At 34.6% G+C, this 57,671-nt stretch carries 55 protein-coding genes and 1 pseudogene (2 of these 56 only partly in view); 14 read left to right on the top strand and 42 right to left on the bottom strand.

From position 1 onward, the window contains the following. From BLR30_RS02710 to BLR30_RS02700, 3 genes are all read left to right on the top strand, one after another. On the top strand, nucleotides 1-273 hold the end of the coding sequence (locus BLR30_RS02710; RefSeq protein ID WP_175443583.1) for a bifunctional helix-turn-helix domain-containing protein/methylated-DNA--[protein]-cysteine S-methyltransferase. Its footprint begins 576 nt before the window's first position; only the last 273 of its 849 coding nucleotides appear in the window; its start codon lies off the left edge, out of view; its stop codon occupies nucleotides 271-273. Between the two features lie 15 nt (nucleotides 274-288). Further along, nucleotides 289-897 (top strand): alpha-ketoglutarate-dependent dioxygenase AlkB family protein, encoded by a 609-nt coding sequence (locus BLR30_RS02705; RefSeq protein ID WP_175443591.1) that lies wholly within the window; start codon nucleotides 289-291, stop codon nucleotides 895-897. Between the two features lie 212 nt (nucleotides 898-1,109). Beyond that, entirely contained in the window at nucleotides 1,110-1,610 is a 501-nt protein-coding gene (locus BLR30_RS02700; protein ID WP_089854294.1) for a DinB family protein, read from the top strand. A gap of 96 nt (nucleotides 1,611-1,706) precedes the next feature. Here BLR30_RS02700 and BLR30_RS02695 read toward each other — a convergent pair whose 3' ends face one another. The 3 genes and pseudogenes from BLR30_RS02695 to lptB form a co-directional block, all read right to left on the bottom strand. Next, nucleotides 1,707-2,660, bottom strand: coding sequence for a helix-turn-helix transcriptional regulator (locus BLR30_RS02695; protein ID WP_089854290.1), 954 nt, complete (start codon nucleotides 2,658-2,660; stop codon nucleotides 1,707-1,709). 94 nt (nucleotides 2,661-2,754) lie between these two features. Then, a complete protein-coding gene (locus tag BLR30_RS02690; protein ID WP_228400686.1) occupies nucleotides 2,755-2,991 on the bottom strand; it encodes a hypothetical protein in 237 nt (78 codons plus the stop codon). Between the two features lie 325 nt (nucleotides 2,992-3,316). Further along, a pseudogene (gene lptB, locus BLR30_RS02685) lies at nucleotides 3,317-4,042 on the bottom strand (LPS export ABC transporter ATP-binding protein); the annotation flags it as partial. Between the two features lie 171 nt (nucleotides 4,043-4,213). On the opposite strand from lptB, the gene BLR30_RS02680 reads away from it, so the two are divergent. Next, entirely contained in the window at nucleotides 4,214-4,396 is a 183-nt protein-coding gene (locus tag BLR30_RS02680; RefSeq protein ID WP_089854281.1) for a hypothetical protein, read from the top strand. A 44-nt stretch (nucleotides 4,397-4,440) separates the two neighbouring features. Here BLR30_RS02680 and hemB read toward each other — a convergent pair whose 3' ends face one another. Then, nucleotides 4,441-5,430, bottom strand: coding sequence for a porphobilinogen synthase (gene hemB / locus BLR30_RS02675; protein ID WP_089854276.1), 990 nt, complete (start codon nucleotides 5,428-5,430; stop codon nucleotides 4,441-4,443). A 121-nt stretch (nucleotides 5,431-5,551) separates the two neighbouring features. On the opposite strand from hemB, the gene BLR30_RS02670 reads away from it, so the two are divergent. The 3 genes from BLR30_RS02670 (at nucleotide 5,552) to BLR30_RS02660 (ending at nucleotide 8,232) form a co-directional block, all read left to right on the top strand. After that, nucleotides 5,552-5,902, top strand: a complete 351-nt coding sequence (locus tag BLR30_RS02670) for a T9SS type A sorting domain-containing protein (protein ID WP_089854271.1) — start codon at nucleotides 5,552-5,554, stop codon at nucleotides 5,900-5,902. A gap of 105 nt (nucleotides 5,903-6,007) precedes the next feature. Next, nucleotides 6,008-6,919 (top strand): ABC transporter ATP-binding protein, encoded by a 912-nt coding sequence (locus BLR30_RS02665; RefSeq protein WP_089854267.1) that lies wholly within the window; start codon nucleotides 6,008-6,010, stop codon nucleotides 6,917-6,919. A gap of 2 nt (nucleotides 6,920-6,921) precedes the next feature. After that, nucleotides 6,922-8,232, top strand: a complete 1,311-nt coding sequence (locus tag BLR30_RS02660; protein ID WP_089854263.1) for an ABC transporter permease — start codon at nucleotides 6,922-6,924, stop codon at nucleotides 8,230-8,232. 369 nt (nucleotides 8,233-8,601) lie between these two features. Here BLR30_RS02660 and BLR30_RS02655 read toward each other — a convergent pair whose 3' ends face one another. The 10 genes from BLR30_RS02655 to BLR30_RS02605 all read right to left on the bottom strand — a co-directional run bounded on the left by BLR30_RS02655 (nucleotide 8,602) and on the right by BLR30_RS02605 (nucleotide 18,127). After that, complete coding sequence (locus tag BLR30_RS02655; RefSeq protein WP_089854260.1) at nucleotides 8,602-9,270, bottom strand: outer membrane beta-barrel protein; 669 nt, start codon at nucleotides 9,268-9,270, stop codon at nucleotides 8,602-8,604. 20 nt (nucleotides 9,271-9,290) lie between these two features. After that, the gene (sucD, locus tag BLR30_RS02650; RefSeq protein ID WP_089854256.1) at nucleotides 9,291-10,163 is read right to left on the bottom strand and encodes a succinate--CoA ligase subunit alpha; all 873 of its coding nucleotides are present in this window, start codon (nucleotides 10,161-10,163) and stop codon (nucleotides 9,291-9,293) included. Nucleotides 10,164-10,584: 421 nt separating this feature from the next. Further along, on the bottom strand, nucleotides 10,585-11,133 hold the full coding sequence (locus tag BLR30_RS02640; RefSeq protein ID WP_089854249.1) for a GLPGLI family protein: 549 nt from the start codon (nucleotides 11,131-11,133) through the stop codon (nucleotides 10,585-10,587). A gap of 486 nt (nucleotides 11,134-11,619) precedes the next feature. Beyond that, nucleotides 11,620-12,522, bottom strand: coding sequence for a UDP-3-O-(3-hydroxymyristoyl)glucosamine N-acyltransferase (locus tag BLR30_RS02635; RefSeq protein ID WP_089854246.1), 903 nt, complete (start codon nucleotides 12,520-12,522; stop codon nucleotides 11,620-11,622). Between the two features lie 156 nt (nucleotides 12,523-12,678). Beyond that, nucleotides 12,679-13,245, bottom strand: a complete 567-nt coding sequence (gene efp / locus BLR30_RS02630; RefSeq protein WP_089854243.1) for an elongation factor P — start codon at nucleotides 13,243-13,245, stop codon at nucleotides 12,679-12,681. A gap of 16 nt (nucleotides 13,246-13,261) precedes the next feature. Continuing rightward, complete coding sequence (locus BLR30_RS02625; RefSeq protein WP_228400685.1) at nucleotides 13,262-13,594, bottom strand: hypothetical protein; 333 nt, start codon at nucleotides 13,592-13,594, stop codon at nucleotides 13,262-13,264. Between the two features lie 16 nt (nucleotides 13,595-13,610). Next, complete coding sequence (gene lpxA, locus BLR30_RS02620; RefSeq protein ID WP_089854240.1) at nucleotides 13,611-14,405, bottom strand: acyl-ACP--UDP-N-acetylglucosamine O-acyltransferase; 795 nt, start codon at nucleotides 14,403-14,405, stop codon at nucleotides 13,611-13,613. Next, on the bottom strand, nucleotides 14,406-15,803 hold the full coding sequence (locus BLR30_RS02615; RefSeq protein ID WP_089854237.1) for a bifunctional UDP-3-O-[3-hydroxymyristoyl] N-acetylglucosamine deacetylase/3-hydroxyacyl-ACP dehydratase: 1,398 nt from the start codon (nucleotides 15,801-15,803) through the stop codon (nucleotides 14,406-14,408). Beyond that, nucleotides 15,796-16,827: a UDP-3-O-(3-hydroxymyristoyl)glucosamine N-acyltransferase gene (gene lpxD, locus BLR30_RS02610; protein WP_089854234.1), complete on the bottom strand. Its 1,032-nt coding sequence runs from the start codon at nucleotides 16,825-16,827 to the stop codon at nucleotides 15,796-15,798. The genes BLR30_RS02615 and lpxD overlap by 8 nt, the downstream gene beginning before the upstream one ends. 85 nt (nucleotides 16,828-16,912) lie before the next feature. Then, complete coding sequence (locus BLR30_RS02605) at nucleotides 16,913-18,127, bottom strand: HD domain-containing protein (protein WP_089854232.1); 1,215 nt, start codon at nucleotides 18,125-18,127, stop codon at nucleotides 16,913-16,915. Between the two features lie 217 nt (nucleotides 18,128-18,344). On the opposite strand from BLR30_RS02605, the gene porX reads away from it, so the two are divergent. After that, complete coding sequence (porX, locus tag BLR30_RS02600) at nucleotides 18,345-19,889, top strand: T9SS response regulator signal transducer PorX (protein WP_089854229.1); 1,545 nt, start codon at nucleotides 18,345-18,347, stop codon at nucleotides 19,887-19,889. Between the two features lie 83 nt (nucleotides 19,890-19,972). Then, on the top strand, nucleotides 19,973-20,737 hold the full coding sequence (locus tag BLR30_RS02595) for an exodeoxyribonuclease III (protein WP_089854226.1): 765 nt from the start codon (nucleotides 19,973-19,975) through the stop codon (nucleotides 20,735-20,737). A gap of 65 nt (nucleotides 20,738-20,802) precedes the next feature. Here the strand turns inward: BLR30_RS02595 and BLR30_RS02590 are convergent, their stop codons facing one another. From BLR30_RS02590 to BLR30_RS02465, 26 genes are all read right to left on the bottom strand, one after another. Further along, the gene (locus BLR30_RS02590; protein WP_089854223.1) at nucleotides 20,803-21,174 is read right to left on the bottom strand and encodes a septal ring lytic transglycosylase RlpA family protein; all 372 of its coding nucleotides are present in this window, start codon (nucleotides 21,172-21,174) and stop codon (nucleotides 20,803-20,805) included. A 325-nt stretch (nucleotides 21,175-21,499) separates the two neighbouring features. Then, nucleotides 21,500-22,168 (bottom strand): hypothetical protein, encoded by a 669-nt coding sequence (locus tag BLR30_RS02585; RefSeq protein WP_089854220.1) that lies wholly within the window; start codon nucleotides 22,166-22,168, stop codon nucleotides 21,500-21,502. 264 nt (nucleotides 22,169-22,432) lie between these two features. After that, complete coding sequence (rimO, locus tag BLR30_RS02580) at nucleotides 22,433-23,734, bottom strand: 30S ribosomal protein S12 methylthiotransferase RimO (RefSeq protein ID WP_089854216.1); 1,302 nt, start codon at nucleotides 23,732-23,734, stop codon at nucleotides 22,433-22,435. Between the two features lie 101 nt (nucleotides 23,735-23,835). Then, on the bottom strand, nucleotides 23,836-24,375 hold the full coding sequence (gene rfbC, locus BLR30_RS02575) for a dTDP-4-dehydrorhamnose 3,5-epimerase (RefSeq protein ID WP_089854213.1): 540 nt from the start codon (nucleotides 24,373-24,375) through the stop codon (nucleotides 23,836-23,838). 3 nt (nucleotides 24,376-24,378) lie between these two features. Continuing rightward, nucleotides 24,379-25,350, bottom strand: a complete 972-nt coding sequence (locus BLR30_RS02570) for an MraY family glycosyltransferase (protein WP_089854210.1) — start codon at nucleotides 25,348-25,350, stop codon at nucleotides 24,379-24,381. Nucleotides 25,351-25,353: 3 nt separating this feature from the next. After that, a complete protein-coding gene (locus tag BLR30_RS02565) occupies nucleotides 25,354-26,247 on the bottom strand; it encodes an NAD-dependent epimerase/dehydratase family protein (RefSeq protein WP_089854207.1) in 894 nt (297 codons plus the stop codon). After that, nucleotides 26,247-27,452 (bottom strand): glycosyltransferase family 4 protein, encoded by a 1,206-nt coding sequence (locus BLR30_RS02560; RefSeq protein ID WP_089854204.1) that lies wholly within the window; start codon nucleotides 27,450-27,452, stop codon nucleotides 26,247-26,249. Before BLR30_RS02560 ends, BLR30_RS02565 begins: the two co-directional genes overlap by 1 nt. Continuing rightward, nucleotides 27,452-28,585, bottom strand: a complete 1,134-nt coding sequence (gene wecB, locus BLR30_RS02555) for a non-hydrolyzing UDP-N-acetylglucosamine 2-epimerase (protein WP_089854201.1) — start codon at nucleotides 28,583-28,585, stop codon at nucleotides 27,452-27,454. The genes BLR30_RS02560 and wecB overlap by 1 nt, the downstream gene beginning before the upstream one ends. Before the next feature lie 229 nt (nucleotides 28,586-28,814). Next, a complete protein-coding gene (locus BLR30_RS02550) occupies nucleotides 28,815-29,933 on the bottom strand; it encodes a polysaccharide biosynthesis C-terminal domain-containing protein (RefSeq protein ID WP_089854198.1) in 1,119 nt (372 codons plus the stop codon). A gap of 49 nt (nucleotides 29,934-29,982) precedes the next feature. Continuing rightward, nucleotides 29,983-31,017: a polysaccharide biosynthesis protein gene (locus BLR30_RS02545; protein ID WP_089854639.1), complete on the bottom strand. Its 1,035-nt coding sequence runs from the start codon at nucleotides 31,015-31,017 to the stop codon at nucleotides 29,983-29,985. Nucleotides 31,018-31,103: 86 nt separating this feature from the next. After that, complete coding sequence (locus BLR30_RS02540) at nucleotides 31,104-32,324, bottom strand: glycosyltransferase (protein WP_089854195.1); 1,221 nt, start codon at nucleotides 32,322-32,324, stop codon at nucleotides 31,104-31,106. After that, on the bottom strand, nucleotides 32,324-33,448 hold the full coding sequence (locus BLR30_RS02535; RefSeq protein WP_089854192.1) for a glycosyltransferase family 4 protein: 1,125 nt from the start codon (nucleotides 33,446-33,448) through the stop codon (nucleotides 32,324-32,326). Before BLR30_RS02535 ends, BLR30_RS02540 begins: the two co-directional genes overlap by 1 nt. Before the next feature lie 104 nt (nucleotides 33,449-33,552). Further along, nucleotides 33,553-34,908 carry an oligosaccharide repeat unit polymerase gene (locus BLR30_RS02530; protein WP_089854189.1) on the bottom strand — a complete coding sequence of 452 codons (1,356 nt, stop codon included), beginning with the start codon at nucleotides 34,906-34,908 and terminating at the stop codon, nucleotides 33,553-33,555. A gap of 159 nt (nucleotides 34,909-35,067) precedes the next feature. Next, a complete protein-coding gene (locus BLR30_RS02525; protein WP_089854186.1) occupies nucleotides 35,068-36,384 on the bottom strand; it encodes an oligosaccharide flippase family protein in 1,317 nt (438 codons plus the stop codon). A gap of 89 nt (nucleotides 36,385-36,473) precedes the next feature. Further along, the gene (locus BLR30_RS02520) at nucleotides 36,474-38,831 is read right to left on the bottom strand and encodes a GumC family protein (protein ID WP_089854183.1); all 2,358 of its coding nucleotides are present in this window, start codon (nucleotides 38,829-38,831) and stop codon (nucleotides 36,474-36,476) included. Between the two features lie 103 nt (nucleotides 38,832-38,934). Further along, nucleotides 38,935-39,756, bottom strand: a complete 822-nt coding sequence (locus tag BLR30_RS02515; RefSeq protein WP_228400684.1) for a polysaccharide biosynthesis/export family protein — start codon at nucleotides 39,754-39,756, stop codon at nucleotides 38,935-38,937. Nucleotides 39,757-39,792: 36 nt separating this feature from the next. Then, nucleotides 39,793-41,721: a polysaccharide biosynthesis protein gene (locus BLR30_RS02510; RefSeq protein WP_089854177.1), complete on the bottom strand. Its 1,929-nt coding sequence runs from the start codon at nucleotides 41,719-41,721 to the stop codon at nucleotides 39,793-39,795. A gap of 378 nt (nucleotides 41,722-42,099) precedes the next feature. Further along, nucleotides 42,100-42,558 carry a regulatory protein RecX gene (locus BLR30_RS02505; protein WP_089854174.1) on the bottom strand — a complete coding sequence of 153 codons (459 nt, stop codon included), beginning with the start codon at nucleotides 42,556-42,558 and terminating at the stop codon, nucleotides 42,100-42,102. 58 nt (nucleotides 42,559-42,616) lie between these two features. Next, nucleotides 42,617-43,882 carry a serine hydroxymethyltransferase gene (gene glyA / locus BLR30_RS02500; protein WP_089854171.1) on the bottom strand — a complete coding sequence of 422 codons (1,266 nt, stop codon included), beginning with the start codon at nucleotides 43,880-43,882 and terminating at the stop codon, nucleotides 42,617-42,619. A gap of 203 nt (nucleotides 43,883-44,085) precedes the next feature. Continuing rightward, complete coding sequence (locus tag BLR30_RS02495; RefSeq protein WP_089854169.1) at nucleotides 44,086-44,985, bottom strand: NAD(P)/FAD-dependent oxidoreductase; 900 nt, start codon at nucleotides 44,983-44,985, stop codon at nucleotides 44,086-44,088. Between the two features lie 118 nt (nucleotides 44,986-45,103). Next, a complete protein-coding gene (locus BLR30_RS02490; RefSeq protein WP_089854165.1) occupies nucleotides 45,104-46,624 on the bottom strand; it encodes a glycosyltransferase family 39 protein in 1,521 nt (506 codons plus the stop codon). Between the two features lie 207 nt (nucleotides 46,625-46,831). Continuing rightward, nucleotides 46,832-48,028: an efflux RND transporter periplasmic adaptor subunit gene (locus BLR30_RS02485; RefSeq protein WP_175443582.1), complete on the bottom strand. Its 1,197-nt coding sequence runs from the start codon at nucleotides 48,026-48,028 to the stop codon at nucleotides 46,832-46,834. A gap of 57 nt (nucleotides 48,029-48,085) precedes the next feature. After that, nucleotides 48,086-49,357, bottom strand: a complete 1,272-nt coding sequence (locus tag BLR30_RS02480) for an ABC transporter permease (RefSeq protein ID WP_089854159.1) — start codon at nucleotides 49,355-49,357, stop codon at nucleotides 48,086-48,088. Nucleotides 49,358-49,468: 111 nt separating this feature from the next. Further along, nucleotides 49,469-50,698 carry an ABC transporter permease gene (locus tag BLR30_RS02475; protein WP_089854156.1) on the bottom strand — a complete coding sequence of 410 codons (1,230 nt, stop codon included), beginning with the start codon at nucleotides 50,696-50,698 and terminating at the stop codon, nucleotides 49,469-49,471. A 124-nt stretch (nucleotides 50,699-50,822) separates the two neighbouring features. Further along, complete coding sequence (locus tag BLR30_RS02470; RefSeq protein WP_089854154.1) at nucleotides 50,823-51,176, bottom strand: four helix bundle protein; 354 nt, start codon at nucleotides 51,174-51,176, stop codon at nucleotides 50,823-50,825. Nucleotides 51,177-51,285: 109 nt separating this feature from the next. Continuing rightward, on the bottom strand, nucleotides 51,286-51,975 hold the full coding sequence (locus BLR30_RS02465; protein ID WP_089854151.1) for an ABC transporter ATP-binding protein: 690 nt from the start codon (nucleotides 51,973-51,975) through the stop codon (nucleotides 51,286-51,288). Between the two features lie 425 nt (nucleotides 51,976-52,400). Here BLR30_RS02465 and BLR30_RS02460 point away from each other — a divergent pair, with 425 nt between their 5' ends. From BLR30_RS02460 to BLR30_RS02440, 5 genes are all read left to right on the top strand, one after another. Then, nucleotides 52,401-53,375 carry a ribonucleotide-diphosphate reductase subunit beta gene (locus BLR30_RS02460; RefSeq protein ID WP_089854149.1) on the top strand — a complete coding sequence of 325 codons (975 nt, stop codon included), beginning with the start codon at nucleotides 52,401-52,403 and terminating at the stop codon, nucleotides 53,373-53,375. Nucleotides 53,376-53,377: 2 nt separating this feature from the next. Beyond that, nucleotides 53,378-53,719, top strand: coding sequence for a hypothetical protein (locus BLR30_RS02455; protein WP_089854147.1), 342 nt, complete (start codon nucleotides 53,378-53,380; stop codon nucleotides 53,717-53,719). 118 nt (nucleotides 53,720-53,837) lie between these two features. Continuing rightward, on the top strand, nucleotides 53,838-55,496 hold the full coding sequence (locus BLR30_RS02450; protein WP_089854143.1) for a ribonucleoside-diphosphate reductase subunit alpha: 1,659 nt from the start codon (nucleotides 53,838-53,840) through the stop codon (nucleotides 55,494-55,496). Between the two features lie 103 nt (nucleotides 55,497-55,599). After that, complete coding sequence (locus BLR30_RS02445) at nucleotides 55,600-56,490, top strand: DUF72 domain-containing protein (protein ID WP_089854139.1); 891 nt, start codon at nucleotides 55,600-55,602, stop codon at nucleotides 56,488-56,490. A 188-nt stretch (nucleotides 56,491-56,678) separates the two neighbouring features. Further along, nucleotides 56,679-56,909: a hypothetical protein gene (locus BLR30_RS02440; RefSeq protein WP_089854136.1), complete on the top strand. Its 231-nt coding sequence runs from the start codon at nucleotides 56,679-56,681 to the stop codon at nucleotides 56,907-56,909. Between the two features lie 60 nt (nucleotides 56,910-56,969). Here the strand turns inward: BLR30_RS02440 and BLR30_RS02435 are convergent, their stop codons facing one another. Continuing rightward, nucleotides 56,970-57,566 carry a hypothetical protein gene (locus BLR30_RS02435; protein WP_228400683.1) on the bottom strand — a complete coding sequence of 199 codons (597 nt, stop codon included), beginning with the start codon at nucleotides 57,564-57,566 and terminating at the stop codon, nucleotides 56,970-56,972. A 41-nt stretch (nucleotides 57,567-57,607) separates the two neighbouring features. After that, nucleotides 57,608-57,671 carry the final stretch of an HD domain-containing protein gene (locus BLR30_RS02430; RefSeq protein ID WP_089854133.1) on the bottom strand. 581 nt of this gene lie beyond the right edge of the window, so only the last 64 of its 645 coding nucleotides appear in the window; its start codon lies beyond the right edge, outside the window; it ends in the stop codon at nucleotides 57,608-57,610.

The raw sequence follows: 57,671 nt of genomic DNA, 5'->3' as shown, positions 1-57,671 counted from the left end.
AAAGGTACCGATTTTCAATTAAAAGTCTGGGAAAGTCTGCTCAGTATTCCGATGGGGAAATTGTCAACGTACGGAAACCTAGCCGAAAAAATTGGTCACTCCAAAGCTTCGAGAGCTGTCGGAACGGCAATTGGAAGTAATCCCGTAGCCTTTTTAATTCCTTGTCACCGTGTGATTCAGTCTTCCGGTAAGATTGGCGGTTATATGTGGGGAAGCGACAGAAAACAGCTGATTATCGGCTGGGAAAGTTCTAAAGTTTATTCTGATTTTTAAATTCAAAACCTTATGCTGAACTTATTCGAAGACGTATCAGATTACCCATTAAATATTCTTCCCAATGACGGAACTGTTCATTACTATGGAAAGGTTTTTTCCCAAGAAAAATCAGATTTTTATTATGATTATTTATTTCATCAGATTCCATGGGAAAATGATGAAGCGATCATCTTTGGAAAACTGATTGTAACAAAAAGAAAAGTAGCCTGGTTTGGTGAAAAACCATTTGAATATACCTATTCAAAGCGAACGAAATATGCCAGGCTCTGGACTCCGGAATTATTGGAATTAAAGCAAAAATGTGAAGAAATTACAGGAGAAACGTATAATTCCTGTCTACTGAATTTATACCACGACGGAAACGAAGGCATGGCCTACCACAGCGATGCTGAAAAAGATCTGAAAAAACACGCAGCGATTGCTTCATTGACTTTTGGAGCAGAACGAAAGTTTTTATTTAAACATAAAACCACCAAAGAAAAAGTAGAAGTATTCTTGGAAAACGGAAGTCTGCTCGTCATGAAAGGAACAACGCAGGATCACTGGCTGCACAGGCTTCCTACAACGACAAGAATAAAAATACCCAGAGTGAATCTTACTTTCAGAACAATCATCGAATAGCTTACTGATAAAAAATGACCGATCCCAAAGGACCGGTCATTCTCAAATTATTTATCTACCTAACATTGCTTAAGTATATCTCATTAACGGAGAATTTCTACAGATTATTTTAAAAACAAAAAATATTTTTTATCACGAAAATACTGCTGACAAACTGTTGTCATAAACACGTTTTACCTTTGTATCAGCAATAACAAACAACATTAAAAATTATGACAACTACAGCAATTAGCACAAAACAATTCATGAGTTCTGAACAGTTACTGGAACATTGGCAAGGACACAGAAATCTGACAAGAAGAGTAATTGAAGCTTTCCCGGAAAAGGAATTATTTGAATTTTCTATCGGCGGAATGAGACCTTTTGTAAAACTGGCATGCGAATTAATCGCAATCGGAGGCCCGGGACTGAAAGGAATTGTCGGCAAAAACATGGAAGCTTACAATGAAGAAGCTTTTAATCCGCAAACGAAAGCCGATCTTCTGAAAAAATGGGATGAAGAAACGGAAACAATCAATCATTATTTTGCTCAGATTTCGGAAGAACGTTTTCAGGAAACTTTCAATTTGTTTGGGCAATACGAATTTCCGGTTTATCAGAATATTCTTTATTTTATTGATAATGAAATTCATCACCGAGGACAGGGATATGTTTACCTGAGAGCTTTAGGAATGGAACCTCCTTTTTTTTGGGAGAGATTTTCAGTTCTTTAATGCCATTATGGAGACTGAAATCTCTAATAAAATATAACACTGAAACGTAAATGTCTTAAACCTTAGCACAATTTTCTGCTAAGGTTTTTAGGTTTTTTATTGATGCTTATCTGAAATATCTTTTAACAAATCCTTCAGCCTGTCTTTAAGGCTTTCCGGCTCCAGAATGGTGGCATAATCCGCAAAAGTAATCAGCCAACGCGGAAAACCGTCCTTAAGCCATTCGGTTTCAAAGGTGAGTTCTACCCCGTTTTCTGTTTCTACTTCTTCAATTAAGCCATAATAAATTTTTGAATTTACGAGATGTCCCATAATTTTTTTATCTACAAGAAGTTTTACGGTAATTTTATTTCCGTTTCCGTTTTTCCTGTAGTCATTGATTTGTCCATATTCCTGAAGGTAAGGATTCTGGGTTTTGAAAATCTTTAAAATCCGGTCTACACGAAACTGTCTGAAATCATTTCGCAATGTACAGAAAGCCATGATGTACCAAAAATTAAATTCAAAGAAAACACCGACCGCCTCGATGGTTCTTGTGGAAATTTTATCATCAACGGTTCTGTATTCTATGGTCAGCTGAAGTTTTTCAGCAATGCTCTCCAAAATAGTCGGGAGAACATCTTTCAGAGTATCTTCAGTTTTGCCCTGATGCTGAAAAATATCAATCTGCTTTTCAATATTCTGAATCAGGTTTTTATCGGAATATTTCAATACCGAACGCACTTTTTCCATAGCCGTCTGATAATGTTTTCCCATACTTTGATGGGAGAATTTCTGCATCAGTTTCTCTGCGGTAATAAAACTCAACACTTCTTCTTTCGTAAACATCACCGGAGGAAGTTTGTAACCGTCCATCAGAGAATACCCGCTTCCTGCTTCTCCTACAATAGGAATTCCGGCATTTTCCAATGTTTTTACATCGCGGTAAATAGTACGTACACTTACTTCAAACTTTTTGGCAAGATCCTGCGCTTTTACAACCGGCTTTGACTGTAATTGAGTAAGAATAGCAGTTACTCTGTCGAGCTTCTTGAGATAATGATCGTTCATTTCCTGATTGGATCTTGATTTTAACTAAAAAACGTACTGTTTTACAGAGAAAAAGTACGTTTTATTTTATTTTTCAGCAAATTTTAAGCTTAAATTATTTTTTCAATGTTCCATTATCATTAATAAAAACAAACTTATAATCTTTATCAATGATTTCCCCTCCCATTTCAATAAAAGTTCCCCAACATGAAAACCAGTCTTCAAAGTCATTTTCTTTTGGAGTGTCCCAGCGTATAATCGTAGACAATCCCTTTATATCCACAATAACTCCACATTCTCCTTCAAGAGAAACTTTTGTCCATTTTTTGAATTGATCGGCATTATCCTTCAAACACATAAGTTGTAAGATAATGGAGTTCCGGCTTTCCTGCCGCTTTAGACTCTATTTCTGCCTGCTCAAGAGAATAATTTGAATTAATTTCTTTTTTCTGGAATACGAAAGAATTATTTGCATTTTTATCCACAACATCACTGAAAATGTGCTGAATTTCTGAATTCCCCAATGAAGCAAAACTGATCTCCTCAAATCCATGCATTAATCTGAGATCATCAAACTGAGCAAAATTTTCATTTACAAAAGTTTGCAACTGAGCTTTGGAATCAAAATTTCCTGCCCAGATATTATAAGCGTAGCTTTTCTTCTTAGGCTTATCAAAAATACTTTGATAAACAAAGTTTTCACCCAGATAAGCTTCCCTTACCTGCGGATCATTGGCCAGTTCCTCAGGAAGACCTTCTTTCAGAATTCTTCCTTCAAACATAATATACGTTTTATTGGTAATCGCCAATGTCTGCTGAACATTGTGATCGGTAATCAGGATTCCGATGTTTTTATCCGTAAGGCTTCTTACAATTTTCTGAATATCTTCTACTGCAATCGGGTCTACACCGGCAAAAGGCTCATCCAAGAGAATAAAATTAGGATCTGTCGCCAAGCATCTTGCAATTTCGGTTCTACGTCTTTCACCTCCGGACAAAAGATCTCCACGGTTTTTGCGGACGTGCTGCAATGAGAATTCTTCAATCAGTTCATCACATTTAATCTGTTGTTCCCGCTTTGAAAGTTTAGTAAGCTGTAAAACCCCCATGATATTTTCTTCAACGGAAAGTTTTCTGAAAACGGAAGCTTCCTGCGCAAGATAGCCAATTCCCTTCTGTGCCCTGCGGTACATAGCATCGGTCGTGATCTCCTGCTTGTCCAGAAAAATTTTACCGGAAGTAGGCTTAACCAATCCTACAATCATATAAAATGAAGTAGTTTTCCCTGCTCCGTTCGGACCAAGCAAACCCACAATTTCTCCTTGCTGAACCTGTACAGAAACACCTTTTACAACCTTTTTAGGACCGTATTCTTTGATTAAGTTTTCTCCGCGTAAAATCATAACGGCAAAGATAAAGTTTTTTTGAATTCAAATTTTAGATTAAAACAGTAAGGCAAAAGTTTTATGATTTTTTAATAACCCTATTTTTTGTAGTCATATGATATAAAATTTAAATTATTTCAATTTAATGTGATATTTTTATTATCTTAGGCTTACTAAATAAATATTAATATGAAAAAATTAACACGAAAAGACTTAATAAAAGTCAGTGGCGGAAACGTACGCCTTCCGGATTCCGAAGGCAACTGCCCGACAGGATGGTATCTATGCCCAAGCAACATCTGTGTAAACGATAACGGCGGAGCCAACCCGATTGTACCTGGAACGCCTTATTACAGCATATGTTTCGGATAAAGAAAAACACCTCATGTCGAGGTGTTTTTTGTGATAATTTCAATTTATCTGTTGAGAATCATAGCAGCCTCTTTTGCAAAATAGGTAAAGATCATATCTGCTCCGGCTCTTTTGATACAGGTCAGACTTTCGATGATTGTTTTATCATTATCCAGCCAGCCATTCTGTGCAGCCGCTTTTACCATGGCATATTCGCCGCTTACATTGTACACTGCAATCGGAAGATCAATGGCCTCACGAACTTTTGAAACAACATCCAGATACGGAAGTCCCGGCTTAATCATAATAATATCCGCCCCTTCTTCAATATCCTTGAATACTTCGTTTATCGCTTCGCGGGAATTATGAAAATCCATCTGATATGTTTTTTTATCTTTAGGAATTTCAATATTATCTTTCGGAGCACTGTCTAAAGCACTTCTGAAAGGTCCGTAAAAAGAACTTGCATATTTTGCTGCATAGCTTAAGATTCCGACATCTGTAAAGCCATTTTCTTCCAATGCTTCACGGATTACCTGAACCCTTCCGTCCATCATATCACTTGGTGCCACGATATCCGCTCCTGCTTCGGCATGTGACAAAGACATTCTCGCTAAAGCATCATTAGTCGCGTCATTTGCAATCTTTCCATTTTCAATAATTCCATCGTGGCCGTAAATAGAATAAGGATCCAGCGCCACATCCGGCATTAACACCATTTCGGGAACCGCATCTTTGATCGCTCTGATCGTATTCTGCATCAGTCCGTTTTTGTTCCATGCTTCTTTTCCAGTGTTATCTTTAAGATCATCAGAAACTTTCATGTAAAGATTAACTGCTTTCACACCTAAAGAAAACAATTCCTTACATTCTTTAACTGTAAGATCGATGCTCCTCCTGAAAATTCCGGGCATTGAAGCTATTGGTTCTTCTTTATTTTCGCCCTCCATAACGAAGATAGGCATAACAAAATCATTGGTTGTAAGAGTGCACTCTCTTACCAGACTTCGGACAGATTCGTTTACTCTTAGCCTTCTATTTCTTGAATGTATCATTTTGGAATACTTTTTGAATAAAATTTAATGCAAATTTACTACAACTTAAACAAAAAAGTATTGCAGGAAATTGCAGAATTGTTTACTTTTGTTTTAATATATTTATAGAAATAGTATTTTGATGAAAAAACTTTTACTTTTATTTATCTTTTTAGGCGCTTTTGTTGGTTTTTCCAACAATATTAAAGCTCAGATAAAAGAGCCGTCAGGTTTTTCTCAAAAATCTGACGATGGCGTTTTGGTTGCCTATCCGAATCCTGCAAAGGACTTTCTGATTATAAAGGCAAAGGATTCCGGTCTTAAAATTAAAAGTGTGACCTTTTATTCTATTTTAGGGACTCAGGTTGCGAATTATTCAGTAAATATGAATTCGGGAGAGATCAATATTGAAAGATTAAAACCCGGAAAATATTTGATCCGCTATATTTTGAGCGACAATACAATGAAGGTTACGCAAATCGTAAAACAATAATTTAATCCTGATTATCATCAGGATTTTTCTTTTAGATTAATTCTGTTTTCAATAATTCCGTAACTTTCGGGACTTTTTCATACTAATCGTAGTAAAAACAATTTAATGCTAAAAGCTGAACATATTAGAAAGACCTATAATGCCGGAAAAAAAGTGGCTCTGGATGATTTCAGCATCCACGTTCCGAAAGGAAGTGTATATGGTCTTTTGGGTCCGAACGGAGCCGGTAAAACTTCATTTATCCGTATCATCAATCAGATTACACAGGCTGATTCGGGAGATATTTCCATTAACGGGCAAAAACTTAATCCTGACCACATCAAAGATATCGGCTATATGCCCGAAGAAAGAGGACTTTATAAAAATATGACCGTCGGAGATCAGCTTCTTTACTTCGGTGAACTTAAAGGCATGACCAAAAATGATGCTTTACAAGAAGCTACGAAATGGTTTGATAAACTGCATATTGACCAGTGGTGGAAAAAGAAACTTTCTGAACTTTCAAAAGGAATGGCTCAGAAGATTCAGTTTGTTGTGACCGTTCTTCATAGACCCAATCTTTTAATCCTTGATGAGCCGTTTTCGGGATTTGACCCCGTAAATGCCAACCTTATTAAAGACCAGATTATTGATCTTAAAAACAATGGCACAACGATCATTCTTTCTACCCACAGAATGGAAAGTGTAGAGGAGATGTGCGATTATGTTGCTCTCATTAACAATTCTAAAAAAATTATCGACGGAAGGGTTTTTGACGTAAGAGAAAAATTCAAGAAAAATATTTTCGGAATTACGCTTTCTGAAGTGAACAATACCCATTTTGAAAATTTCAGAAACAAGTACGAAACATTTAATATTTCAAATGAAAACAATCTGATATCGTTTGATTTAAAGAATGAATCTGACCAAAATCACATTCTCCTTGATCTTATACAGGTAGGAAAAGTAAGATCATTTGAGGAAAAAATTCCGAGTATGAATGAAGTTTTTATTAATGCAGTAAGCAGCAACTTTTAGTTATGAATAATATTTTTTTAATTACCAAAAGAGAATTCCTGACGCAGGTTAAGAAAAAGTCTTTTATTATACTAACTATTCTCGCGCCGGTACTTCTTGTGGCTTTCGGATCGGTAATCGGGCTAATGTTTAAGGCAAACGAATCGCACAATGTCATTGAAGTGGTGGATAAAAGCGGACTGTTTACAAATCAGCTTAAGTCATCCGATCAACTAAAATATATTTTCGTTTCGGCTGCTGATGAAAAATCTAAAATCAATAATCTGAAGGGCAATGAATCATTAGATGGCATTTTAATTTTACCGGAAGTAAAAAGTCAAAATTTTGATGATTTTCAGAAAAATACGAGACTTGTTATTAATAATAAGATAGGATTTGACACGAAGCAGAGAATTGTTTCAGATATAACTGATGTTATCAAGAAAGAAAAGATCAAGCAGTTAGGTATCGCAGAAGCACAACTTAACAATCTTGACAAAAGCTTTAGCTTAAAAACCATTAATGTTTCCGAAAACAACAAGGAAGATTCTGATCTTGCTTTTGGAGTAAAAAGCGGACTGAGTATTCTTTTGATGTATGTCACTTTTATGTTCATCATCATTTATGGGGTAAGGGTAATGCGAAGTGTTTTGGAAGAAAAGAACAATCGCGTAGTGGAAATTATCATTTCTTCTGTAAAACCTTTTGAACTAATGATGGGTAAAATTTTGGGAGTCACTTTGGTAGCTTTAACGCAATTCATTGTCTGGATCACTATGTCTGTAATCGGAGCATTGGTTTTAAATACAGGATTTACTTCTATTCAGAAAAATATCCCGGGAGGAAATGAAGAACTGGCAAGTAAACTGGATGTCGCACAAATTGCTACTCAGGTTTCTCATAGTTTGCTGGAACTTAATTTTCCGTTAATCATCTTTGTATTCATTGTATTTTTCCTGCTAGGTTATATTTTTTATAGCTCGATATACGCAGCTATTGGCTCTGCGGTAGACAATGAGACAGAAACCCAGCAATTTACTTTATTCGCCATCCTTCCGCTAATGTTGGGAATGTACGGAAGCTTCTCTTTAATGAATAATCCCGACGGACCTCTTGGCTTTTGGCTTTCGATTATTCCCTTTACGTCACCGGTAGCAATGATTGCAAGAATACCTTTTGGTGTGCCGGCGTGGCAAATTGCACTATCCATTGCTTTGCTTCTGGGAACTACGATTTTCATGATCTTCATTGCTGGGAAAATTTATAGGGTAGGAATTTTAATGTATGGAAATAAAGCCACTCTCAAAGAGATCTGGAAGTGGATCAGAGGTTAGAACAGATGATTAAGTTCAAAACCTGGGGAGAGATTTCGTTAAATATAAACTTGATTCAATTTTATTATCTTAGGAAACAAAAGTCTTTAACGCTATAGACGCTAAGAATTATTTAATCTGCCGGTCGTATATTTTCCGGTCGCAAAGGCATTTCATTCAGCAAATGACAACTGTGTATATATTAAATAAGCCTCATCTTAATTTATATCTCAAGAAATAATTGAGTAAACGTTTTTTTTCTAAGTAGAAAACTCTTTCCTAGTTCCACAAATTTTGAGACTGATCCAAAATAGAATATAATCAGTTTGTTACAAATAAAATTCCCGAAGCCTTTGGCTTCGGGAATTTTTATGTTTAAGATGTACTATCTTATTGGAAAATATAGTTTACACTTAAACTGATCACCTGTTCAGATTTACTTTTTGTAGATCCATCAGGTTCATGATCAAGCCCGGGATAGGTATTGGAAAGTCCAAAATCATATCTGGCAGTTAATTCCACCTGTCTTTTGTAACTATACCCAAATCCCAAACCAAATCCAAAGTTGAACTTATTTGTTTTTCCGTTGACATTAGGCAACGAAGAAACAACGACATCAGGATCATAATAAGGTCTTGATACAGGAGCATTTTTTACTCTCTGACTTAATAAAAAATTAAATCTTGGCCCAATCAATGCAAAGAATTCCGATTCCGCTTCGGAAAAGTAGCCTTTAAAATTGATCGGTACACTCAGATAGTCATTGGCATAGACAGCATCATATCCGTCTTTACCTTTAGCACCTTTTTCTTTTCCCGTTTCTCCCGCTCCGAAATATTGAATTTCAGGTTGAAGAAAAAACTGATTCTCAGTACCCATAGGGATTAAAGCCAAAGCTCCAAACTGCATGGTAAACCTTTTTCCTGAGGGATTGTGAGCATTTCTTACTGCCGAAAGGTTCGCGCCGGCAGACGCTCCAAATCTTGTACTGCTGAAGTCTATTTGTGCGAAAGACAACGCAGAAAACATTAGGCCAGAGGCCAATAAAAGTTTTTTCATATCATTATGTTTAAAAAAATTTATGCTAAAACCTTAGCCACGGTAACACCAATATCAGCAGGGGAATCTACTACATTGATACCGTTCTCTTTCATGATTTCCATCTTTGCCTGAGCTGTATCTTCGGCACCACCAACGATAGCACCTGCGTGTCCCATAGTTCTTCCTTTAGGAGCAGTTTGCCCCGCAATGAAACCCACTACAGGTTTTGTAGAACCGCTTGCTTTGTACCATCTTGCAGCTTCTGCCTCAAGACCTCCACCGATTTCTCCGATCATTACTACCGCTTCAGTCTCAGGATCGTTAATGAATAATTCCAACGCTTCTCTTGTAGTTGTTCCGATGATAGGGTCACCCCCGATACCGATTGCTGTAGAAATACCGAAACCAGCTCTTACAACCTGGTCTGCAGCTTCATAAGTAAGCGTACCTGATTTGGAAACGATACCTACTTTACCTTTTTTGAAAACGAAACCTGGCATAATACCAATTTTAGCTTCTTCAGAAGTAATGATTCCCGGGCAGTTAGGTCCTATTAATCTGCAGTCTCTGTCGGCGATGTAAGATTTTACTTTTACCATATCCGCTACCGGAATACCTTCAGTAATACATACGATAACTTTGATCCCGGCTTCAGCAGCTTCCATAATGGCGTCAGCAGCAAATGCAGGCGGTACAAAAATGATACTTACATTTGCTCCCGCTTTTGCCACAGCATCAGCTACAGTATTGAATACAGGCTTTCCAAGGTGCTCACTGCCTCCTTTTCCCGGAGTAACGCCACCTACTACATTTGTTCCATATTCGATCATCTGGCTTGCGTGGAAAGTACCTTCATTACCCGTAAATCCTTGTACAATTACTTTAGAATCTTTGTTTACTAAAATTGACATTTTATTATTTATTTAATTTATTTATTAATTTTTAAATGCACACAAATTTACAGTTTTTGTTTGAAAAAAGATGATTTTTAGATTACAAAAAACGATTGCAAATTTGCAATCGCTAAAAAAGCTCTTTAAACTATAAACTTAAGATAACCTCTCATTCTGTACACCATTTTTGCAAAAAGCCACTTAGTGTACCAATTCTATAGGATTATTATATACTTTTTGTTTTTCGATCATTTTTTTGCGCATAGTTTGCATTACACTAGGATCTTGAAATGTAAAATCTCTATATTTATAATCTGCATCAAATTTATTTTTAAAGACTAATTCCCAAAATTTTTCTTTTGTTGTTTTTGTATAATCATTTTGAATGTTAAAATTTATTAATGTGTTCTTTTCCTTTTTAATATAGTACGCCTTAAAATTATAATAGTTTTTTAGAATCATACAATTCAAGAATTAAACCAGGCAACCCATTGAATTTATACGGACCGAAAGGTAATGGATATTCTTCTGCAAACCAAGCAGTCCATTTTCTACCAAACATTTTTGTAGTTGCTTTTCGACATTTTAAATTTAAAATTTCTTTTGTCTTTTGTTCTATCTTCCACTGTATTTTATAGTTGGTAGAGAAATATATATTAGCATCCAAATTTGGCTGAAAGTGACTTAATACCTTGTCTTTTGAATTATAAATTATATAATAGTCATTTTTCGTTCCGTATTTAATAGCGATAGCTGCTTGATCTTGATTTGGCTGTTTTGATAATGAATCTTTAAAATATTTTGCTATAGACTCATATATACTTTTATCTTTATTAGCAAAAAGAATAAAATTTTCCTTATTTACTTTTTCTGATGTTGAATCTATCTTATAAGTTAATTTATAGGAAATTGAAATATCAACTTTTTCTTGAGAAAATGAAAGAATATTAAACAAAACTAAAATAAATGTTATTACTTTGCTTTTCATAAAAATAAAATTTGATTATAAAATAAATTAATTTCTTATTAATTTCTTACTATTTCAAAATCAGTATCACATGTATTACAAAAAGCTTCTTCTAAACCTGCGGCGGCTGTTTGGAGTTGAGCGTCAGTATATTCATTTTCAGTTATGCAAGTCACATTCCTACAAGAAAGTTGAAAAATAATTGTATGACGTTTTAGAATTTGAACGTCACTACTATTATGACAATTCTCACTACTTGATACATAAGTAACATTAGAACTTGTAACATTAGCACTTGCAAACCCTACAGTTATAAAATCATGATGTTAATATTCATTTGTTTAACGTCACAAAACTAAAACTAAAACTAAACAAAAAAATATCAATAAAAATTGATTTATTTTATTATGTTAAATCAATTTTAGACGAAATATAATAATTGTACATAAATTAATATATACTATTATTGTATAATTGATTATGGCTAATAATTTGAGAACAATTTGTTTATTTGAGATTTCTCAGTTTGACTTCTTTTTTCAGGTAAGTTTTAAAATCTTCTGCAAACATACCGATGTAGGTACCTCTTTCAAGATCTCTGTTGACTCCGGTTTTTCCAAGAAGGACAGTTCCGCTTTCGATTTTATTTCCTGAGGCGATACCAACCTGTCCCCACAATGTGACCTCATCACCGATCACGCAACAGCCTGCGATACCCACCTGTGACGCAATAAGACACTTCTTACCAATCACCGTATCATGTCCGATCTGGATCTGATTATCCAACACCGAACCTTCACCAATTATAGTAGAATCTGTTACTCCTCTGTCTATCGTACAGCCGTTTCCGATCTCAACATTGTTTTCAATAACAACATTTCCAACAGAAATTAATCGGTCGAAATTTCCATTTAATTTTCTGTAATAAAAAGCATCTCCTCCCAATACCGTATTTGACTGAATAACAACATTATCGCCAATCACGGTTCTGTCGCCGATTACCACGTTCGGGAAAATAAGGGTATTCTTACCTATCTTAACATTATTTCCGATTACTGCAGAGTGATGAATGTGTGTTCCTTCACCAATTTCGACATCGTGGAGTTCTTCTGTGAAGTTATAAATTCTCGTAAAATGTGTATTGATTTTATTAAAATCCCTGAAAGGATCTTCCGAAACCAAAAGCGCCTTACCTTGCGGACAATCTACTTCTTTATCAATCAGGATAATAGTCGCCGCAGAATTTAATGCTTTATCATAGTATTTAGGATGATTTACAAAAACAATATCGCCTGGTCTTACCATATGGATCTCATTGGTTCCCAGTACTTCAAAATCTTCCGGACCTACCCATTTGGCTCCTATAATTTTGGCAATTGTTTTTAGTTTTTGTGGCTGATGAAACGTCATATTTTTTTATGAGTTTAAATTTATCAAAATATGTCAAATATTATCGGACTCCATCCGATTCTCTTATAATTTTTCCTTTTGGGATTCTGTACTCCTTTTATAAACAAAAATTCGGAGTGCAACTGCAGACCGAATTTTTATATATTGTATTGAAAATTATTCTTTTACTCTTTCTAAGTAAGAACCATCTTCTGTACTTACTTTAATTTTGTCTCCCGGTTCAATGAACAAAGGAACCATTACTCTTGCCCCGGTTTCAACGATTGCATTTTTAAGTGCATTGGTAGCGGTGTTTCCTTTTACACCCGGATCTGCTTCCACAACTTCAAGATAAACAGATTGTGGTAATTCTGCAGAAAGAGGAGTTTCATCAGCTTCTTTCAGAATAATGGTAACTTCTTCTCCTGCTTTCATAAGATTAGAATTTTCAATCATTTCTTTATTGAGATAAAGCTGAGAAAAATCGTCATTATTCATGAAGTGGAATCCGTTCTCATCATCATAAAGATACTGATATTTTCTGGTGATTACTTTTACTTCTTCGATTTTATGACCTGCAGAGAAAGTATTATCAATTACTTTTCCGTTTGTTACAGACTTTAGTTTAGTTCTTACGAAAGCCGGACCTTTACCTGGTTTTACGTGAAGAAACTCGATTACTTTATAAATATCATTACTGTACTCTATGCACAGACCTTTTCTGATATCGTTACTTGTTGCCATTAAATTTTGTATATAATTATTTTCTTTTGTTAAACTGTATTCCCTGTCCCTGAGGCATCATCCTGTTGAATGTGTTATTATTAAATGTATTCACATTATTCTGTAATCTGTTGACATTCATCTGAACTTCAGAATTGTATTGATTCGCTGTGCCAAAAATTGAGTTTGAATTATTCTTTTGTTTCAGAATAGAATTAAAATTACTTCTAGCAAGGCTGTCGGCAGACTTTTCAGGAATTTTTCTTTCCAGAATAGAGGTCTTTGTTGTTTTCTGAGTTTTTAATCCTTCCGTTTGCTGTCCAAACAAAGAAAGCGTTGAAAGCATCATGAATAAGATTAAAATTTTCATAGGTAATTTTTTACAATTAATTACTTTCTTTTCCGGTTCCGTATCCTTTTACGATACCTCTCGGAGAGTTTTGGATAAACTGAAGGATTTCATCTCTTTCCGCTGTAGGAAGCATTTCTTTTTCAATATGTGAAATAGCCTGAGAAACATTCATTTTCATCTGGAAAATTGCTCTGTAGATCTTCTGTATTTCAAATATTTTCTCATTAGTAAACCCTCTTCTTCTTAATCCTACAGAATTAATTCCCGCATAGGACATCGGCTCCCTGGCCACTTTTACGTAAGGCGGAATATCTTTTCTTACCAGAGTTCCTCCGGAAATCATAACGTGCTTTCCGATCTTACCAAACTGGTGTACCGCAGACAAACCACCCATTACTGTATAATCGCCGATTTCTACGTGCCCTGCAATACCACAACCATTTACGATAATCACATGATCTCCGATTACACAGTCGTGTGCGATATGCGTAGTAGCCATAATAAGGCAGTTTTTACCTATTTTAGTAAATCCAAGCGCTTTTGTACCTCTGTTTACCGTTACGCACTCTCTGATGGTCGTGTCGTCACCGATAATAACTTGGGTATCTTCGCCATCGAATTTTAAATCCTGAGGAATGGCCGAAATTACCGTCCCTGGAAAAATTCTACAGTTTTTACCAATTCTTGCACCATCCATGATGGTTACGTTGGGGCCTATCCATGTTCCTTCTCCGATTTCGACATCGCCTGCAATGGTAGTAAAAGGTTCTACGATTACATTTTTGCTGATTTTCGCACGCTTATCTACGGCAGCTAATTGATGAATCATTTAATCAACTTTATTTTTTGCAACTTGGGCCATTAATTCTGCTTCCACAGCAACAGTGTCTCCTACATATCCGTAGCCCTGCATATGGACGATTCCTCTTCTGATCGGCTCGATCAATTCAATCTTGAAAATAATAGTATCTCCCGGTACTACTTTTCTTTTGAATTTTACTTTATCAATTTTAATAAAATAGGTAGAGTAATTTTCAGGATCCGGAACACTTGCCAAAACAAGAATTCCACCTGTCTGTGCTAAAGCTTCCACCTGCAAAACCCCTGGCATTACTGGTTCTTTTGGAAAATGTCCAACGAAGAAAGGTTCATTCATCGTTACATTTTTAAGACCTACCACATGTGAATCTGAAAGCTCAAGAATTTTATCAATTAATAAAAACGGAGGTCTGTGGGGCATCAGCTTCATAATTCCGTTAATATCAAATACAGGTTCTTTCGTCAGATCAAAATCAGGAACGTTTTTCTTTTTCTGCAGCTTCCACTGACGGTTAAGCTTTTTGGCAAACTGTGTATTTACGAAATGTCCCGGTTTGTTGGCAATAACTTTGCCTTTTATTTTAACTCCCGCCAATGCCAGATCACCGATTACATCAAGTAATTTGTGTCTTGCGGCTTCATTAGGATAGTTTAAATTTAAATTATCAAGAATTCCATTCGGTCTTATGGAAACATTGTCTTTACCGAAAGCTTTTTTAAGTTTTTCTGTTGTTTCAGGCGTAAGATCTTTATCTACATATACAATGGCATTTGAAATATCTCCACCTTTGATAAGACCATGATCCAACAGCATTTCAAGCTCATGCAGGAAACTGAATGTTCTTGCTGATGAAATTTCATCTTTAAACTCTGAAATATTCTTAAGGGTGGCATTCTGAGTTCCTAAAACTTTAGTCCCAAAATCAACCATCGTTGTTACTTCGTATGTATCAGATGGGATAATGGTGATTTCAGATCCCGTAGCGGAATCACTGTACGTAAGCACTTCTTTTACAACAAGATATTCTCTCGCAATATTCTGTTCAACTACCCCAACGCTTTCAATAGCTTCAACGAAATATTTTGAAGAGCCATCTAAAATCGGAGGTTCTGAAGCATCCATCTCTAAAATGGCATTATCAATATCGCAGCCTACCAATGCTGCTAAAAGATGCTCGCAAGTTGTAATTTTTACACCTAATTTTTCTAATGTTGTTCCTCTTTCAGTAGCTACTACATAGTTGACATCTGCTTCTACCTGTGGATGACCTTCCAGATCTGTTCTTACAAATACAAAACCTGTGTTTTCCTTTGCCGGTTTCATGGTAAGTTTTACTTCTTTACCAGTATGAAGTCCGATTCCGGAAAGTGTTACTTCTTGCTGAAGCGTTTTTTGCATATCACTCATTAGTTTTATCTTTTGAGTTATTCTCAAGATTGTTTATTCTATTAACGATTTCAGTAAAGTTTCTGAAATGAATATAATTTCTCAGATAGTCGTTATAGCTGATCGCCGGTGAGCCATACAATGTTTCCCGATCGTTCACACTTGAATTCACACCACTCTGAGCCTGAATTTTAACTTGATTTCCTATCTTTATATGACCTACGATACCGACCTGGCCTCCAATCTGGTTCCAGTCACCGATGGTTGTAGATCCTGCAATTCCGGCTTGTGCGGCAATCACGTTGTTTTTACCGATTTTCACATTGTGAGCGATCTGAATCAGATTATCAATCTTGGTTCCTTTTCCGATAACGGTAGAGCCAATAGTAGCACGGTCGATACTACAGTTTGAGCCAATTTCCACATCATCTTCAATGATAACATTACCCAACTGAGGAATTTTTTTGAATCCGTCCGGAGTAGGCTGAAAGCCGAAACCATCGCCTCCTATTACGGTATTAGAATGAATCACACAGTTATCACCAATAATGCAATAATCATAAATTCTGGCTCCGCTATCTATCTTACAGTTTTTGCCGATTTTCACTCCTTTTCCGATATAAACCTGAGGATAAATCTGAGATCCCTCCCCTATTTTTGCCTTCTCCGAAACATAAGTGAATGCTCCTATATAAACATTATCACCAATAGTTGCCGTATCGTGTATTGAAGATCCATTTTCTATTCCCTCCTTTCTTCCCTGCATTTCCTGATAAAGATTCATCAATATCTGAAACGAAAGATACGCATCCTTCACTGATATAAGGGTGGTATTGTAAGAGTCTTTCGTCAGAAGATCTTCTGAAACGATGATAACGGAGCATTTTGAAGTATCTAAATAATGCGTAAATCTATCTTGTGCTATAAAAGAAAGATGTCCAGTTTCCCCGCTTTCAATAGGTGAAACTCCAGTAATAAGTGCATTCGCGTCACCTATTATTTTTCCGTCGATAAAACTTGCAATTTGCGAAGCTGTGAATTCCATATTCTGCAAAGATAAGAAATTCTGTAATTCGCAAACATTTTTTAGTTTTATGATATCAAAATTTTAATATTATTTAAGAATTTAATCAGGAAATATCGCGTGGGAAAGTGAGAATGTAGCGTTTGGTTTTATTCACCATAAGACCAGACAAAAGCTGATTTTCCGATTCCTCCAGTCGGATTTTTTTCCCGTTTTTCGGCAACAGATAGATGGGCTGTTTTTCGGTATCGTAAGGAAGGAGTTTTCTCTTGATTTCGTGTACCAGTTCTTCCCCATTATCAATTCCGAAAAATTCGTTCGTATTTTTTATTTTTTCTTTAATAAATTCTCTGTCAAAAGGATGAGATGAAATAATTGTTTTAGGAAGGCTTCTCTGTATGACACATCTGCACCAATAAGATAATATTTTATCTTCGGCATTTTGCCAGGATTTCATTGCTTGTATTACATCGTTATCATCAAGTTGTGTAAATCTTCTTACGTCTTCATCCGTTGCAGCACTTTTTTCCCTATGTAAGAAATATCTTAGATTCTCTCCGGCCGGCAGCTCAATTCCTTGGGAAACCAGATATTTTGCACGCTCCAGAATTTTCACCAAAATAAATTCTGCCAATGCAGATGTTTTATGATAATATACCTGCCAATACATGAACATTCTGGCAGTAAGAAAATTTTCTATTGAATAAACCCCTTTAGCATCGATTACCAATTCTCCTTCTTCACATACGTTCATCATCGAAATAATACGCTGAGTATTAATACTTCCTTCAGAAACACCCGTAAAAAAGCTATCTCGTTTCAGATAATCGAGCCTATCGACATCAAGCTGGGAAGAAATAAGCTGGTTGAAAAATTTTCGGTGATATTTCCCCTGAAACATTTCAATAGCGCACGAAAGTTCACCATTGAATTCATCATTCAGCCTGTTCATTAATAAAAGTGACAGTGTTTCATGATGCCAGTCGTCCATCAGCATATTTTCCAGGGCGTGGGAAAACGGACCATGACCGATATCGTGCATTAAAATGGCAAGCATTGCACCTTTTTCTTCTTCTTCAGAAATTTTCACTCCTTTCTGTTTCAATGTTTCAAGAGCGGTAAACATGAGATGCATTGCCCCTAAAGCATGATGAAATCTTGTATGGGTGGCTCCCGGAAAGATCAGGTTCAGAAGTCCGGTCTGGCCGATTCTTCTTAATCTCTGAAAATATGGATGCTCAATGATATCAAATAAAATTTCGTGGGGAATTCTGATAAAACCGTGAACAGGATCGTTGATGATTTTGAGTTTATTCTGCATTGAAACGTCTGAAATTAGTAAACAAATTTAGGGATTTTAAAATTTAGCTGTCATTAAATCTCCATTAAAAAAAATTATAAAAAGAGAGGACAATAAATATCCGGAAATATTGTTGTTTTCATTAACTTATATTTAACTTTACAACTGTTCATTTTGGCAGATTTTAATTATAGTTGGTCAGCAATTTGATACAATAACCATGTAAAAAAATAAATTTATGTCGGAAAAGATATTATGGATAGATGATGAAATAGACTTGCTAAAACCTCACATTGTTTTCCTTGAAAAAAAAGGATATCAGGTAACTCCTGTAAATAATGTGAATGAGGCATTGGAACTGATGGATTCTGAAAAATTCGCATTAACACTTATAGATGAAAACATGCCCGGAATATCGGGACTTGAAGCTATTCCTATGATTAAGGATAAGGATAATTCTTTAAAAATAGTGATGGTAACCAAAAGTGAGGAGGAACACATTATGGAGGAAGCGATTGGATCTCAGATCGCCGACTATATTCTGAAACCGGTAAATCCTAACCAGATTTTGCTTTCTTTAAAGAAAAACCTTCAGCAGGATAATCTTGTAGAACAGAAAACGATTCTTCAATATCAGCAGGAGTTCAGAAATCTTTCTATGGAGCTTTCTTACCTGAGAACTTATCAGGATTGGGCAGAATATTACAAGAAAATCCTTAACTGGGAAATTAAATTTGATAAAGTGGCTGATAACGAATTTGCAGATCTGCTGCAGTCACAGAAAGAAGAAGCGAATATTCAGTTTGCGAAATTTATCGAAAATAATTACGAAGACTGGTTGCATGATTCTGAAAAACCTATCATGAGCCATACCCTTTTTAAGGAAAAAATAAAACCGGAAGTAGAAAAAGAAAAAGTTCTTTTGTTGATGGTCGACAATCTTCGATACGATCAGTGGAAGGTAATTGAACCTTTATTTACAAAATACTATAATAAAATTTCTGAGGATTATTACTACAGTATTCTTCCGACGGCAACCCAATATGCAAGAAACTCCTTTTTTGCAGGTCTTATGCCTTCTGAAATTGAAAAACGTTTTCCTGATAAATGGTTTAACGATAATGAAGAAGGAAACAAAAATGAATACGAGCGTGATTTCCTTGAAGATCAGATGAAAAGAATCGGACTTGGCTCAAAATCCATGAAATATCTAAAAGTATTAAATGCAGATTTCGAGCGTAAAATTTACGATGATTTTAATCAGCACAAAAACAATGATCTGTTAGTGATTGTATATAATTTCATTGATATTCTTTCGCACGCAAAAACAGATAATCATATTGTAGATCAGCTGATCCGTGATGACAAGACGTTCAGATCTCTGACTTTAAACTGGTTTGAAAATTCATCATTAATAAAAATTATTAAAGTTGCCGCCGAAAACGGATTTAAACTGGTTATTACCACCGATCACGGAACAGTATATGTAAAAAAACCAAGTAAGGTGGTGGGCGATAGAGAAACCTCTACCAACATCCGTTACAAGACAGGGAAAAGTCTTACTTATGACAACAGCGATGTATGGGCAATTACCAATCCGGAAAAGCTATTTTTACCTAAAGGAAATTTAAGTTCTAAATATATTTTCGCAAAAAACAACACGTTTCTTGCCTATCCAAAGAATTATAATCACTTTGTAAATTATTATAAAGAAACGTATCAGCATGGAGGAATTTCACTGGAAGAATGCATCATTCCGGTAAGTATCCTGGAACCCAAATAATTCTTTATATAGTAAAAACAACATCAGGCAGCGGAAAAAATCTTTGATTTTTTCCGCTGCCTTTTTATTAATATTTTTGAAGCATGAAATTAATCACTTATAATGTAAACGGAATACGAGCTGCTTTTACCAAAGATTTTCTAGGCTGGCTGAAGTCAGCGGATCCTGATATCATCTGTATTCAGGAAAGTAAAGCAGGAAACGACCAGATCGATATCGAAAGTCTTGAAAAACTAGGATATCACAGCTACTGGCATTCAGCAGTAAAGAAAGGCTACAGCGGAGTCGGAATAGCCTCAAAAACACAACCTAACCATATTGAATACGGCTGCGGTATTGAGAGCTATGATAATGAAGGAAGAATCATACGTGCAGATTTTGACGGATTTTCTGCTATTTCAGTTTATGTTCCATCTGCTTCTAATATTGAGCGATTGGAATTTAAGATGCAATTCTGTCACGATTTTTTGGAATACATCAAAAATTTAAGAAAAGAGATCCCTAACCTTATCATCTCAGGTGATTTCAATATTTGTCATGAAGCTATTGATATTCATGATCCGGTTCGTCTAAAGAATGTTTCCGGCTTTTTACCAATGGAAAGAGAATGGATGACCAATTTTATTAACGAATGTGAATTAATCGACAGTTTCAGGTTCTTTAATAACGAGCCAGATAACTATACCTGGTGGAGCTACAGACAAAATTCCAGAGAAAAAAATAAAGGCTGGAGACTCGATTATAATTTTACTTCTTATATTTTAAAAGACAAACTCTCCAGAGCGGTTATTTTAAAAGAAGCGGTACACTCGGATCATTGTCCTGCTCTTGTGGAAATCAATATATAATTTTTCCTTGGCGAAAACAAAAAAGCCAACTTAGTCAGTTGGCTTTTGTAATTTAAATCATAAGATTAATCGACAATTTCATATTCCACCGGAATTGTACCTCTATTGATATCTCCGATTTCATCGAACGCAGCTTTAGACATATCTAAAACTCTTGACGAATGGTAAGGTCCTCTATCATTAATTTTCACAATCACCTCTTTACCATTATTCAGGTTAGTTACCTTAACGTTTGTTCCAAAAGGAAGCGTTCTGTTTGCTGCGGTAAACTTTGCGTTATCAAAAATTTCTCCGCTGGCAGTTTTTCTACCGTTAAATTTATCGTGGTAGTACGATGCATAACTTGTTTTTTTCGCATCTATGGCATTCATTTTGAACGAATAAACACCAAGGGTTGAAATCATCATTATGATTACGAGAATGAATCTTTTCATCATTTTGAACTTTTATTGGTTTTGACTTGGCAAATGTATCAGGAATCTTTTAAAGCACCTATTTTGTATGTTAATAAATGTTAATTAAATCTAAATATTTTGTTAATATTAAATTCAATAGACTGATTATAAGTCATTTAAACTACATTGTTAAAATATGTTAAAAAAACCATCAAAAAGTTAATAAATTTAACTTAATGACTGCTAAAAATCCTATTTCAAAAACAATAAAGCACTACAATCCAATACATTAAGTATTTTTACTTTCAGTAAAATATACATCATTTCATCCATCTAAATATTTATAAATTAAAATTTAATGTATAAATTATTTTAGATATTCCATAACGTAATCGTAATTACCCACAGGATATATCACAGACATACTTGGTGAACCTGTAACAGCGTTATTAGGAGTTGATGTGATATTGTAAGAATATAAGCTTCTGTCATATACAAGTCCTGATCCTGCTTTATAAATGGTAATCGAATACAATGAAGTCATCCCGGAAGGTGAAGGAATGCTAACAGAAGAAGAAGTTCCACTTGCACTGAATGAACCTTTGATGGCATAAACCTGAGAAGTACCCACAAATGTATTGGTTGGTGTTTCGCCGGTTCCTACCGATACTTTCAAATTTGGAGTTACCGCTACCCAAACACTATTGGGCGCATCATAATAATAGAATCCTTTTGCCTGAACATTTACCGTTTTACCTGTTCCTGTTCCGTTTGTAACATCACTAATAAATACTAATGCTCCATTCTGATTGGCAGCACCTGTACCGTTTGTATAGGCTGCGTTTTTGGCTTCCAGCTGAGCTCTTGTCATACGAGGAACCAATACTGCGTCTGGCAAGGAGTTGTTGGATGTGTTAGTCTGCACATCGAATGTTGCAGCGGGAGTAACGGTATTAATCCCAACTCGTCCCTGTTGGGCATAAACTAATGGAAAGAATCCTACTAGCAAAAAAGCTATTAATAATTTTTTTTTCATACGGTTTTAGTATTTAAATAAATTCATTAATTCCGAAACCAACCTGTTCAAGTTTCGAGTAAAAAAAAAGTTTATTTTAGATTTAATCTGATTGTTAGCAGATAAGCATTGGCAAACCCAACAAGCAACAAATTTAATATATTATTATGTAACTATTTAATAAAATAAAAATAATTAACATCCTGAATGATTAAAACTGCATTATTACTGTGTGTATTTACTCAGGATGTTAATTCATATCTTAAGATTACTTAAACTAAATTTCTATATCAGTTCTCCGTAAAGATCAAATTCTTCTGCAGAAGTGATTTTTACCTCAGCAAAATCTCCGATTGAAATATAAGTATTTTCGGCAGGTACCAATACGGTGTTATCTACATCAGGAGAATCATATTCTGTTCTTCCGACAAAATAATTTCCTTCTTTACGGTCAAAAATACATTTGTAGACTTTTCCGATTTTTTCCTGATTTTTTTCCCAGGAAATCTGTGACTGAATCTCCATGATTTCTTCCACTCTTGCTTCTTTTACTTCTTGCGGGATATCGTCCTGTAAAATGTAAGCGCCTGTATTTTCTTCATGAGAATAGGTAAAGCATCCCAATCTGTCAAATTTTTGTGATTTCACCCAATCTTTGAGTTCCTGAAATATCTCTTCCGTTTCTCCAGGATATCCGACAATAAGGGTAGTTCTGATTGCCATATCAGGAACTTTCTCTCTGAACTTTGTCAGTAACGTATTAGTCTTCTCGTGAGTCGTTCCTCTTTTCATTGACTTCAGTAAATCTGAATTGATATGTTGCAGAGGAATATCTATATAATTACATACTTTTGGTTCTTCACGGATGATATCAAGAACATCTTCCGGAAAGCCACTTGGAAAAGCATAATGAAGACGAATCCATTCAATTCCTTCAACTTTTACCAATTCTTTTAATAAATCTCCGAGCGCCCTCTTTTTATAAATATCTAAACCGTAATAGGTAAGATCCTGAGCAATTAAAATCAGTTCTTTTGTCCCTTTTTTAGCAAGCTTTTGTGCTTCGGAAACCAATTTTTCTATGGGTGTGGAAACATGCCCTCCTCGCATCAAAGGAATCGCACAAAAGGAGCAGGGTCTGTCACAGCCTTCTGAAATTTTCAGGTAAGCGTAATGCTTTGGGGTCGTCGTTAGTCTTTCACCCACCAACTCATGCTTATAATCTGCACCAAGATGTTTCAGTAAAATGGGAAGATCTCTTGTTCCGAAATACTGATCGACATCAGGAATTTCTCTTATCAAATCTGGCTTATATCTTTCTGAAAGGCAACCCGTAACAAAAACTTTCTCTACTTCTCCTCTGTTTTTAGCCTCAACATAATCTAGAATTGTATTGATCGATTCTTCTTTTGCATTATCTATAAATCCGCAGGTATTGATTACTACAATATCTCCTCTGTCTTCATGAACAACTTCTTTCCCGTTGGCTTTCAGCTGGCTCATCAAAACTTCGGAATCATAAACGTTTTTGGAACATCCAAGCGTTACCACATTGATTTTCTTCTTTCCTACAGATTTTGTACGCATCTTTTTGATTTTGAGTTTGCAAAGATACGAAATATTGAAGAGTATGGATTAAAAAAATAAAACCACTCTCAATAAGTGGTTTTTAGTATTTGATGTAAAATTTATTTTATAATAAAACTGGAAAGCTTTTTATCTTTTTCGGAAAGCATAGCATCGCTTGGGTCAATCTTCCAGTCAATATTCAAATCCGGATCATTATATAAGATTCCTCTCTCTGATTCTTTATGATAGAAATTATCACATTTATAAGAGAAAATTGCAGTTTCACTCAAAACTGAAAAACCGTGTCCAAAGCCTCTTGGTACATAAAGCTGAACTTTATTTTCTGCTGTAAGTTCAATCCCGAACCACTTGCCAAATGTCGGCGAGTCTTCTCTCATATCAACGGCCACATCCCAAACTTTCCCTTCTAGGCATGAAACCAATTTTGCCTGCGCATGTTCTCCCTGCTGCAAATGTACCCCCCGAATTACTCCATAGGAAGATTTGGAAATATTATCCTGTACAAAATGTCCATTCATTCCGGTAAGCTCCTCGAATTTTCTTTCATTGAATTTCTCAAAAAAGTAGCCTCTTTCATCTTCAATAATCGTAGGTTCAATGATGTAGCAATCTTTTAAAGGAGTTTCTTTTATTTTCATATTTTATTTAATTACAGATTGAAATTTCTTTTTCAGGCTTAGTTTGAAGATTAAATATATACTTCCACTCGGGATAAATATAATTAAAATAATGATACCAAGCGGTAAATTTGAAAAAATCAAAAAAACATTAATCAGTAACTGGGCAATTGCATAGATGCTGCTTATCACAAGATGTGGCACTTTTTTCTCATTGGCAAGCAGCTGGTACAAATGTCTTCTGTGAGCCTCAAAAATATTTTCTCTGAGGTACAATCTTTCAATAATTGTCAGCACGACTTCTATCCCGTAAACTGAAAACAGCAGAATATATTTGTAGTCATGAGTTTTCATAATAAGGAGGGTAATAAGTGCTATTATCCAAAACCCTATTCCCATACTTCCCACGTCTCCTGCAAAGCATTTGGCTTTTTTTCTAAAGTTAAAGAACAGAAAAACCAAAGAAGCCAAAATTGCATAAACGATAAAATCCTCTTGGGTAAAAAGAACAATATCATGATTAATGTAAAGAAGTGTGAGTAGCGTGACTAAAGTATAAGCCGCCGTCATACCGTTAATACCATCCATAAAATTATAGGCATTGAGTGTTCCTATGGTCATTATGAAGAAGACCGGCCATGTCCACAACGGAAACAAGCTAAATGTTTTCGTGAAATAAAGTAAAAGAACAACCGAGATGAAATGAACGGAAATTCTTATTTTGCCTGACAAATTTTTGACATCATCCATAAAGCTTACAAGACATATAGCGACCAGTCCGAGACCGAAGGACCAGTACGTCTCCATGGCTTCTTTAAAATTGAAAAGACAAAAAATAACAAAGGCTATCGGAAAAATAATCCCTCCGCCTCTGAGTGTAATTTGTGAATGTGCACTTCTATGATTGGGTTTATCGATAATATTGTATTTATCAGCAATTTTGAAATAAATTAAAATTGCAGCGAAAAGTAATATGGTAATTAGTATGAACTCCATAAGTTAAATTTGAAATTTTTCCATGACATTTGTGGGTGAGAAATCCATTTCTCTTTTTATTTTTGTGTTTGAAAATGTTAAATCCTTAATTATTTTATTTAATTTATGAGAATTTATGGGTGCTTTATTTCCCAATAAATCTCCTCCTAAGGCCATTAGCTTTGCTATAATGAACGGTATATTCTTTGGAGCTTTCTTTCTTAACAAAGATGAAATTTTTTCTGCAATTTCTTTAAAATTTGGACTAAAGTCATCACATACATTATAAACACCTCCGGAATGCGTTATTGAGCGATAGGTAAGTTCAGCAAAATCTTCTACCCATAATAAGCTTTTCTTAGCTTTTCCTCCTCCGATATTAAAATACGTTCCTTTCTTGATAGCCTTCATCATATCTCCCAGATTTCCCGGCGGATTAGGTCCCACAATTAATGGAGCTCTGAAGATAAAGAGCTTTACATTATAATTCTCACACCATTCTTCGAGAAATTTTTCAGCCATGATCTTACTTTTAGCATAAGGCGTACATCCTTCCAAAGGAAAATCTTCACTGATATCTTCACCGAAATCGTCACCATACACAGCTACGGTACTAACAAATATAAAAATCTGGGGCGTATTATTCTCTAATGATCTGCAGAGATTTTTAGTTCCTTCAAAATTTACATTATAGAATTGTTTTTCTTCATCATTAGTTTTGGGGATACAATGAGCCTTACCTGCGGCATGAAAAATAATATCAAACTTTTCGTTTATCTGCAAAACTTTTTCAGAAATATCGAATACATAATCTGCATCATGGGTACCACAAGTTTTCACTTGAAAAGATTTTTCCTTCAGAATCGGAATTACGTTTCTGCCCAAAAATCCGTTGGCTCCTGTAAATAATATTTTCACTAGATAATATTATAAAATTTATTCAAAATAATTTCCTCAGAATAATGGTTTTCTGCTAATTTTCTTGCATTATTCTTTTTATGCTCCAAATCTGTAATTGCTTTTTCATCAAAATGATTAAAAAAATGGATCATCTCATTAATTTGATCGTTTCTGAAAGAATATCCTACATTTTTTTCTTTTATCAAAAGATCTATCTCACTGTTCTCTTCACCCAAATATAATAAAGGCTTACCTGATGCCAAAATATTATAAGTTTTTGAGGGTACACCTAGTCCGAACATACCTTGCGCAAGGCTTACAAATGCTACATCCGCCCTATTTAGTACAAATAATTGATCTTCCCTGGAATAGGCCTCATCAAAATAAACATTTTTCATCTGATGGAATTTCACATAATCCAGCATCTCTTTTTTTACAGCTCCATCTCCTACAAAGTAGAAAATAAGTTTTTCGTTATCTACACTTTTTATCACTTTTAAAAGCTCAATAAGTCCTTGTACTCTGCCAATGTTGCCCGCATACTGAAATATAATTTTGTCAGTTGGAAGAGATGTGCTATTCAGAGCTTCTTCTTTTGGAATAGGGTAAATACCTCTTACATCTCCCCAGTTTTCAATAATACAGATTTTTGAAGTGTCTGTGTACCTTCTGATTTTCTCTTCCAGTACACTCTGCATATCTCTTCCCAAAACGATAAGTTTATCTGCTTTGGAATACGCTTTAGCGAAAATCTTTTTGATAAATTTATATAAGAGAGAATTTGATTTTAGAATTCCTGCCGGTACTGTATTTTCCGGAAACACGTCGTGTACGAGAATAACAAGTTCAATCTTTTTTAATACTTTAAGTATTGAAATCAGTAAAATAAGAGGTGCAGGATTGGTAACGATAAGAAGCTTCTCTTCCTTTTTCATATTTTTCAGCAAATAAAAAAAAATAGAAAAACTGAGAAAAACTAATCTAAATGACCTAAAAACCAAACTATTTTTATCTCCGGAAAATCCTTTTATTTTATGAACAGATACTTCAGAATTTAATGTAAAAGCCGACATTTTTTCCTCCTTTTTATCATAAACAGGTTGCCCGCAAATAACCTTCACAGAATATTTTTCAGAAAGTCGATTTGCAATCTTAGTAAGAATAAAAGAAGTTGAAGTTTGCTCAGGATAAAATAATTCTGTAGCAATCCAAAGATTATCCATTATTTACTCCAAACTACTCTGTTAATATAATCTGTATAGCTCAGGATGATCCTTACCATTTTTTCAGAAACATTAGGCATGGAATAATCCGAAACCTGTCTGTAATTCCTTTCATTGCCTGTTTTTTGCTGCTGAAGCTGCGTGAGTCCCTGCATTATTCTTTCCGGAGACATTCCTACCATCATGACTGATGCCTCCTCCATAGCTTCCGGTCTTTCGTGGGCATCTCTTATATTTAAAGCCCTGAAATTCAATATTGAAGATTCTTCAGAAATAGTTCCCGAATCTGATAAAACAGCATAGCTCCTCATCTGTAAAGCATTATAATCATGAAAACCTAATGGTTTCAGGAATTGAATTTCAGGCCTTACATTTACTTTCATTTTATCGATCATATTTCTGGTTCTGGGATGAGTAGAAACGATAATCGGAAATCCAAATTTTTCAGCAATGGCATTAAGGCTTTCAATCAATCCGTTAAAATTTTTCTCCGAATTGATGTTTTCTTCTCTGTGGGAAGACACCACAAAATATTTTCCTTCTTCCAGATTCAAACGGTTTAAAACATCAGAATTTTCAATCTGCGGAAGGTAATGATTTAAAACCTCAAACATCGGAGAACCTGTTTTAATGATTCTGTCCGCAGGAAGGCCTTCTCTTAATAAATATTCTCTTGCAATATCAGAGTATGTAAGATTTATATCTGCTGTATGATCTACTATTTTCCTGTTGGTTTCTTCGGGAACTCTTTGATCGAAACATCTGTTTCCTGCTTCCATGTGAAAAATCGGAATTTGTCTTTTTTTAGCAGGAATAGCACAAAGACAAGAGTTTGTATCTCCCAGCACCAAAAATGCATCAGGTTTTAAATCTTCTAACAGCGGATCAATTTTAATTAAAATATTCCCAACGGTTTCAGTCGCTGTTTTTCCGGCAGCTTCCAGAAAGTGATCCGGCTTACGAAGTCCCAGATCTTCAAAGAAAATCTGATTTAGTTCATAATCATAATTTTGCCCTGTATGGACGATAATATGCTCAACAGCTTCAGAAGCATCCAAAGCTGATAGTACTCTTGATAATCTGATGATTTCGGGCCTTGTGCCCACCACGGTCATTATTTTTAATTTCTTCATTTGTAGATTTTCATTTTTTTTGCAGGCCCAAAAATACCAATTTAAATTGATAAATTATATATTTTCCTTATACTGTGATATAATAAACATTACAAAAAAGTGTAAAAGCTCATTTTTTCCAACAAAAAATAAATAATTAATTTTATTTTGTCATAAAATTAACTAATATAATAGAATAATTAGTTAATTTTAAAGATGTTTAACAATAATACATCAATTTTCATCTGTATTAAACTTCCAAGAAGTATGTATCAGCATCTTTCGGATTAAAAGGCTCATTAATCCAGAAAATAGTATATAGTTCTTCTTCTCCTATGTTTTTAATATTATGGGTGTACCAGATTGGCATATCAACGTAAGCAGGTTCGTTTCCATCAAGATAAAAATCTAAGACTTCGTCCGTATCAACTTTCCTTAACTGTATAAGCGCTTTACCTTTTATCACCGCAAATCGTTCTATTTTTCTGGTATGAAAGTGATTTCCTCTGGTAATCCCGGGAACAGTTGTTGAAAATGAACACTGACCTCCAATACCCAGCCTGATTACTTCTACAAAAGCTCCTCTGGGATCTGTATGTTGTGTGAATTTTGCGGGATAATGATTTTTAATATCGAAATAACATCGGAAAGTATTGAAAAGATTTAAATCAAAACCACTTTCCAAAGCAGGAATCTCACCATTATCAAAATACAAATTCTTATATATTTCTAATTTCTGAAGTACTTCTGAAACCTTATTCACTGAAGTATTTGGCACCTCATATAATTTGTTTGATTCTTCACTGTTAATATGATTGATAATTTCCTGAATAAGTTCTCCTACATAAATAAGCTTTACCTCACCGTCGTTATCAATAACAGGTTGCTCTCCATGAGTTAGTTTATGACAAAAAGTAGCAATAAAAGAATTATAATTGGGCTTTCCAAAGGGTCCAAAGACATTCGGAATGATCATTCCGGTGAATTTCCCATCATTTTTTTCTGCCCATTCTGCCAGCAATTCCCTCCCTTCTTTTTTGGATTTTCCGTATAAATTATCTTTTTCTTCCTGCGAAGAAGATGAAAAAAGAACATGAGCCTTGGAATTTACTCTCTCCAGAGAAGCAATGAGTTTTTTAACAAGATCGAGATTATTTTCATAAATAACTTCAGGTTCAGGATGTCTGTTCATTGCAGCGAGATGGACGATCACATCACATTGCCCTACGAATTCATCCAGTTTTTTTTGATCGTCAAAGAAATCCTTTTCAAAATTTATTCTTTCAAATTTCTCAGGATGTAAACCTAAAGTATTATATAAATGCGAACCAACAAAACCATTTTGTCCCGTAATTCCAATTTTTTTCATTTTTTTAAATTTTCAAGATCTTGATTAATAACAAAATTTAAGCAAAAAATTATTCAGGATACTGCATTATATCTTCCCCTAACACTTCTTTTCTAATTAAAGGGAGTTTCAGCAGAAGTTTTTTCATTCCTTCCACATCGTGTTGCTGGGTATTATGAGAATGATAATCTTCAATTTTTGAAATATCTTTTGTGCCTTCAGAAAAATATTGTGCGTAGTTCAGATCTCGGTTATCCGCCGGGATTCTGTAGAAATCACCCATATCTTCCGCTTTAATCATTTCTTCACGGGTACACAACGTTTCGTATAATTTTTCGCCGTGTCTGGTTCCAATAATTTTGACAGGATTATCTGCTTTAAACATTTCTTTCAATGCCTGAGCTAGGTCTGCTATTGTTCCCGCCGGCGCTTTATTAACAAACAAATCTCCTGGATTACCATGTTCAAAGGCAAATAGAACCAAATCTACCGCCTCTTCTAATGACATTAAAAATCTTGTCATATTCGGATCTGTAATAGTGAGAGGCTCTCCATTTTTAATCTGCTTTACAAATAACGGAATCACAGAACCTCTGGAAGCCATTACATTGCCGTATCTCGTAAGACAGACTACAGTATTTTCAAGGTTTCTTGAGGCTGCCACCGCAACTTTTTCCATCATGGCTTTAGAAATTCCCATCGCATTGATAGGATATGCTGCTTTATCTGTGCTTAAACAGATTACTTTTTTCACATCATTTGAAGCTGCTGCATCAATAACATTTTGGGTTCCTTCAACATTGGTTTTAACGGCCTGCATAGGAAAAAATTCACAGGATGGAACCTGTTTCAGAGCTGCAGCATGAAAAACATAGTCAACACCTCTCATCGCAGATTCAACACTTCTGTAGTCTCTCACATCACCGATATAGAATTTCAGCTTATCATTTTTAAACTGATTTCTCATATCATCCTGCTTCTTTTCATCACGCGAAAAGATTCTTATTTCTTTGAAATGGTCTGTATGGATAAACTTCCTTAAAACAGCCGTTCCGAATGAACCTGTTCCGCCAGTAATAAGGAGGGTTTTATTTTTGATCTGCATATTATATTTAATATTATTCATGGTATAAATCTACATTTTCTAAGAAATAAACATTGTCCAAAAGTTTTTCTGCTTCAGATTTTTGCTTAAATAATTTTATCAAATATTTTTTTATATAAATTAATATATTCTTTAAAATTTAAATTCTGATCAAAAAACCTTTCAGCTCTTGATCTGCATAGTATTTTAAAATTATTCTTATCACTTTTCAGATATATTTCTGTAGCTTCTAACAGAGATTTTAAATCATTTTTTTCAATGACTTTTCCTGTTTCAGAGTCTATACTTTCCGCGCTACCTCCTGATTTATATGTCACAATGGGCGTACCGCAGGCCAGTGCCTCAAGGTTTGTTGTCGGAAAAGTATCTTCAAGTGTAGGATTCAAAAAAACCTGAGCACCATTATAAAGTGCTACAAGCTCTTCTATATTGTCCGTCCTTTTTATACCAATGATCTTTTTCGGAAGTTTTTTTATTTGCTTTTCTGTAAGACCAACCACGACCAATTTATAATCTTCAGCAAGCAGTAAGGCTAATTTGTAAAGTTCTTTCAGTCCTTTTCTGAAATCCCAAATACTGGCAACTGAAAGGGCAAATTTACAATCTTGTAAGTTATATTTTTTTAATGTATCCTGAAAATTATCAATTATTTTAAACTTTTGCAGATCGATGCCATTATGTATAACAACATCGGTATATTTTTTAAGGAAAGATCTTTTAACCAAACCTGATAACCATTCAGAAACAGGAACTAAAATAAGTTTTTCGGGCAAGTTAAATACTTTTTTCTTTAATAAAAAGTTTTTAGTAGATTGATCAATGTATGATTTCGGGTAATTACCAATCTGAATACAGTGGTTACATTCGCTTTCCCATTTGTAACAGTTTACATATTCAAAATGTACACAATGCCCTGTAAATGACCAACAGTCGTGTAATGTCCAAACTACAGGAATATTTTTACGCTGAATATATGTAAATAATATTTCGTAATTGATGTAATATCCATGAATATTATGAAGATGTATAATATCCGGATTAATAGCATCGATTTTTTCAAGAAATTCGGAAGTCGCTTTTCTTGAGAGCAGACCATGTCTATCAGTAAACCGAGTGTATAATGCATGTAAAACATTATCAACCTTATTCCCTATTTTAATATCATTTGGATCCGATTGGCTAGTATCTCTTCCATAAGCCACAAAAGATTCCCAGCCTTCATTTAAAATTTCTTTTTCAATTCCTTTAACAATTTTGCCTGTAGAACCAAAGTTTGAAACTCCATTAATCTGCAAAATTCTTTTCATCACTCGTAGTTTGATACAAATCTTCGTAACACCACATCCGGATTAAAATTTTCCTCAGCTAATTGTAAGCTTATTTCTGAAAAATCTTTCCAGTATTCTTTTCTATCCATCAGCAGATTAAATTTTTCCTTAATTTCAGCATGATTGGAAGGATCAAAGACATAGCCATTTTTACCTTCCGAAACTGTTTCAAAGTGATTACCACAACGATCACTAACAAATACAGGTAACCCGGATGAAATAGCTTCGACAATAGATAATGGACTTGGGTCTGAAAATGAAGGTAATAAGAAAATATCCGCATTTTTATATTCTTCTACTATTTGTTGCTGTGTAAGATTCCCTAAAAGCTTTATATGATCCTCCAAATTATGATCTTTGATGTATTTTAAATAATCGTTATAAGAACTTCCTGTACCTGCAATTTTTAAAATAATCCTTCTGAGATTTTCGACACCAACTGCATCCATAAAATTCCTTATCCCTTTTATGTTTTCTTCTAACCTTGCAACCAAGAAAAAAACGGGCAGTTTGTTGTTTTTATCTACTGCTTTATTAGTGTTAAAAATATTTGTAGATACTACATTCGGTAGATATACAATATTATGAATTGGAATGCCCCATTTTGCAAATGACTTTACAGACATCTCGCCCGGAATTATAAATTTACCATCAATCTGTCTGAAAAACCATTTTTTTAAAAAGTCCCTTAGCTTATTTTTAGCCTGACTTTCATTTGTTAAATAATTAGCTTCACTCCAAACTGATAAAGTATTCTTTGCCAATCCTATACTTTTTAAGAAAGCGATTAAAATCACATTAGGATTATTCCAGCTACCACCTAAAATAATTTCATCCTTAGACCGTATAAGATCACGTACCATAAGCGGATTAAAATGAAAAAAAAATCCTTTTATATCAAAGTATAATCCGTTACCGATTTTATATTTAAACTTAAGATCATTCAGATCAATATTCCAATTTCTGTTGGACTCTGTTTCTCTCATGAAAAAAACTTCAAAATCGAAATTACTTCCTTTGCGAGTCTGTTCCAGCAGATTGTAAAAGAAAACTCTGTATGGGGGAATTATATTTGTAAAAAAATATACCTTTTTATTCTTCATTTATAAGTTATTTTATTACTATAACTTTTCTAAAAGTTTTATACATCTTTTTCAAAACAATTTTGCGGTTTCATATATTACGCAATATTGTTTATTGTCCATTATTAGTTTTTGATTTTTAATGTTGTTATTTTATATACAAATACTGCGGCAAAGAGAAATCCAAACATATATGCGACAGAACTTAACATATCACCTCTTAAAATAAAAAACAGAAATCCAAGTGAAATTGTATATAAAACTGAGAAAAAATCACCGCTAACTTTTCTTTCAGATTCCCAGTATATTTTATCAACAAGTGCTGTCTGATATGCTAAGAATAGCAAAAATAAAATAATTCCTAAATATCCAAAATTTACATAACCTTCCGCAAAATAATTTGCAGCAACATTGCTAAAAAAGAAATTCAATTTTTCTGCGGTGAAAGCCCCTGTTCCCAAAGGTTTTTCGGGCCAGATTGATCTTGGCACCCAAAATAAAAATACACCAAGCAGCTGACCTCCATAGGTAATTATTTCATTGGAAACCAATAAAGCAAAGTTCTGATAAGAATCAAAATGGGCTTCGGTAAACATTTTAAAATCCAATTTAAATTCTTCATTATTTACATCCCCAAAATTTCGGAAAATATTTAAAAATGGAAAAAGAAAAAGTAATCCTCCTACAAAAATTAATGAAAAAACATTTTTCTTCCTGACAAATGAAAATAATATCAAAATTACCGGAATATACATGGCCGCTGCTGCAAAACGAGGAACAGCACTGGGAAAGCAGGTCATAAGAGCTAAAAGACCTAATATCGTAAAAATAACTTTATTTTTTTCTTTAGAAACAGCATAATAAAGAAAACACATAATGGAAATTGGTCTTACAAAATTATTTACAATCAACCATTTTGTAGGACTTTCATCTGCCTCCACATTGCTCATTACATCTGCCACAAGTTCTCCGCCACGAACCAACATCGGTAGTATATTAAAATCATTGGATGCAAATACAATAAAGAAAGCCAACAATGATAGAGCTATCAAAAGTAAAGAGTTGATAAAAGTTATTTTATCAGGTACCTTAAAGCTGTTAAGTTTTTTCTCTGCTTTCGGTCGCTGTATTGTTCTTCTAAAAAAAAGGTAAACAAATTTATATAGTATAATGATAATGATCACCAAAATATTCGTGAAAAAATATTCCTCTTCCAGAAGTGGTCTGTAGTACCAAAAATTAGAATTTTCAAATGATTGTAGCAATGGTGCAACACCAAAGAAAAAAAGAGAAAAAAGGTAAAACATTTTTTCTAATGAAAATGGCTCATTTCCTCTTGAGAAAATATTATATATTGAGATTACTTGTATAATACTACTAGTAAAAAAAACTCTGTTTGAAAAGTAATCTGAATCGCTTCCTGCAAAAAACATTGCAACAATACAAATAATTGATATAAAAACCCATAAAAGTTTATTCATAATTATAATTTATGATATTATAGAATGTTCATTAATATCATTTATTTTAGTATTTGTTATTTCCGTACTTTGTAATTGCTGTTTCTTTTCATTGTCATAAATATTTAAATATCTAATGTCATTCAGTTATTTAAATAATAACTTTAAAAAATGTAAAAATTAATTAAGTTTTTTTGCTTTAATAATGCTAATTAAATTAGATTTAATTACTATAGGGCTAAAATATTTCCATTTTATAATATTAATTTTCAATATTTTCAGAAAATAAAAACATAAAACTATAGTCAAAACATCAATAAAAATTAAATTCCAAGCAGCTCCATAATAACCAAATTTTTTACTTAGAAAAAAGTTTAAAATTAAGCCAACTATATTACAAAATAAATTTATTCTAAAATACAGTTTGTCAAAATTATAATTTAATAAGACTTGCACACCAAGTAAATTGCATAAGCCCATAGTTAGTGGTACAAATGCTATAGTTTGAAGTATTTTGATAGATTCATCAAATTTGTTTCCAAAAATAAACGTTATAAGGAGAGGAGAAAATATCAGCAAACATAAAGAAGTAAAAAAATAAAAGTAGATTGTGATCGGTACTATTTTTTTTACTACATCATTTCCCACTTCCACAGATTTTGAAAAGGAATTTGAAATAAAAGGATATATAGCTGTTGAAATAGGAATAAAAAAAACATTTACAACTACAAATAAAAAGTTAATACTCGTTGTAAAATATCCAATTTCTTTTGTGGTAATAAAAAATCCTAAAATGATAGTATTGGTAGTTGTACGGAAAGCACCTATTACATTAGATATAAATATAAACCGGTCGTTAAATATCACTCCAAATACATTATTTAATGGTTGTTTGATTAATTTTAGGGAATATTTTCTTTTTGCGTATCCAAACAATCCTATATTAATAAAAATATTAAAAACTGTTGTAAATAAAGGAATGTAAAAATAGTCGTGCTTTGTCTTTACAAACAGGAAAATAAGGATCATATTAATAAAACCTCTAATTAAATTGATTTTAGAAAAAATCTTTAAATCCTGAAAGCTCTGGTAAATGAATTGTGGTGAAAAAACTGATGAAATTAAACCTACAAATAAAATAATACTCACCACATAATCTTTGTGTAGAGCTTTACCGAAGAATAATGATAGCATAAACAATATACTTGAAATAAGATATAAAATACATCTGGAATAAATGACTTCAGAAAATGCCATATTGACAAATTCTTTATCCTTTATATTTCTTGATATTGCTTTAGTACCAGACAGATCAAAACTGTACAAAATGAATAATACAAAATATCCTATGAAGGCAGTACTGTAATTTAAAATACCATACCCTTCAGGTCCAATAATTCTCGATACGTAAGGCATCGTAATAAAGGGAAATGCCATATTTGCGATCTGGCTTACTCCTAAAGAAAAAATATTTTCGAATACTTTGTTTTTAAACATTACATGTTATTAGTACACTTTCATTAATTGCTCTACAGTTATGTATCTCTTAAAACCAGTGATTATTATAATAAAAATTTCTTACTTATTTAGAATCTTTGCCACCATTTTTTTTCTTCTGCATTATATCCGTAGCCGTACTTATTTCCATAGCCCAAATAATTTTTGTTCACATCATTTAATACAAATCCTACGTTTTTAATCTTTTCAGAATCAATATTTTTATTAGCGAAATCGATTAATGCTTTTTCTGTGTAACCTGACCTTGCAACATATAATGTAACATCTGCCATTTCCGCAAAAAGGAAAGTATCGGTCACTAGCATCAATGGAGCTGTATCTAAGATAATATAATCGTATTTTGGCTTCAAAACTTCCATTAATTCTTCATATCTACCGTTGGTAAGCAGTTCTGTAGGATTGGGAGGAATGCTGCCCGAATAGATTACATCTAAGTATGGATTAAAAGTTGACACATGTACAATATCATCAACTCTAGTTTTATCTTCATATAAATATTCAGTAAGGCCCGATAATCCTTTTCTGACCGGATTATACCGTTGAAGTTGTGGGTTTCTGATGTCAGAACCTATAATAATAACTTTTTTATTTGGTGTGGCCAAAGCCAAAGCAAGATTCACAGAAACAAATGTCTTGCCTTCACCTTTTACCGTTGAGGTGACAAATACAACCTTGGCCTCATTTTTCTTGGCCAGCATAAAATTCATATTGGTTATCAATATTCTAAAGGCTTCCGCTAAAGGCGTAAGATCATTAGTTTTAATAAGCTCTTCCTGGCCTCTTTCCAAACTCGGGATTTCTCCGATTACCGATTTACCGTGGGATAAAACTTCAAGATCATTTCTTGATTTAATCTTATTATTTAGTAGTTCTTTAATGTAAATAATAATAAAAGGAATCAACAAGCCAAGTAACAGACCGCCTAAAAGAAAAACCTGCTTTCTCGGTGAAATAGGACTTGGCGACGTGTAAGCATAATCTACAATTCGAGCTTTATTTGCTGTAACGGCTAATGAAATTGCTGTTTCTTCCCTTTTCTGGAGTAGTAAAAGATACAAACTTTCTTTAATCTGCTGCTGTCTTTCAATACTTCTAAACTTTTTTTCCTGTGAAGGAACTTTTGTAATTTTAGAATTTATAGAATTTTGCTCACCTTCATATTGGCTTTTAGCAAGCTGAAGTCCTGTACGGTTTTTAAGTAAACTTTCCATCACAGCACCTTTTAATGAAGAAATCTGCTTACTGAGATCCACAACAAGGGGGTTTTGTATGGTCGCGTTTTCCAGCAATCTGTTCCTCTCTATAACTAACTGATTGTAAGCAGATATATTAGAGATTGCAGTTTCATTATTCAGCCCTATATTGGTTGGTAGAACCTGAGAATTGTTCTGTTTACTTATAAAATTAATTAAGGAATTAGTTAATTCCAGTTGAGATTCCAGCTCTAGTTCTCTGGCTCTTGCGTTCGCGGAAGTTTCAAGATTTAGTTTAGCTTCAGTTTCAATATCTACGATCTTATTAGAAGCTTTAAAATTTTCTTTTTGATTCTCTACCTGCCCCAGTTCATTTGCTATAATATTGATTCGGTCATCAATAAAGTCTTTGGTTTTTTTTGATTCTGAATTTTTATCATTAATAGCCTCATTGTTATAGACCTGTACCAAACTATTAAGTATATCTTTTGCCTTATCTGTATTTGGATAGTTTAACGATAAGCCTATTACGGTAGCATCTTTATTAACCAAATATACGTTTAGTAGATTTTGCCATTTATTAACTGTACTTTCCAGCGTAGAATATTCAAAATAAATTCCCCCTAATTCTCCTGTCTTTAGCTTATTAAACTCACGATTTCGCTCAATTAAAAGATTGGCATATGGAAGACTAATTGTCTTATTAAAAGTGGTTTTAATTTCTTTAGGAAGTTCTTCCGAACTTAAAGTGATATTATCTCCTTCTATTTTTATTGCAATAGGTTCTTCAGGAGTTTTTACAAAAGGTTTTTCATTGATTGTGTGTATAATTATCGGTGAAGTGTCTTTGTAAAGTTCTTTAGTTTTGAAGTCGGATTTCGTATAAATTACATTCTGTAATTCTAGTTTCCTGACAACATCAAACATCATCTTTTTAGACTTGAAAATCTCGATTTCATTATCAATGCTGTTTGTACCCATACCTCCCAATCCGGACAAGTCCTGCAATACCGCAAATTCTCCCGCAGCAGAAGAGGGTGCTTTCTTTGCATCTTTAATCAGCACGGTAGATTGAATCTTGTAGACAGGTGTAGCTTTTTTTATGTATAAGTACACTATAACTAAAGATAAAATAGGAATTATAATGAACCATACCCAGTTTCTTAAGTAAGGTTTAATAGCATCATTAATATTTATTTTTTTACCCTGTTCTTCAATTATAGAGTTATTCATTATTTATTTTTATATTTTAAATCTTCAATTTGTATCATCATAATCCTGGAAATTACTTATAAGAAAGATAGTATTTCCCTATATTCGAAAAGTTGAATTATTCTTACTTTGTGATCAGAGAAACTATCACCGCGGCTGCAGTTATTGCAATAGACGCCGCCGTAAGATATAATCCTGTGTTTGGATTTTGTTTTGATTGTACATCTTTCGTATTGGTAGCCGGTACAATAATCGCATCGCCCTGTTTAAGATGATAATATGGAGAATTAATGAGGTTGGCATCCAGTAGGTTTACTTTTCCGTGAGAAACAACTCCATCTTCTGTCCTGATGACCAATACGTCATCTCTTTTACCATACATCGTAAGGTCTCCTGCCATACCCAATGCATTCAGAATTGTACCCTGCCCGTTTGAAATAATATAATCTCCCTGTCTGTTTACTTCTCCAAGTATGGTAACTTTAAAATTAGCCAATCGAATGTTTATCGCGGGGTTAATGACAAACTGCTGTATTCTTTCCCTTAGATCATCTTTTAACTCTACTAAAGTCTTACCGCCAGCGTTTACAGAACCTAACACAGGAAAATCAATATTACCATCAGAATCTACAATATATGTTGGTCCGGAAATATTTGTAGCACCTTGATTTGGAGTATTTCCTCCCGCTGTAGCATTACTCTGAATTAAATCTGATGATGAATAGTTTTGGTTAAAAGGTTTTACCACAGCCATATCTTTGGCGGTAATAAGAATAACAAGCTGATCTCCTTTTTGTATTGTATTAACAGAGTTTTTAGCAGATGATTCAATTGCTACTTTTTCAATATTTTGCAAATAGTTGAGATCATTTTTAGCATTAGGATTAGTTTTACATGAAACTAGTACTAAGGCTGATATTATAACCAATATTTTACCTTTCATCATATTTTAAAATTCTACAAATATACATTTAATTTTTTTCTATTTATCCAGTGATTCGTAAATAGAATTGTTGCTCTTGAATTCCGGGACGATAATCTTTAACAATCGTACAACTTCCACCTTATCATGTCTCAAAGAAGCTTTTGTAATTGAATTTACGAGTGCCTCTATTTCCTCAAATTGTATAGTGGGATCTTTAGAGATCATGATTTTTTCATTATGGGTAGGTAATGTTTTTGCATCATCACTCAGAAGTTCTTCATATAACTTTTCACCAGGTCTTAAGCCGGTATAAATAATTTTAATATCAAGATTGGGTTCAAAGCCTGATAGTTTAATCATTCTCCTGGCTAAATCCAGAATTTTCACAGGTTCACCCATATCAAATACAAAAATTTCGCCTCCCTGCCCCATCGTTCCGGCTTGTAAAACAAGCTCACAGGCTTCAGGAATTGTCATAAAATACCTTACAATATCCGGATGAGTAATCGTCACCGGACCACCAGCTTCAATCTGTTTCTTAAAATGTGGTATTACGGAACCGTTTGACCCTAAAACATTACCAAATCTTGTTGTAATAAATTTAGTGGTATTACCTTCCATATTCTGTAAAGACTGCACAAATAATTCCGCAGCTCTTTTCGACGCTCCCATTACATTCGTAGGGTTTACAGCTTTATCGGTAGAGATCATCACAAACCTGTTCACATGATATTTGCTTGATAGTGTTGCAATGATTTTTGATCCAAATACATTTACCAGAATTCCCTCATGAGGATTCTCCTCTACCAGTGGCACATGCTTATATGCTGCAGCATGATAAACCATAGAAAAATCATACATCTGGAATAAAGGTTCTACTCGAGGTTTGTTGGAAACATCCGCCAGAACAAATTTAAATCTGATATGCGGAAATTTCTCCTTCATTTCAAGCTCAATATCATAAAGGGGTGTCTCTGCCTGGTCTAATACAACAATCAGGGAAGGATTAAACTGGGCGACCTGGCGTACAATTTCACTTCCGATTGATCCTGCTCCTCCGGTTACCAGTATATTCTTATTGAAATGCCTTCTTTTGATTTCTTCATTTTCAATTTTAATAGGCTTTCTGTTTAGAAGATCCTCAATCTGAAGATTACGGATAGACCCTCCAAAGTCGCTGTCTCTGAGCTTCTGTACCGATGGTGCTTTAAATATATTGAGATCCTTTTCCAGAAACAGATTTACCCAAGAATTCATCTCATCTTTAGACATCATTTCTTTCACAATGATGACCCCATCGATTAGCAATTCTTCCTTTGCATTTTCTTCAATTTTTTCTTTAGCAAAAATGGGCTTTCCGAGCAGATATGCTCTTTTAGAATCTGTACGTTGGGTAAGAAACCCTACTACATGATAGGGAAGGCTGGGATTATCCAGAATAGCTCTTGCTATGGCAATCGACTGCTCATCGATACCCAGAACGAGAATTCTCTTCTTAAGCGTGCTTCTTCTGTATTCTCTTATAATATGAAAAAACTCCTTTACATAAAGCCTGAAAAGAAATAATCCCATAAAGGAAATAATGAAATAAAGGATCAAATATGGATTAAGGATAAATTTTGATCCTGTCGCCCAAAAGTAGATCATATTTACAGTTCCTACCAAAAATAAATTACAGAAACATGACATCAGTAACTTGAACAGATCTATAAAAGTAGAATGTCTGATAATCCCTGCATATGTTTTAAAAATGTACATAAAAATGACATTTGAAAATACAATGCCTGCAAAGACTAGAATCTTTTCCCGATGATATACAAATTCTATTTGGGTGATTCTTTCTATAATATAGGTAGATAAAAACAAGGATATGATCAGAATGATAATATCTATTAACAGGATTATCCACCGAGGCAGATATCTTACATCCGAGAGATTGACAACATTATCTCCTCCGAACATTTTCTTTCTAAAAGAGTTGTACATTGTCTTTGATGGTATTCATAGGTGTGTAAAAGTATAATCTGGCATCCATAATCGAAAGCATTGATGCAAATTTAAAATAAAATTTCATCTATCATTATAATTTAAAAATAAATTTAGTTTTGAAATAAAACAGAGTCTCTGCAATTCTATTAACATTTGATATTCTGATTTCCGTAGAGTGAAAGCAAACGTTGTCAAAAAACATACCATATAACCTCCTAAAAATGCTGCAAAATACCTCCTGAAGAACATATCATCATAATAGATTGACTGTTAAATTAATATTTTATTGAGGTTCCTATAATTAAATATTAATTAATCTTAGAAACTTTATCAGGAATATAATTTTGATATGAATTGTTATTTTCTGTTTTCAAATTATTCTAAAATATCATTTATTCTTTCATATTCAAAACCACGGTTCATCAGGTATTTTATTGTTTTTGATTTCCTTTGATATTCTTTAAGCCCTGTTTGTCGTGAGTAGTAATCGTCAAAGATTTTCCGTATGGTCTGATCATAATCATTTTCATCGATTTCTTCAAAACATTTGTAAATCAATTTTTCCGGAACCTGCTTTTGTTTAAGATTAATTTTAATTTTCGTTTTCCCCCAATGTTTAATATAAAATTTACCTCTGATATAGCTCCTCGTAAACCTTTCTTCATTCAAAAAATTTTCTTTTAAAAGATAAAGCATAATATCTTCCTTTGCTTCATCAATCAGCAGAAATTCCCTCATTTTCTGCTCCACCTCATAATGACAGCGATCCTGGTATACACAATAGTTAACCAGTTTCTGCTTAATCTCATCAAAAGTGAACGACTTTTTCTCCATAGCATATAAAAAAGAATGAGCAGATGCCCATTCTTTATATTGTAATTTAATTCCGAGATTAATAGTTGAATAATGCTCTTCCTTCCATTAATTCATTAACTTTCTTTCTTACAGAAGCAAGTACCTTTTCATTTTTTATATTATCGACTACTTCAGAAATTAATCCGGCAATAGTATCCATATCATTTTCTTTCAATCCTCTTGTGGTGATTGCTGCAGTTCCCAATCTGATTCCTGAAGTTGTAAAAGGTGATTTATCATCAAACGGAACCATATTTTTGTTACACGTAATATCAGCAAGAACCAGTGCTTTTTCAGTTTCTTTACCATTTACGCCTTTATTTCTAAGGTCAACAAGCATCAGGTGATTATCTGTTCCGCCACTTACAATATCAAAACCTCTGTCGATCATTGCTTTAGCGAGTGCCTGAGCATTAGATTTCACCTGTTTTGCATAAACTTCAAACTGAACATCGAGCGCTTCTCCGAAAGCCACCGCCTTTCCGGCAATTACATGTTCCAGCGGACCTCCCTGAATTCCCGGGAAAACAGATCCGTCCAGCACCTGGCTCATCATTTTAACCTCCCCTTTTGGTGTTTTATGACCGTAAGTATTTTCAAAATCTTTGCCCATCATAATCATACCTCCTCTTGGACCTCTTAACGTTTTATGCGTTGTAGTAGTCACCACGTGACAGTGTTCAAATGGAGAGTTCAGTAATCCTTTTGCCACCAAACCTGCCGGATGTGCAATATCAGCCCAAAGTGTTGCCCCGATTTCATCTGCGACCTCTCTGAATTTAGCATAATCAAGATCTCTCGAATACGCTGAAAAACCAGCAATCATCATTTTTGGCTTTTCTCTCAAAGCAACCTCTCTCATCTGGTCATAATCAATAAGACCTGTCTCCTGCTGTACTCCGTAAGAAACGACATCATACTGAATTCCTGAAAAATTAACCGAAGAACCATGTGTAAGGTGACCTCCCATTGAAAGATCCATTCCCATGATTTTATCACCAGGTTTCAAAACTGCAAGATAAATCGCCGCATTCGCCTGAGAGCCAGAATGTGGCTGAACATTTACATAATCTACACCGAAAAGCTGTTTTGCCCTTTCGATCGCCAATGTTTCAACCTCATCTACTACTTCACATCCTCCGTAATATCTTTTTCCGGGATATCCCTCAGCATATTTGTTGGTAAGAACGCTCCCCACGGCTTTCATCACATTGTCAGAAACAAAATTTTCTGATGCAATCATTTCAATCCCATGGGTTTGTCTTTGTCTTTCTTTTTCAATCAGGTCGAAAATAATATCCATTTTACTTTTAGTTTTTGAAATTTTCCACCCCAAAAGTACGAAATTTCCGCTGAGATTTCAGCATCATTACATATGATTTTTAATCTTAAAACTTATCAAAATACTTTATAATATTCGTTATTTGCTAAAATTCTGACAATATTTTGAAAAAAATTCCTCACAAAACAAATCGAGAGGAATAAAAAAATATTGATGAAAAAAACTTAAAATTCTTCTTGAGACAATTCTTTATTAACCATAGCACCCGTGAAGTTCCCTTGAGCAACAGCATTAGCTACAGATCTCATCATCGTTGTATTGTCTCCACATGCAAAAACACCTTCTGTACTTGTTTTATGAAACTGGTCAATTTTGATAAAACCATGTTCAGTTAGCTCGAGATTCAGGTCTTCTGTATTCATATTTTGTTCAAAAGGGATTTTAGCGTACAAAGCTTCCATTTCGCTTTCGCTTCCGTCTTTAAATATTATCTTTTCAATCTGCCCGTTGTAGTGAATAATTTTTTGTATTTCCTTTTCAGTAATGACAATCTTATTTTGACTGAATTTCTCTGTTTGCTCTCTATTAAGCGTAGATTCTCCGTTGGTAAATAAAGTAAGATCCTTAGATAAATTAAATACTATTTTTGAAAATTCAAAAGCAAGATCTCCGTTGGAAAGTATCCCTGTCTTTTTTCCTTTCACTTCATAGCCATGGCAGTACGGGCAATGAATTACAGAGATTCCCCAACATTCCGAAAACCCTTCAATGTCAGGCATTATATCCTTCACTCCGGTTGCCAGAATTATTTTTTTAGCCATAAATTTTTCACCGCATCCAGTTTCAACTTCAAAACCATTATCGCTTTTTGAAGTTTTAATGGCAGTTCCGTTAAAAAAGCTGACCGTTTCATATTTCGCGACCTGCTCTTTTGCCAGATCGGAGATTTCTTTCGGCCTTTTACCGTCTTGTGTTATAAAATTATGCGAATGCGGAGTCTGCTTATTGCAAGGCTTTCCGCTGTCAATGATAAGAACATTTCTAAGTGATCTTCCTAAAGCCATTCCTGCTGATAAGCCGGCATAGCTTCCTCCTATTATGATGACATCAAAGTTATTTTCCATAAATCGTTGTTTTCCGGCAATGGATGTGATTAATAATCATTTGCCTGAACAAAGATAGAAAAAGATTTATTTTAATGCAATAAAGTTGCGTTAATGTTTCTTTTTCAGTAGTTAATATTTAATATTGGGATTTAACCTCGTCAATTTCTTCCTGTATTTTCTCATTAATATTAACTTTAGCTCCCTCAAAATTGAAGATAACAGTCCCTCTTTCTCTTGCAAAAGGATTGGTAATAGAATCTGCAATTCTTGAATTCTCAAAGATGGGAGCAGTTTCTTCAAGTTCATTTTCCGGTGAATCTTTTATCCTGACAAGATTGGTATATTTTTCATTCAAATCAAACCAATTGATATAATCAGCATTAAAGGAAACCGCCTTTATACCTTTAGTCGAATAATAATTAATTGCACCTGCCTGACCATAATTATCGCAAAGCACGAGTGTTTTTCCTGATCTCGAAAGTTTATCATATTCGCGATCTGTTTTTTTTGCAAGTTCTTTCCAGCCCAGCATATCTGCAAAATCCTGAGGAATCGGATGATCTTTACCATCTTCCCAACGCAGCATTCCAAATTTCCGGTACCGTTCCTGATGAGATAAAATATAATCGGGGCTTTTATTGGGAAAAGCAACATTGTAAATCGGAATAAAAAATAACAAAACGACAGCTATAGAAACAACTTTCAGTATATTTCCAAACTTTATTTTTTCAAACCAGACCGAAAGAAAGACCGATCCGAAAGCTAAGTAGACAGGATAAAGACCAATAGCATAGTAATCTTTAGCTTTAAAAAATAAAAATAAAGCAATCGTAAAAAAGTACATCCACAGAAAAAACCTTAATTTTTTAAATGGCTGGTACATAAGTAACGCGTAAAAACCTGCAAGAATCACAAAAACCGAACCCAGGAAAAACAAAAGCTGAGATTTTAAGAAATCAAATCTATCAACATTTACGAGCTGACTTTCAGAAAGTTCTTTCATGTGATGAATAACTGGAAAGTCATTATGATACTGCCACAAAATATTGGGTAAAACAATAATTAAAGCCAATAATGCAGCAAAATAAAGATGCTTTTGAAGGAAAATTTTCCTTTGATTGGTTAACAGTAAGGCCGGAATAGCTCCAAGTAGTAAAAATGCAATATTATATTTATTTAAAAAACCGATTCCGAAAAATACCGCTCCGATATAGAGCCATTTTACTTTTTCAGAATTGATATATTTAATTAAGGAAAAATAAACTAATGTCCATAGCAAAATCTCAAGTGAATTAGGCTGAAAAAGTGTATTGAGCCGCAATAAAACGGAAAGCAAAACTCCCGTAGCCGCCAAAACCTGAGCGTATAAATTTCCCTTCAGCTCTTCCACGATTTTCCATACGGTAAAAATCGTCAATGCTCCGAATAAAGCGGGAAAAAATTTAACCCAAAATACAGAATTGCCTAAAATTTTAATTATAAGCGCTATCCAGGAAGTCACAGGAGGAACAGACAAATATCCCCAGGCGAGATGATTTGCCAGATCCAAGTGAAGATATTCGTCACGCTGGAGCTCATATTCAGAATCGATTAATGAGTATTGGAGAATAAATTTCACCAAAATAAATAAGGTAAGAATGATCCCGCTTTTTTTCATGGATGCTTTATTGTTTATAATAGAACACTTCAGTGCCCGATTTCATTACATTTATTTTAATGTCAGTTTGATATCTATAAGATTTTTATTAATTCATTTACTTAAAACAAACCATAAATCAGCCAAGTGTGGTATGAGAAATTTACAAAAAAATCCCGGAAAATATCCCGGGATTATTACATCTAAAAAATTTATAGTGTTAGTTTACTATTTTTTTGACTTTTCTTTTAGTTCTTCTTTATCTTTATCAGAAGGGTTCCATACTTTTACCTCTGCATTTTTATCAATTCCGGAAAGAATCTCAACATTGATTCCATCGCTTGCTCCAAGTTTTACATAGGTTTTCTTAAACTTACCATCTTTTTGTTTTACTTCAACAAAAGGAACATCTTTACCATTTTTCTTTTCATACTGAATCAAAGATTCATCAAGCAGCAATGCATTTTTCTTTGAACTCAGCACAATCTCGCCATTAGCAGAAAATCCTGCTCTGATATATTCATTATTCGGGTTGAAAACATCTCCTTCCACCGGGAATTTGATAGTTCCGTTGTTGTCTTTACCTTTCGGAGCGATCATCGTCAGTCTTCCCGGGAAAGTTTTGTTCTGAAGAGCCCCGATTACAATATTCATATCCATTCCCTGTTTCAGTTTACCGGCCTGAGCTTCATCAATTTCTCCCTGAAAAATTAATGAATTAAGGTCTGCAATAGAACAGATAGTTGTTCCGGCATTAAAAGAGTTGGCTTCAATTACCTGGCTTCCTACTTTTACAGGAACTTCAAGAACAGTCCCGGAAGCTTTGGAACGGATCTGAGTGGTCGCCAATCCTTTCAGTTCAGGAGTTGCCCCTGTTTTGGCGATCAACAATGATTTCTGAGCGGTTACAAGCTGCTGTTGTGCATTTCTCAGCGCCTGCTGCGTGGTGTATAGCTGTTGCTGAGCGTTTAAAAATTCCTGTTTTGAAGCAACTCCTTGCTTATAAAGTCTTTCCTGCATCTCGAATTGTTTACGCATATTTTCAACGTTCAGTTTGGCATTGCTGATCTGAAGCTGCTGATTACTCACATTCTGTTGTGCATTGTTTACTTCTGCAATATTAGGAACAATTCTTACTGTTGCGATGAGTTGTCCTGCCTGCACTTTATCGCCTTCATCCACTAAAATTTTATCGATAATCCCTGCTATGTTGGGCTTGATTTCAATTTCTTCTTTCGGAATAATTTTTCCTGTAGCCATCACCTTATCATCCATATTCTGAACGACAGGCTTACGGGTAAGGAAAGCTTCGCTCTCTTTAGAATTGGATTTTACAAGATATCCGATCCCCGAGAACAATGCCACTGCAAATAAAAGCCCCAAGACGATATATATGGCTTTTTTCCAAGTGAATTTCTTTTTCATATGTATAGTTTATTTATTATTTAAATTAAAAAGTTTCCAAAATGCTCTGTTGTAAGCTTATTCGGTTCTTAAGGCTTCGATAGGTCTTATTTTAACGGCTCTCTGCGCGGGAATCATTCCGATAATCAATCCTAAAAATACCATTACTGCCATCGCTGCAAAGACATTTCCGTAATTAACCGTCGGATTGTAGAATGGGAATGAATCCTGTCCCTGTGTTGCTATATTCAGAATCATCAGCACAAAAATCCCGAACATAAAACCGAGAAGCCCCGAAGATAATGTAATGACAACACTTTCAAGCAAAATCTGATTTCTTACTTCCGAAGGTTTTGCTCCCAGCGCTCTTCTGATCCCTATTTCTTTTGTTCTTTCCTTTACAGTAATTAAAAGAATATTTGAAATAGCGATAACTCCTGCGAGGATAGTCAGCGTTCCAACAATGATCGTTAGCAGCTGCATCCCGGTTAAAAAGCCCGTCAGTTTCTTAAATTCTTTTCCAAGGTTAAAACTTCCAAAAGCATTGGTATCCTCAGGAGAAACTTTATTTTTAGCCTTTAATTCAAGCTTTACCCGCTCCTCAACGGAATTCACGTCGACATTAGGTTTGCTTACAATCGCAAACATATCAATCTGATCTCCTGCATTATACATTTTAGTATAAGTGGAAAGCGGTATAAAAACAGTCTGATCATTCTCAAAACCGCCACCTTTTTTCACCCTGAAAACTCCAATGACATTAAAGAAAATCCCTTTAATATTAATAGATTTCCCGAGCGGATTTTCATTCTTTTTAGCATCGAAAAAGTTTTTATAAATCTCTTCCCCGATAACTGCTACATTTTTATTTCCTGATACATCGGCATCATTTATATACCGACCGAAAATCAGTTTTTTTTCTGATATTTTGTTTCCTACAGGATAATCTCCTGTCAATGAATACGTGCCACTTTTACCATTTTTTGACATCGACTCTCCGGGTGTTCCTGTAAAACTTCCTCTCGAATTCTGCGGCGAGATATAATCGATATCGGAAATTTTCCTTTTCAGCATATCAATATCGGAAAGACGCAGGTGCATCTGTCGCCCTTTAGGAAAACCTTCGTAAGGAATCGATGTGTTTTGCGCCCAAAGAAAGATAGAATTGGTAGCAAACCCGGAAAACAATTTATCAAAACCGTTTTCCATTCCTTTGGCAGCTCCAAGCAGACTTACATACAAAAACATACCCCAACCTACCCCAATCATGGTAAGGAATGTCCGAAGCTTATTATTCCTGAGCGAATAATAAATTTCCTGCCAAGTATCTTTTTTAAATATTATATTCATTTTTAACTGTCGATCTTTTTAATAATGTCAATTGTCAATCTCTGCGAGACAATAATCAATCTTTGTGAGACTACATTCGCTTGCAAAGCAAAATTCACCATTCACAATTCGTTATTCCGTTCTCAATGCTTCAATAGGTTTAATTTTTGATGCTCTGTATGCCGGAACAAAACCTGCAATCAACCCGGAAAATATAAGAGCTACAAATGCCATAAAGATAGAACCCCAGCCTACACTCGGATCTTTTATGAAATATTCTTCCAAGCTGTCACCAATCAGATGCAAAGCCAAAACTCCAAGCCCCACTCCAACAAAACCTGATATCACCGTAATAACCACACTTTCCTGAACAATCAGGGCAACAATACTTCTCGGTTTTGCTCCGATTGCTTTTCTTACTCCGATCTCTTTCGTTCTTTCTTTCACGATATACACCATGATATTGCTGATTCCGATAATACCGGCTGCCAGCGTTCCCAAGCCTATAAACCCTACAATTCCGGTAAGAACCGCCATAAAGGCAAAAGTATCTTCCATGTTTTTGGCATTATTCCAGACTCTTACGCCATTTTCATCACTTGGGGCTACATTTTTTCTGGCTTTTAATTTTTCTTTAATTTCATCACCATATTTTATAGCCTGATCCGGAGTAAGCTTATCGTTATAAGCGATATAATTAATGCTTACCGTATCCGAGCCTTTTTTCATCTGCTGCAAAGTCGTGATCGGTACAGTAATATGTCTTTCGTCCCAGTCGCCGCCATCATCAGAGAAAACGCCTACGACTTTAAAAATAGTTCCGTTGATATTTAATTCTTTACCTACAGGACTTCCGTTTTTAATCAAATCGCGCTGCACCATTCTTCCGATCACCGCTACATTCTGTTTTCTTTCCAGATCGGTGGGTGTCAGGTATCTGCCATCCAACATTTTTCGGTTTTCGATAATTTGCTCCTCCGGTTGTGCACCATTAATCTGATAATTACCACTTTCCTTACCGTATTTGACTAATAAGTTCGCAGTATAGCGAGGCGTTGAACTTCCTACTTTATCTTTATCGATGTTTACCAGAAAATCATAATCGTCATTATTCATCGTCACGACCCTGTCAGATTGAAGTCCTTTATAAGCTACGGTTGTTTTCCCCGTTACAATTGAAATCAGGTTTTGTGCATCTCTTGCAAAGCCTTGTGTAAAGGCATTCTGAAGCCCCGTTCCTATTCCGAAAAGGACAATGAAAATAAATAATCCCAAAGCCACAGTGAAGCCGGAGAGTACCGTCCGCAATACATTACTGCGAATAGAACTGAATATTTCCTGCCAGCGATCTAGGTCGAACATAGTTTTTATTTTTACGTTGTAAAAAGTGAATTAGCTAAGCTGTGAATTTCTTCAAGTCAATTAACTTCGTTGCCAATTTTACCATCCAAAATTAAATTGCAAAACAAGCTTGAATATTCACTATTTACTTTTTTAATATTCCACTTAATAATATAAATGTTGTCTTTATCAACTTTCCAATTTGATCTAAATCCTCCATTTTGATATAATTACATTCAATAATAATATCAAAGCATGAATCTAGTTCAATTACAGAGCCTCTTGCTATTTCAAAATATCTTTTTCTTTCCAGTTCAGATTTTCTTGAGCAACCTTCCGTTATATTTAAAACTACAGAAGTTGAAGCCCTTCTTATTTGATCTGTTAAATTAAATCTTTCGCATTCCGGAAGTTGCATTAAAACTTTATAACATTCAGATCTTAATTCCCTTGCAGATTTATAAACATCAAGTTTATAATGATTTAGATTTAAAAACATTTTTCTTTTTTTTCGTGTTCATTTGTGTATTTTTATTTTTGTCAATTGTGAAATCTCATCCGGCAAAAAATTAACTTGCGAAGCAAAAATTGACCATTCACTATTCACCTTAAAGCACAAGCTGCTTAATAAACTCATCACTTTCAATGATTCCATCTTTCAGAATAACATTTCGTTTAGTTTGTGCAGCCACATCCGGCTCGTGAGTTACGACAATAATAGTTTTTCCTTCATTGTTGATTTCCTGAAGCAGTTTCATAATATCGTGAGTTGTTTTAGAATCTAAAGCTCCGGTAGGCTCATCGGCCAGAACAACTTTAGGATCTGTAATCAAAGCTCTTGCAATGGCAACTCTTTGTTTTTGCCCCCCGGAAAGCTCGTTGGGTAAATGATTAGCCCATTGTGCAAGTCCCACTTTTTCCAGATATTCCATTGCTTTTCGATCCCGCTCTTTTCTTGGGACATTCTGATAATATAGAGGAAGGGCAACATTATCCAAAGCAGTTTTATATCCGATAAGGTTAAAAGACTGAAAGATAAATCCTAAAAACTTGCTTCTGTATTCTGCAGCTTTCACTTCCGACAGATGCTCAATCGGAACACCGTCCAGCTCATAAATACCGGAATCTTTCTCATCAAGAATCCCTATAATATTAAGGAGCGTAGATTTCCCGGATCCTGAGCTTCCCATGATCGAGACAAATTCACCCTCGGCAATAGTAAGATTTATTCCCTTGAGAACGTGCAGCTTGCTTTTCCCTGTATCGTATGACTTATGTAAATCCTGAATTACTAACATTAAGCGAGATATGTTTTTATCCAATAAGTAGTTATAAATTTTAATTTGTTACGAAGAATGAAAAATTCTTTAATTAAATTATTGTTTAATTAATTTTCCCTTTATTTACAACAACTTACAAAAAAGTGTTTAATATCAATCTGCTTATAACAGACATTTTTAAATGATATTCGTGTATAAGTCAATGGCTAAGCGGTTTTCATGTAAATGTGGAAAACTTTTAAGGTTAAAACTCAATCATTTAGTCTTTCACCCTTTTAAATACAGTTCTTGTTTTCTAACTTTGTACTTGTACATCACGAAAAATAAGGCGCTTTTCAGGTTGATAATTTTCAACTGTAAGCCACAACAAATCAACCTGTTGATTATTTTTTGAACTTTATCCACATTGATCTATTATTTAATTTTTTAAGACATTCTAAAATATGGGAATTTTTGACAAGAGAGTAAGCTATAAGCCATTTGAATACCCTGAGGTTCTTCAATTCGTGGAAGCGATTAACAAATCGTTTTGGGTACACTCGGAAGTGGATTTCACCGCAGATGTTCAGGATTTTCATTCACAGCTGGAACCGAATGAAAAACACGCTGTAAAAAATGCGCTTCTGGCCATCGCACAGATTGAGGTATCTGTGAAAACCTTCTGGGGAAATCTTTATAATCATCTCCCAAAGCCTGAATTTAATGGTTTGGGTTCTACTTTTGCAGAATGCGAATTCCGTCATTCCGAAGCCTATTCACGTCTGTTGGAGGTATTGGGCTACAATGACGAATTTTTGAATGTTGTTGAAATTCCCGCTGTAAAAAAGAGAATCGACTTTTTATCAAATGTCCTGAAGCACGCTAATTCTGCAACGCCGAAAGAATATGTTTCTTCTCTTTTATTGTTCAGTATCCTGATCGAAAATGTTTCGCTTTTCTCACAATTTGCCATCATTCTTTCTTTCACAAGATTTAAAGGATACATGAAAAATGTTTCCAACATCATCGCGTGGACTTCCGTTGACGAGCAGATTCACGCCAACGCTGGAATCTATCTGATTAATAAAATCCGTGAAGAACAGCCTGATCTGTTGACCGATTCTGATATTGAAGATATTTACACCCTTGTTGACCAATCTGTAGAACTTGAAGGTGAAATCCTTGACTGGATCTTCGAATTGGGAGAATTAAACGTATTCTCAAAAGAGGATTTATTAAACTTCATGAAATACCGTGTAGACGACAGTTTAAAGAAAATCGGCATGAATACAAGATATAATGTTTCTCCTGAACAATACCGACCAATGGTATGGTTTGAAGAGGAAGTTTTTGCCAATTCTATGGATGATTTCTTCGCTAAAAGACCGGTAGATTATACAAAACACGATAAGAGTATTACGGCGAACGATTTGTTTTAAGTATGAATAGTTTAGAATACGCAGAACAACAACTAAATCGTTTTTATTTGGATAGAAATGAATTTATTAAAAAAAATCCGTCTTATCCTTTTATTCAGAGTTATTCAGAGGTTTTATTACAATTAATCATAGAACTTGAGCAGAAAGATAAGATAGTTGATACTAAACTAATTTCTTTACGGATGGAGGCTAACATTTTTAAAGAAGATCTTCCTGGTGAATTATACGATGATTATAAGAAAGGAAATTTAAGATATCGTGAAAATTGGTTCAATCAAAAGAAAAAAATTGATAACATAACGACGGAACTTTATCAATATCTGAGTGAAATTTCCGATAAATAATATTGGGAATATCATGCTGAGATGTCAAAGCACATTTATCATCTAAGAAAATATAATTAAAAAAAACAAAATTCCTGAGCCTTAAAAGCGTTCGGGAATTTCGAAAATATAAACAACTATGGAAGAACAAAACAACAATATATGGTGGCTCAATGAAGAGTCTGAGCAAATGCTCAACAGAGGCTATTTGCTGAAAGGTGAAACGGTAGAAGGTGCTATCGACAGAATTACCACGGCGGCCGCAAAAAGATTGTATAAACCCGAGCTTCAACCGGCTTTCAAGGAAATGATTACCAAAGGATGGATCAGTTTTTCTTCTCCGGTTTGGGCGAATATGGGAACTCAGAGAGGTCTTCCTATTTCCTGTTTTAACGTTCACATTCCGGACAGCATTGAAGGAATTACCCACAAAATGGGTGAGGTTATCATGCAGACAAAAATCGGTGGGGGAACATCAGGATATTTTGGGGAGCTTCGTAACAGAGGAACTGCAGTAACCGATAACGGAAAATCTTCAGGAGCTGTTTCTTTCATGAAACTTTTTGACACCGCGATGGATGTGGTATCTCAGGGCGGAGTGAGAAGGGGTGCTTTCGCAGCTTACCTCGACATCGACCACGGCGATATTGAAGAATTCTTATCTATCAAAGACATCGGAAGTCCTATTCAGAACCTGTTTACAGGAATTTGCGTTCCTGATTACTGGATGCAGGATATGATCGAAGGCGATATGGAAAAACGTAAAGTCTGGGCCAGAGTATTGGAAAGCCGTCAGCAAAAAGGTCTTCCTTACATTTTCTTTACAGACAACGTTAACAGAAATAAACCGCAGGTTTACAAAGATTTAGGATTAACAGTAAATGCCAGTAACCTTTGCTCTGAAATCATGCTTCCTTCAACAATGGAAGAATCATTCATCTGCTGCTTGTCTTCCATGAACCTGGAATTGTATGACGAATGGAAAGACACAGATGCAGTAAAACTTGCCATTTATTTCCTTGATGCCGTTTTATCTGAGTTTATCGATAAGACGGAAGGAAACTATTACCTTCAGGGAGCGAGAAATTTTGCCATGAGACACAGAGCACTGGGATTAGGTGTTTTAGGATATCATTCTTATCTTCAGAGAAACATGATTCCTTTTGAAAGTTTTGAGGCAACACAATTCAATGCAAGAGCTTTCAGACGCATCAAAGAACAGGCAGAGCAGGCTTCCAGAGAACTGGCCAACATCTACGGAGAACCGGAATTACTGAAAGGTTACGGATTAAGAAATACCACCACAATGGCTATTGCTCCTACTACTTCGAGTTCTGCTATCCTCGGACAAACTTCTCCGGGAATCGAGCCGTTTGCTTCCAACTATTTTAAAGCAGGTCTTGCCAAAGGAAACTTTATGCGTAAGAATAAATACCTGGCAAAATTACTGGCTGAAAAAGGACTAGATAACGAGGAAACATGGAGAACTATTATGTTAAATCACGGTTCTGTACAGCATTTGAAAGAATTAACAGACGAAGAAAAGGCGGTATTTAAAACATTTAAAGAAATCTCTCCGATGGAGATTATTTCGCAGGCTGCGCAAAGACAGCAGTATATCGATCAGGCTCAGTCGCTGAACCTACAGATTCCTTCCACGATGCCTGTGAAAGATGTTAATTATCTATATATTGAAGCCTGGAAAAAAGGGGTAAAAACCCTTTATTATCAAAGAAGTTCTTCTGTTTCTAAAGAAATGATGGTAAATTTTGTTACCTGTACAGCTTGTGAAGCATAAGACTTTCAAATAATAAACCACACATATTCACTTCAGCACGCTTTTATGGCGTGCTTTTTTATTTTATATTTGTTTTAATAGTCAATCACTAAAAAATTCAGATATGAAATTCGGACAAGTAGAAGATCCTTCAAAAATAGATTTTACGTTACCTAAAGACCACCCGAGAACAAAGGAAATTTTAAATCAAAATAAAAAAGGTTTAGAAAATATTTCCATCGGATGTGCCAAATGGAATAAAACCGACCTCAAAGGATTTTACCCTAAAGGAACAAAAGATGAACTAACGTATTACGCAACCCAATTTAATTCCATAGAACTTAATGCAACTTTCTATGGTATGCCGACTCCTGAACAAGTGCAGACCTGGAAGGAAAAGACACCGGCAGATTTTAAATTTTTCCCAAAAATTACCAATACGGTTTCACACTTCAGGAGATTAATTGATGTTACCGAACCCGTTACCCAATTTGCTACTTCAGTATTACATTTTGGTGAAAAATTGGGAATGGTATTTCTTCAGCTTCATGATAATTTCAAACCTAAAGACTATGACAGACTGGAAAAATTTGTCAAGGACTGGCCTAAAGAAGTGCCGCTGGCTATTGAGTTAAGGAATACCGAATGGTTTACAGATGAAAATATTTTCAATACTACCTGCGGGCTTTTTGAAGCCAATAATATTACCAACATCATCGTAGATACTGCCGGCAGAAGAGATATGCTGCATATGCGACTTACAACCTCTACAGCGTTTATCCGTTATGTAGGAGCCAACGCGGAAAGTGATTATGAAAGACTTGATGACTGGCTAAAACATCTTACAAAATGGAAGAAAGAAGGCCTCCAAAATATTTATTTTTTCGTACACCAAAACCTTGAAAAAGCATCCCCTCTTTTGTCTGCATATTTTATCAAAAAAATGAATGAAGAGTGGAAAACCGACCTTCACCTACCAAAAATGGCAACAGAAAGTACAGGTACACTATTTTAAAGACCTCTGTATTTTAACTTTATTCACTTTACAGTGTAATAATTTTCATCAAAAACATTGTTTATCGAAAAAAAATTAACCTCTTCTATCGAAAAAAAAAATAACTGAAAAAGCCTTTTCCATGTCATAATTATTATTAAATTAAAAGTATGATAACTTAATTTAATAAACGTTCTAAAAAAACAAATATGGAAAAGGAAATATGCAAAGTAAGCATCTCAACAAGCTTTCTTGGAGACGAGTACACTTTTTACGAAAATGACAAAATCAAAAGAGTTTATGATAACAACAGCTTAAGCTCCGATGTCACAGAATGGCTGGAAGCTAAGCAAATCAGCAAACAAAACAAAGATAAAATTATCAGAAAATGTCCGGAAGAATTTAAGGAAAGAATAATGCTTATTTTAGATTATCCTTAATTTTCCGGTTTAATAAAGTTTTTCATAAAAAGTTCCGGCTTGCTTCGCAAGCCGGAACTGCTATTTTCTGTTTCTTATAAGTAACATCAGATTGAGAAAAAGAAGAAGAAAATCCAAGGTTATCCAGATTCCCATCTTTATATTTTCGTAATTATAGGCTTCCACCTGCTTTTTAGCCAGATCAGAAAGTCTTACGCTCTGATTGATGTAATTTCTGATCTCAATAATCTGATCAATATTTTTATTGGGAAGCGCATGTTGTGAAAAATACACAAGATTTTTCTTTCCCAGGTAGCCTACGATCCAGTATTCATCGGATTTCTCCATTTTAAGATACTCAATCCGGTAATATTCCGGGCGTATTGTACCGATATGTCTGGTGTCAATCACTTTTCCTGTTTCAGAATCATTGATTGTGACAGCGTAAAAATCAAGCGGCTGCGGAAGCTTGTTGATGACCTGCAGAGCAACCGAATCTTCCACAATTCCTACCGCACTTTTCTTGATAAACCAGTAGGTGAAAATAGAAATAGAAAAAACAATGGTAACAATACGGAACAATTTTGCCCACTCCGCTCCTCTTCCTCTTTTTACCTTAGATAAAAATAGAGAAATTACACAGGCCCAAAAAATTACCAGAACAATGAATGCCATCATACTGCAAAGATACTTATTTTAAGAAGCTTTCAGAAGGAATATCAGTTTACATTCCATTCTTTATAAAACTGATCGAGAAACTGCAGCATATAATCATGCCTTTCG

Source organism: Chryseobacterium taeanense (assembly GCF_900099685.1).
GTDB classification, from domain to species: domain Bacteria; phylum Bacteroidota; class Bacteroidia; order Flavobacteriales; family Weeksellaceae; genus Chryseobacterium; species Chryseobacterium taeanense.
Note: the sequence above shows the minus strand (reverse complement) of the source record. Positions and strands in the feature narration are given on the sequence as shown.

Bases quoted from the DNA above. Each gene is read 5' to 3' on its own strand.
- BLR30_RS02700 (WP_089854294.1), top strand. From the start codon at position 1,110: ATGACAACTACAGCAATTAGCACAAAACAATTCATGAGTTCTGAACAG.
- BLR30_RS02695 (WP_089854290.1), bottom strand. From the start codon at position 2,660: ATGAACGATCATTATCTCAAGAAGCTCGACAGAGTAACTGCTATTCTT.
- BLR30_RS02680 (WP_089854281.1), top strand. From the start codon at position 4,214: ATGAAAAAATTAACACGAAAAGACTTAATAAAAGTCAGTGGCGGAAAC.
- hemB (WP_089854276.1), bottom strand. From the start codon at position 5,430: ATGATACATTCAAGAAATAGAAGGCTAAGAGTAAACGAATCTGTCCGA.
- BLR30_RS02670 (WP_089854271.1), top strand. From the start codon at position 5,552: ATGAAAAAACTTTTACTTTTATTTATCTTTTTAGGCGCTTTTGTTGGT.
- BLR30_RS02665 (WP_089854267.1), top strand. From the start codon at position 6,008: ATGCTAAAAGCTGAACATATTAGAAAGACCTATAATGCCGGAAAAAAA.
- BLR30_RS02660 (WP_089854263.1), top strand. From the start codon at position 6,922: ATGAATAATATTTTTTTAATTACCAAAAGAGAATTCCTGACGCAGGTT.
- BLR30_RS02655 (WP_089854260.1), bottom strand. From the start codon at position 9,270: ATGAAAAAACTTTTATTGGCCTCTGGCCTAATGTTTTCTGCGTTGTCT.
- sucD (WP_089854256.1), bottom strand. From the start codon at position 10,163: ATGTCAATTTTAGTAAACAAAGATTCTAAAGTAATTGTACAAGGATTT.
- BLR30_RS02640 (WP_089854249.1), bottom strand. From the start codon at position 11,133: ATGAAAAGCAAAGTAATAACATTTATTTTAGTTTTGTTTAATATTCTT.
- BLR30_RS02635 (WP_089854246.1), bottom strand. From the start codon at position 12,522: ATGACGTTTCATCAGCCACAAAAACTAAAAACAATTGCCAAAATTATA.
- efp (WP_089854243.1), bottom strand. From the start codon at position 13,245: ATGGCAACAAGTAACGATATCAGAAAAGGTCTGTGCATAGAGTACAGT.
- BLR30_RS02625 (WP_228400685.1), bottom strand. From the start codon at position 13,594: ATGAAAATTTTAATCTTATTCATGATGCTTTCAACGCTTTCTTTGTTT.
- lpxA (WP_089854240.1), bottom strand. From the start codon at position 14,405: ATGATTCATCAATTAGCTGCCGTAGATAAGCGTGCGAAAATCAGCAAA.
- BLR30_RS02615 (WP_089854237.1), bottom strand. From the start codon at position 15,803: ATGAGTGATATGCAAAAAACGCTTCAGCAAGAAGTAACACTTTCCGGA.
- lpxD (WP_089854234.1), bottom strand. From the start codon at position 16,827: ATGGAATTCACAGCTTCGCAAATTGCAAGTTTTATCGACGGAAAAATA.
- BLR30_RS02605 (WP_089854232.1), bottom strand. From the start codon at position 18,127: ATGCAGAATAAACTCAAAATCATCAACGATCCTGTTCACGGTTTTATC.
- porX (WP_089854229.1), top strand. From the start codon at position 18,345: ATGTCGGAAAAGATATTATGGATAGATGATGAAATAGACTTGCTAAAA.
- BLR30_RS02595 (WP_089854226.1), top strand. From the start codon at position 19,973: ATGAAATTAATCACTTATAATGTAAACGGAATACGAGCTGCTTTTACC.
- BLR30_RS02590 (WP_089854223.1), bottom strand. From the start codon at position 21,174: ATGATGAAAAGATTCATTCTCGTAATCATAATGATGATTTCAACCCTT.
- BLR30_RS02585 (WP_089854220.1), bottom strand. From the start codon at position 22,168: ATGAAAAAAAAATTATTAATAGCTTTTTTGCTAGTAGGATTCTTTCCA.
- rimO (WP_089854216.1), bottom strand. From the start codon at position 23,734: ATGCGTACAAAATCTGTAGGAAAGAAGAAAATCAATGTGGTAACGCTT.
- rfbC (WP_089854213.1), bottom strand. From the start codon at position 24,375: ATGAAAATAAAAGAAACTCCTTTAAAAGATTGCTACATCATTGAACCT.
- BLR30_RS02570 (WP_089854210.1), bottom strand. From the start codon at position 25,350: ATGGAGTTCATACTAATTACCATATTACTTTTCGCTGCAATTTTAATT.
- BLR30_RS02560 (WP_089854204.1), bottom strand. From the start codon at position 27,452: ATGGATAATCTTTGGATTGCTACAGAATTATTTTATCCTGAGCAAACT.
- wecB (WP_089854201.1), bottom strand. From the start codon at position 28,585: ATGAAGAAATTAAAAATAATGACCGTGGTGGGCACAAGGCCCGAAATC.
- BLR30_RS02550 (WP_089854198.1), bottom strand. From the start codon at position 29,933: ATGAAAAAAATTGGAATTACGGGACAAAATGGTTTTGTTGGTTCGCAT.
- BLR30_RS02545 (WP_089854639.1), bottom strand. From the start codon at position 31,017: ATGCAGATCAAAAATAAAACCCTCCTTATTACTGGCGGAACAGGTTCA.
- BLR30_RS02540 (WP_089854195.1), bottom strand. From the start codon at position 32,324: ATGAAAAGAATTTTGCAGATTAATGGAGTTTCAAACTTTGGTTCTACA.
- BLR30_RS02535 (WP_089854192.1), bottom strand. From the start codon at position 33,448: ATGAAGAATAAAAAGGTATATTTTTTTACAAATATAATTCCCCCATAC.
- BLR30_RS02530 (WP_089854189.1), bottom strand. From the start codon at position 34,908: ATGAATAAACTTTTATGGGTTTTTATATCAATTATTTGTATTGTTGCA.
- BLR30_RS02525 (WP_089854186.1), bottom strand. From the start codon at position 36,384: ATGTTTAAAAACAAAGTATTCGAAAATATTTTTTCTTTAGGAGTAAGC.
- BLR30_RS02520 (WP_089854183.1), bottom strand. From the start codon at position 38,831: ATGAATAACTCTATAATTGAAGAACAGGGTAAAAAAATAAATATTAAT.
- BLR30_RS02515 (WP_228400684.1), bottom strand. From the start codon at position 39,756: ATGATGAAAGGTAAAATATTGGTTATAATATCAGCCTTAGTACTAGTT.
- BLR30_RS02510 (WP_089854177.1), bottom strand. From the start codon at position 41,721: ATGTACAACTCTTTTAGAAAGAAAATGTTCGGAGGAGATAATGTTGTC.
- BLR30_RS02505 (WP_089854174.1), bottom strand. From the start codon at position 42,558: ATGGAGAAAAAGTCGTTCACTTTTGATGAGATTAAGCAGAAACTGGTT.
- glyA (WP_089854171.1), bottom strand. From the start codon at position 43,882: ATGGATATTATTTTCGACCTGATTGAAAAAGAAAGACAAAGACAAACC.
- BLR30_RS02495 (WP_089854169.1), bottom strand. From the start codon at position 44,985: ATGGAAAATAACTTTGATGTCATCATAATAGGAGGAAGCTATGCCGGC.
- BLR30_RS02490 (WP_089854165.1), bottom strand. From the start codon at position 46,624: ATGAAAAAAAGCGGGATCATTCTTACCTTATTTATTTTGGTGAAATTT.
- BLR30_RS02485 (WP_175443582.1), bottom strand. From the start codon at position 48,028: ATGAAAAAGAAATTCACTTGGAAAAAAGCCATATATATCGTCTTGGGG.
- BLR30_RS02480 (WP_089854159.1), bottom strand. From the start codon at position 49,357: ATGAATATAATATTTAAAAAAGATACTTGGCAGGAAATTTATTATTCG.
- BLR30_RS02475 (WP_089854156.1), bottom strand. From the start codon at position 50,698: ATGTTCGACCTAGATCGCTGGCAGGAAATATTCAGTTCTATTCGCAGT.
- BLR30_RS02470 (WP_089854154.1), bottom strand. From the start codon at position 51,176: ATGTTTTTAAATCTAAATCATTATAAACTTGATGTTTATAAATCTGCA.
- BLR30_RS02465 (WP_089854151.1), bottom strand. From the start codon at position 51,975: ATGTTAGTAATTCAGGATTTACATAAGTCATACGATACAGGGAAAAGC.
- BLR30_RS02460 (WP_089854149.1), top strand. From the start codon at position 52,401: ATGGGAATTTTTGACAAGAGAGTAAGCTATAAGCCATTTGAATACCCT.
- BLR30_RS02455 (WP_089854147.1), top strand. From the start codon at position 53,378: ATGAATAGTTTAGAATACGCAGAACAACAACTAAATCGTTTTTATTTG.
- BLR30_RS02450 (WP_089854143.1), top strand. From the start codon at position 53,838: ATGGAAGAACAAAACAACAATATATGGTGGCTCAATGAAGAGTCTGAG.
- BLR30_RS02445 (WP_089854139.1), top strand. From the start codon at position 55,600: ATGAAATTCGGACAAGTAGAAGATCCTTCAAAAATAGATTTTACGTTA.
- BLR30_RS02440 (WP_089854136.1), top strand. From the start codon at position 56,679: ATGGAAAAGGAAATATGCAAAGTAAGCATCTCAACAAGCTTTCTTGGA.
- BLR30_RS02435 (WP_228400683.1), bottom strand. From the start codon at position 57,566: ATGATGGCATTCATTGTTCTGGTAATTTTTTGGGCCTGTGTAATTTCT.